Origin of the sequence: Streptomyces sp. NPDC012510 (assembly GCF_042955065.1) — a bacterium.
In the GTDB taxonomy this organism is placed as follows: Bacteria; Actinomycetota; Actinomycetes; order Streptomycetales; family Streptomycetaceae; genus Streptomyces.
Window position 1 is genome coordinate 252,313 of sequence record NZ_JBIBEN010000012.1, and the last position, 54,290, is coordinate 306,602.

Annotated in this window: 64 protein-coding genes and 5 pseudogenes (2 of these 69 only partly in view); 39 read left to right on the plus strand and 30 right to left on the minus strand. The window is 69.7% G+C overall.

Going from position 1 to position 54,290, the window contains the following annotated elements:
• Positions 1 to 620, minus strand: partial view of a hypothetical protein gene (locus ACFY9I_RS23520; RefSeq protein ID WP_391004643.1) — the 5' portion only. Its footprint begins 169 nt before the window's first position; 620 of the gene's 789 nt are visible here — the first part of the coding sequence; the start codon lies at positions 618 to 620; its stop codon lies off the left edge, out of view.
• A gap of 168 nt (positions 621 to 788) precedes the next feature.
• Between ACFY9I_RS23520 and ACFY9I_RS23525 the strand changes: the two genes are divergently transcribed.
• Positions 789 to 1,100 carry a hypothetical protein gene (locus tag ACFY9I_RS23525; protein ID WP_391004645.1) on the plus strand — a complete coding sequence of 104 codons (312 nt, stop codon included), beginning with the start codon at positions 789 to 791 and terminating at the stop codon, positions 1,098 to 1,100.
• A gap of 11 nt (positions 1,101 to 1,111) precedes the next feature.
• On the opposite strand, the gene ACFY9I_RS23530 is transcribed toward ACFY9I_RS23525, so the two are convergent.
• From ACFY9I_RS23530 to ACFY9I_RS23570, 9 genes are all read right to left on the minus strand, one after another.
• Positions 1,112 to 1,495 (minus strand): hypothetical protein, encoded by a 384-nt coding sequence (locus tag ACFY9I_RS23530; RefSeq protein WP_391004647.1) that lies wholly within the window; start codon positions 1,493 to 1,495, stop codon positions 1,112 to 1,114.
• 213 nt (positions 1,496 to 1,708) lie between these two features.
• Positions 1,709 to 3,223, minus strand: a complete 1,515-nt coding sequence (locus ACFY9I_RS23535) for an ATP-binding protein (RefSeq protein WP_391004648.1) — start codon at positions 3,221 to 3,223, stop codon at positions 1,709 to 1,711.
• A 49-nt stretch (positions 3,224 to 3,272) separates the two neighbouring features.
• Entirely contained in the window at positions 3,273 to 3,815 is a 543-nt protein-coding gene (locus ACFY9I_RS23540; protein ID WP_391004650.1) for a hypothetical protein, read from the minus strand.
• Between the two features lie 25 nt (positions 3,816 to 3,840).
• Positions 3,841 to 4,299 (minus strand): DUF6238 family protein, encoded by a 459-nt coding sequence (locus ACFY9I_RS23545; RefSeq protein ID WP_391004652.1) that lies wholly within the window; start codon positions 4,297 to 4,299, stop codon positions 3,841 to 3,843.
• Between the two features lie 97 nt (positions 4,300 to 4,396).
• Positions 4,397 to 5,869 carry an SCO6880 family protein gene (locus tag ACFY9I_RS23550; protein ID WP_391004653.1) on the minus strand — a complete coding sequence of 491 codons (1,473 nt, stop codon included), beginning with the start codon at positions 5,867 to 5,869 and terminating at the stop codon, positions 4,397 to 4,399.
• 87 nt (positions 5,870 to 5,956) lie between these two features.
• Positions 5,957 to 7,324: an ATP-binding protein gene (locus ACFY9I_RS23555; protein WP_391004655.1), complete on the minus strand. Its 1,368-nt coding sequence runs from the start codon at positions 7,322 to 7,324 to the stop codon at positions 5,957 to 5,959.
• A 41-nt stretch (positions 7,325 to 7,365) separates the two neighbouring features.
• Positions 7,366 to 8,049, minus strand: coding sequence for a hypothetical protein (locus ACFY9I_RS23560; protein WP_391004657.1), 684 nt, complete (start codon positions 8,047 to 8,049; stop codon positions 7,366 to 7,368).
• Entirely contained in the window at positions 8,049 to 8,357 is a 309-nt protein-coding gene (locus ACFY9I_RS23565) for a DUF6112 family protein (RefSeq protein WP_067033593.1), read from the minus strand. Before ACFY9I_RS23565 ends, ACFY9I_RS23560 begins: the two co-directional genes overlap by 1 nt.
• Before the next feature lie 249 nt (positions 8,358 to 8,606).
• Complete coding sequence (locus ACFY9I_RS23570; protein WP_391004659.1) at positions 8,607 to 9,716, minus strand: NlpC/P60 family protein; 1,110 nt, start codon at positions 9,714 to 9,716, stop codon at positions 8,607 to 8,609.
• Positions 9,717 to 10,242: 526 nt separating this feature from the next.
• Here ACFY9I_RS23570 and ACFY9I_RS23575 point away from each other — a divergent pair.
• The 25 genes and pseudogenes from ACFY9I_RS23575 (at position 10,243) to ACFY9I_RS23695 (ending at position 29,169) form a co-directional block, all read left to right on the plus strand.
• The gene (locus ACFY9I_RS23575) at positions 10,243 to 10,998 is read left to right on the plus strand and encodes a DNA methyltransferase (RefSeq protein WP_391004777.1); all 756 of its coding nucleotides are present in this window, start codon (positions 10,243 to 10,245) and stop codon (positions 10,996 to 10,998) included.
• 206 nt (positions 10,999 to 11,204) lie between these two features.
• Complete coding sequence (locus tag ACFY9I_RS23580) at positions 11,205 to 11,801, plus strand: DUF4913 domain-containing protein (protein ID WP_391004779.1); 597 nt, start codon at positions 11,205 to 11,207, stop codon at positions 11,799 to 11,801.
• Positions 11,798 to 12,289 carry a hypothetical protein gene (locus ACFY9I_RS23585; RefSeq protein WP_391004661.1) on the plus strand — a complete coding sequence of 164 codons (492 nt, stop codon included), beginning with the start codon at positions 11,798 to 11,800 and terminating at the stop codon, positions 12,287 to 12,289. Before ACFY9I_RS23580 ends, ACFY9I_RS23585 begins: the two co-directional genes overlap by 4 nt.
• Positions 12,286 to 12,921, plus strand: a complete 636-nt coding sequence (locus ACFY9I_RS23590; protein WP_391004663.1) for a DUF3631 domain-containing protein — start codon at positions 12,286 to 12,288, stop codon at positions 12,919 to 12,921. Before ACFY9I_RS23585 ends, ACFY9I_RS23590 begins: the two co-directional genes overlap by 4 nt.
• Positions 12,922 to 12,950: 29 nt before the next feature.
• Positions 12,951 to 13,424, plus strand: a complete 474-nt coding sequence (locus tag ACFY9I_RS23595; protein WP_391004665.1) for a GNAT family N-acetyltransferase — start codon at positions 12,951 to 12,953, stop codon at positions 13,422 to 13,424.
• Complete coding sequence (locus tag ACFY9I_RS23600) at positions 13,421 to 14,119, plus strand: hypothetical protein (protein ID WP_391004667.1); 699 nt, start codon at positions 13,421 to 13,423, stop codon at positions 14,117 to 14,119. Before ACFY9I_RS23595 ends, ACFY9I_RS23600 begins: the two co-directional genes overlap by 4 nt.
• A 56-nt stretch (positions 14,120 to 14,175) precedes the next feature.
• Positions 14,176 to 14,391, plus strand: a complete 216-nt coding sequence (locus ACFY9I_RS23605; RefSeq protein ID WP_391004669.1) for a hypothetical protein — start codon at positions 14,176 to 14,178, stop codon at positions 14,389 to 14,391.
• A complete protein-coding gene (locus ACFY9I_RS23610) occupies positions 14,372 to 14,743 on the plus strand; it encodes a hypothetical protein (protein ID WP_391004671.1) in 372 nt (123 codons plus the stop codon). The genes ACFY9I_RS23605 and ACFY9I_RS23610 overlap by 20 nt, the downstream gene beginning before the upstream one ends.
• A 197-nt stretch (positions 14,744 to 14,940) precedes the next feature.
• Positions 14,941 to 15,285, plus strand: coding sequence for an SH3 domain-containing protein (locus ACFY9I_RS23615; protein WP_391004673.1), 345 nt, complete (start codon positions 14,941 to 14,943; stop codon positions 15,283 to 15,285).
• A 109-nt stretch (positions 15,286 to 15,394) separates the two neighbouring features.
• On the plus strand, positions 15,395 to 15,862 hold the full coding sequence (locus ACFY9I_RS23620; protein WP_391004675.1) for a hypothetical protein: 468 nt from the start codon (positions 15,395 to 15,397) through the stop codon (positions 15,860 to 15,862).
• The gene (locus ACFY9I_RS23625; protein ID WP_391004677.1) at positions 15,859 to 16,302 is read left to right on the plus strand and encodes a hypothetical protein; all 444 of its coding nucleotides are present in this window, start codon (positions 15,859 to 15,861) and stop codon (positions 16,300 to 16,302) included. The genes ACFY9I_RS23620 and ACFY9I_RS23625 overlap by 4 nt, the downstream gene beginning before the upstream one ends.
• Before the next feature lie 14 nt (positions 16,303 to 16,316).
• Positions 16,317 to 16,739: a hypothetical protein gene (locus tag ACFY9I_RS23630; RefSeq protein WP_391004679.1), complete on the plus strand. Its 423-nt coding sequence runs from the start codon at positions 16,317 to 16,319 to the stop codon at positions 16,737 to 16,739.
• Positions 16,740 to 16,765: 26 nt separating this feature from the next.
• Positions 16,766 to 17,650 carry a winged helix-turn-helix transcriptional regulator gene (locus ACFY9I_RS23635; RefSeq protein WP_391004681.1) on the plus strand — a complete coding sequence of 295 codons (885 nt, stop codon included), beginning with the start codon at positions 16,766 to 16,768 and terminating at the stop codon, positions 17,648 to 17,650.
• The gene (locus tag ACFY9I_RS23640; RefSeq protein ID WP_391004683.1) at positions 17,647 to 18,159 is read left to right on the plus strand and encodes a hypothetical protein; all 513 of its coding nucleotides are present in this window, start codon (positions 17,647 to 17,649) and stop codon (positions 18,157 to 18,159) included. The genes ACFY9I_RS23635 and ACFY9I_RS23640 overlap by 4 nt, the downstream gene beginning before the upstream one ends.
• A gap of 96 nt (positions 18,160 to 18,255) precedes the next feature.
• Complete coding sequence (locus ACFY9I_RS23645; protein WP_391004684.1) at positions 18,256 to 19,596, plus strand: MFS transporter; 1,341 nt, start codon at positions 18,256 to 18,258, stop codon at positions 19,594 to 19,596.
• A pseudogene (locus ACFY9I_RS23650) lies at positions 19,530 to 19,786 on the plus strand (hypothetical protein). The gene ACFY9I_RS23645 and the pseudogene ACFY9I_RS23650 overlap by 67 nt, the downstream one beginning before the upstream one ends.
• A 108-nt stretch (positions 19,787 to 19,894) precedes the next feature.
• Entirely contained in the window at positions 19,895 to 21,115 is a 1,221-nt protein-coding gene (locus ACFY9I_RS23655; protein WP_391004781.1) for an ATP-grasp domain-containing protein, read from the plus strand.
• Positions 21,116 to 21,189: 74 nt separating this feature from the next.
• Positions 21,190 to 22,275 (plus strand): MFS transporter, encoded by a 1,086-nt coding sequence (locus ACFY9I_RS23660; RefSeq protein WP_391004783.1) that lies wholly within the window; start codon positions 21,190 to 21,192, stop codon positions 22,273 to 22,275.
• Positions 22,272 to 22,952, plus strand: coding sequence for an HAD-IA family hydrolase (locus ACFY9I_RS23665; RefSeq protein ID WP_391004686.1), 681 nt, complete (start codon positions 22,272 to 22,274; stop codon positions 22,950 to 22,952). Before ACFY9I_RS23660 ends, ACFY9I_RS23665 begins: the two co-directional genes overlap by 4 nt.
• A gap of 45 nt (positions 22,953 to 22,997) precedes the next feature.
• Positions 22,998 to 23,870: a DUF317 domain-containing protein gene (locus ACFY9I_RS23670; RefSeq protein WP_391004688.1), complete on the plus strand. Its 873-nt coding sequence runs from the start codon at positions 22,998 to 23,000 to the stop codon at positions 23,868 to 23,870.
• A gap of 41 nt (positions 23,871 to 23,911) precedes the next feature.
• Positions 23,912 to 24,406: a hypothetical protein gene (locus ACFY9I_RS23675; protein WP_391004690.1), complete on the plus strand. Its 495-nt coding sequence runs from the start codon at positions 23,912 to 23,914 to the stop codon at positions 24,404 to 24,406.
• A gap of 24 nt (positions 24,407 to 24,430) precedes the next feature.
• Entirely contained in the window at positions 24,431 to 24,934 is a 504-nt protein-coding gene (locus ACFY9I_RS23680; RefSeq protein ID WP_391004692.1) for a hypothetical protein, read from the plus strand.
• A gap of 62 nt (positions 24,935 to 24,996) precedes the next feature.
• Positions 24,997 to 26,007 (plus strand): SpaA isopeptide-forming pilin-related protein, encoded by a 1,011-nt coding sequence (locus ACFY9I_RS23685; RefSeq protein WP_391004694.1) that lies wholly within the window; start codon positions 24,997 to 24,999, stop codon positions 26,005 to 26,007.
• 147 nt (positions 26,008 to 26,154) lie between these two features.
• Entirely contained in the window at positions 26,155 to 27,594 is a 1,440-nt protein-coding gene (locus ACFY9I_RS23690; protein WP_391004696.1) for an IS701 family transposase, read from the plus strand.
• Positions 27,595 to 28,011: 417 nt separating this feature from the next.
• Positions 28,012 to 29,169, plus strand: coding sequence for an aromatic acid exporter family protein (locus ACFY9I_RS23695; protein ID WP_391004698.1), 1,158 nt, complete (start codon positions 28,012 to 28,014; stop codon positions 29,167 to 29,169).
• Between the two features lie 66 nt (positions 29,170 to 29,235).
• On the opposite strand, the gene ACFY9I_RS23700 is transcribed toward ACFY9I_RS23695, so the two are convergent.
• Positions 29,236 to 30,225, minus strand: a complete 990-nt coding sequence (locus ACFY9I_RS23700; RefSeq protein ID WP_391004700.1) for a CorA family divalent cation transporter — start codon at positions 30,223 to 30,225, stop codon at positions 29,236 to 29,238.
• A 170-nt stretch (positions 30,226 to 30,395) separates the two neighbouring features.
• Between ACFY9I_RS23700 and ACFY9I_RS23705 the strand changes: the two genes are divergently transcribed.
• Positions 30,396 to 30,614: a hypothetical protein gene (locus tag ACFY9I_RS23705; protein WP_391004701.1), complete on the plus strand. Its 219-nt coding sequence runs from the start codon at positions 30,396 to 30,398 to the stop codon at positions 30,612 to 30,614.
• A gap of 266 nt (positions 30,615 to 30,880) precedes the next feature.
• Here the strand turns inward: ACFY9I_RS23705 and ACFY9I_RS23710 are convergent, their stop codons facing one another.
• The 6 genes from ACFY9I_RS23710 to ACFY9I_RS23735 all read right to left on the minus strand — a co-directional run bounded on the left by ACFY9I_RS23710 (position 30,881) and on the right by ACFY9I_RS23735 (position 34,229).
• Positions 30,881 to 31,159 (minus strand): hypothetical protein, encoded by a 279-nt coding sequence (locus ACFY9I_RS23710; RefSeq protein WP_391004702.1) that lies wholly within the window; start codon positions 31,157 to 31,159, stop codon positions 30,881 to 30,883.
• 79 nt (positions 31,160 to 31,238) lie between these two features.
• Positions 31,239 to 31,505, minus strand: a complete 267-nt coding sequence (locus tag ACFY9I_RS23715; protein ID WP_391004703.1) for a DUF4235 domain-containing protein — start codon at positions 31,503 to 31,505, stop codon at positions 31,239 to 31,241.
• Complete coding sequence (locus ACFY9I_RS23720) at positions 31,502 to 31,993, minus strand: DUF3618 domain-containing protein (RefSeq protein WP_391004704.1); 492 nt, start codon at positions 31,991 to 31,993, stop codon at positions 31,502 to 31,504. The genes ACFY9I_RS23715 and ACFY9I_RS23720 overlap by 4 nt, the downstream gene beginning before the upstream one ends.
• The gene (locus tag ACFY9I_RS23725; protein ID WP_391004705.1) at positions 31,990 to 32,409 is read right to left on the minus strand and encodes a phage holin family protein; all 420 of its coding nucleotides are present in this window, start codon (positions 32,407 to 32,409) and stop codon (positions 31,990 to 31,992) included. Before ACFY9I_RS23725 ends, ACFY9I_RS23720 begins: the two co-directional genes overlap by 4 nt.
• A gap of 163 nt (positions 32,410 to 32,572) precedes the next feature.
• Entirely contained in the window at positions 32,573 to 33,118 is a 546-nt protein-coding gene (locus ACFY9I_RS23730; protein ID WP_391004707.1) for a phosphatase PAP2 family protein, read from the minus strand.
• Between the two features lie 55 nt (positions 33,119 to 33,173).
• The gene (locus tag ACFY9I_RS23735) at positions 33,174 to 34,229 is read right to left on the minus strand and encodes a YhjD/YihY/BrkB family envelope integrity protein (protein ID WP_391004785.1); all 1,056 of its coding nucleotides are present in this window, start codon (positions 34,227 to 34,229) and stop codon (positions 33,174 to 33,176) included.
• A gap of 131 nt (positions 34,230 to 34,360) precedes the next feature.
• Here ACFY9I_RS23735 and ACFY9I_RS23740 point away from each other — a divergent pair, with 131 nt between their 5' ends.
• Positions 34,361 to 35,155: a DUF2382 domain-containing protein gene (locus ACFY9I_RS23740; RefSeq protein WP_391004708.1), complete on the plus strand. Its 795-nt coding sequence runs from the start codon at positions 34,361 to 34,363 to the stop codon at positions 35,153 to 35,155.
• 103 nt (positions 35,156 to 35,258) lie between these two features.
• Here the strand turns inward: ACFY9I_RS23740 and ACFY9I_RS23745 are convergent, their stop codons facing one another.
• Both ACFY9I_RS23745 and ACFY9I_RS23750 read right to left on the minus strand, forming a co-directional pair.
• Complete coding sequence (locus ACFY9I_RS23745) at positions 35,259 to 35,570, minus strand: ANTAR domain-containing protein (RefSeq protein WP_391004709.1); 312 nt, start codon at positions 35,568 to 35,570, stop codon at positions 35,259 to 35,261.
• 276 nt (positions 35,571 to 35,846) lie between these two features.
• Positions 35,847 to 36,236, minus strand: a pseudogene (locus ACFY9I_RS23750) (YihY/virulence factor BrkB family protein); the annotation flags it as partial.
• Positions 36,237 to 36,372: 136 nt separating this feature from the next.
• Between ACFY9I_RS23750 and ACFY9I_RS23755 the strand changes: the two are divergent.
• The 7 genes and pseudogenes from ACFY9I_RS23755 to ACFY9I_RS23785 form a co-directional block, all read left to right on the plus strand.
• Complete coding sequence (locus tag ACFY9I_RS23755; RefSeq protein WP_391004710.1) at positions 36,373 to 36,987, plus strand: hypothetical protein; 615 nt, start codon at positions 36,373 to 36,375, stop codon at positions 36,985 to 36,987.
• 88 nt (positions 36,988 to 37,075) lie between these two features.
• Positions 37,076 to 37,420, plus strand: coding sequence for a phage holin family protein (locus tag ACFY9I_RS23760; protein WP_391004712.1), 345 nt, complete (start codon positions 37,076 to 37,078; stop codon positions 37,418 to 37,420).
• Positions 37,396 to 38,109, plus strand: a complete 714-nt coding sequence (locus tag ACFY9I_RS23765; RefSeq protein ID WP_391004714.1) for a DUF3618 domain-containing protein — start codon at positions 37,396 to 37,398, stop codon at positions 38,107 to 38,109. Before ACFY9I_RS23760 ends, ACFY9I_RS23765 begins: the two co-directional genes overlap by 25 nt.
• Before the next feature lie 193 nt (positions 38,110 to 38,302).
• Complete coding sequence (locus tag ACFY9I_RS23770) at positions 38,303 to 38,935, plus strand: SPW repeat protein (RefSeq protein ID WP_391004716.1); 633 nt, start codon at positions 38,303 to 38,305, stop codon at positions 38,933 to 38,935.
• On the plus strand, positions 38,838 to 39,620 hold the full coding sequence (locus ACFY9I_RS23775) for a DUF2382 domain-containing protein (RefSeq protein ID WP_391004718.1): 783 nt from the start codon (positions 38,838 to 38,840) through the stop codon (positions 39,618 to 39,620). Before ACFY9I_RS23770 ends, ACFY9I_RS23775 begins: the two co-directional genes overlap by 98 nt.
• 180 nt (positions 39,621 to 39,800) lie before the next feature.
• On the plus strand, positions 39,801 to 40,733 hold the full coding sequence (locus tag ACFY9I_RS23780; RefSeq protein WP_391004720.1) for a YhjD/YihY/BrkB family envelope integrity protein: 933 nt from the start codon (positions 39,801 to 39,803) through the stop codon (positions 40,731 to 40,733).
• A gap of 84 nt (positions 40,734 to 40,817) precedes the next feature.
• Positions 40,818 to 40,952: pseudogene (locus ACFY9I_RS23785) on the plus strand (fatty acid desaturase); the annotation flags it as partial.
• 323 nt (positions 40,953 to 41,275) lie between these two features.
• Here the strand turns inward: ACFY9I_RS23785 and ACFY9I_RS23790 are convergent.
• The 4 genes from ACFY9I_RS23790 to ACFY9I_RS23805 form a co-directional block, all read right to left on the minus strand.
• On the minus strand, positions 41,276 to 41,479 hold the full coding sequence (locus ACFY9I_RS23790) for a hypothetical protein (protein WP_391004722.1): 204 nt from the start codon (positions 41,477 to 41,479) through the stop codon (positions 41,276 to 41,278).
• Between the two features lie 199 nt (positions 41,480 to 41,678).
• On the minus strand, positions 41,679 to 41,810 hold the full coding sequence (locus ACFY9I_RS23795; RefSeq protein WP_391004724.1) for a hypothetical protein: 132 nt from the start codon (positions 41,808 to 41,810) through the stop codon (positions 41,679 to 41,681).
• A gap of 300 nt (positions 41,811 to 42,110) precedes the next feature.
• Complete coding sequence (locus ACFY9I_RS23800) at positions 42,111 to 42,278, minus strand: hypothetical protein (protein WP_391004726.1); 168 nt, start codon at positions 42,276 to 42,278, stop codon at positions 42,111 to 42,113.
• Positions 42,279 to 43,013: 735 nt separating this feature from the next.
• The gene (locus tag ACFY9I_RS23805) at positions 43,014 to 44,054 is read right to left on the minus strand and encodes a hypothetical protein (protein WP_391004727.1); all 1,041 of its coding nucleotides are present in this window, start codon (positions 44,052 to 44,054) and stop codon (positions 43,014 to 43,016) included.
• Between the two features lie 292 nt (positions 44,055 to 44,346).
• Between ACFY9I_RS23805 and ACFY9I_RS23810 the strand changes: the two are divergent.
• A pseudogene (locus tag ACFY9I_RS23810) lies at positions 44,347 to 44,454 on the plus strand (ribonuclease BN); the annotation flags it as partial.
• Between the two features lie 368 nt (positions 44,455 to 44,822).
• Here ACFY9I_RS23810 and ACFY9I_RS23815 read toward each other — a convergent pair.
• Both ACFY9I_RS23815 and ACFY9I_RS23820 read right to left on the minus strand, forming a co-directional pair.
• Positions 44,823 to 45,107, minus strand: a complete 285-nt coding sequence (locus tag ACFY9I_RS23815) for an N-acetyltransferase (protein WP_391004729.1) — start codon at positions 45,105 to 45,107, stop codon at positions 44,823 to 44,825.
• Between the two features lie 459 nt (positions 45,108 to 45,566).
• Positions 45,567 to 45,929: an anti-sigma factor antagonist gene (locus tag ACFY9I_RS23820; RefSeq protein WP_391004731.1), complete on the minus strand. Its 363-nt coding sequence runs from the start codon at positions 45,927 to 45,929 to the stop codon at positions 45,567 to 45,569.
• 211 nt (positions 45,930 to 46,140) lie between these two features.
• On the opposite strand from ACFY9I_RS23820, the gene ACFY9I_RS23825 reads away from it, so the two are divergent.
• Positions 46,141 to 46,587, plus strand: a complete 447-nt coding sequence (locus ACFY9I_RS23825; protein WP_391004787.1) for an ATP-binding protein — start codon at positions 46,141 to 46,143, stop codon at positions 46,585 to 46,587.
• A gap of 177 nt (positions 46,588 to 46,764) precedes the next feature.
• Here ACFY9I_RS23825 and ACFY9I_RS23830 read toward each other — a convergent pair whose 3' ends face one another.
• The 3 genes from ACFY9I_RS23830 to ACFY9I_RS23840 form a co-directional block, all read right to left on the minus strand.
• The gene (locus ACFY9I_RS23830; protein ID WP_391004789.1) at positions 46,765 to 47,172 is read right to left on the minus strand and encodes a hypothetical protein; all 408 of its coding nucleotides are present in this window, start codon (positions 47,170 to 47,172) and stop codon (positions 46,765 to 46,767) included.
• A gap of 1,106 nt (positions 47,173 to 48,278) precedes the next feature.
• The gene (locus tag ACFY9I_RS23835) at positions 48,279 to 50,012 is read right to left on the minus strand and encodes a hypothetical protein (protein ID WP_391004733.1); all 1,734 of its coding nucleotides are present in this window, start codon (positions 50,010 to 50,012) and stop codon (positions 48,279 to 48,281) included.
• Positions 50,009 to 51,559: an integrase gene (locus tag ACFY9I_RS23840; protein ID WP_391004735.1), complete on the minus strand. Its 1,551-nt coding sequence runs from the start codon at positions 51,557 to 51,559 to the stop codon at positions 50,009 to 50,011. The genes ACFY9I_RS23835 and ACFY9I_RS23840 overlap by 4 nt, the downstream gene beginning before the upstream one ends.
• Positions 51,560 to 51,699: 140 nt before the next feature.
• Here ACFY9I_RS23840 and ACFY9I_RS23845 point away from each other — a divergent pair.
• Positions 51,700 to 52,459, plus strand: a pseudogene (locus ACFY9I_RS23845) (IS5 family transposase).
• Positions 52,460 to 52,461: 2 nt separating this feature from the next.
• On the opposite strand, the gene ACFY9I_RS23850 reads toward ACFY9I_RS23845, so the two are convergent.
• On the minus strand, positions 52,462 to 52,833 hold the full coding sequence (locus ACFY9I_RS23850) for a hypothetical protein (protein ID WP_391004737.1): 372 nt from the start codon (positions 52,831 to 52,833) through the stop codon (positions 52,462 to 52,464).
• 69 nt (positions 52,834 to 52,902) lie between these two features.
• Positions 52,903 to 53,040, minus strand: coding sequence for a hypothetical protein (locus tag ACFY9I_RS23855; protein WP_391004739.1), 138 nt, complete (start codon positions 53,038 to 53,040; stop codon positions 52,903 to 52,905).
• Positions 53,041 to 53,774: 734 nt separating this feature from the next.
• On the opposite strand from ACFY9I_RS23855, the gene ACFY9I_RS23860 reads away from it, so the two are divergent.
• A protein-coding gene (locus ACFY9I_RS23860; RefSeq protein ID WP_391004741.1) for a hypothetical protein crosses the window boundary here: on the plus strand, positions 53,775 to 54,290 show its 5' end (the start). It continues 720 nt past the right edge of the window; 516 of the gene's 1,236 nt are visible here — the first part of the coding sequence; its start codon is at positions 53,775 to 53,777; the stop codon falls past the right edge of the window.

A 54,290-nucleotide genomic window follows, 5' to 3' on the forward strand; every position in this document is an offset into this window, starting at 1 on the left:
CTGGTGCTGTAGGAGGCGGGCAGGACGAACGCCGACTCGTGCGGGCTGTACTGGAAACGGCAGCCGTACAGCACCGTGCGGGCGTCTTCCGGTACCGACTTATACGGTGCGCCCACGACCCCGTCGGGGTACCAGATCAGCGTGAGGGTCTGGGCGACCTCCGGTGCGGGCAGCCGGTGCGGGGGCTCGGGCTGGGTGCGGGCGTTGTGACGGACCGCGTCCATGGCCTGCCGGTAGCGGGGCAGCACGCGGCGGGAGACCGCGGCGGCGGCTCGGACCGGATCGTTGGGGACGGCGATGCCGTTCGGCTCGTCCACCATGCGGAAGTGGTGTGGCTTGAAGCCCTTGGGCTCGAGCGGGGCGACCAGGTACTGGCGGGGGTAGCGGGGCCGTTCGATGACACAGAGCTGTGCGTCGTCGGGCCCCTCGAGGAGCGGAGTGGGGGCGTCGGGGAAGTCCTGGACGGCCGAATGGGCGGGACCGCAGTCCCACACGCGGTCGGCGATCAACCGGTGGTTCTTGGGAGGAGGGAAGCCTTCGTACTTGCGGTACCACTGCCCAGGCAGGTGCTGGGCGAGGGCGGTGGCGAAGGCGGACAGGTCGGTGCGGGGTGCGGGCATGGGTTCCTGAGGCTGTCAGCGGGTGCGGCCGGAGGACGGTCCGGCGGGCGGGGCCGGCGATGCCGAATGGCTGGGCGTGCTGTGGGCGGTGGCGTAGTAGTCGGCCACCGCTCCCTGCCAGCTCCGGCGCCGCGGGAAAGCGAGGGCCTGCATGCGTTCGACGGCGACGTGCAGGTCTTCGCCGAGCCGGCGCAGCGTGAGCGCGGCCGATTGGAGGTCGTGGTAGAGGTCGAAGCCGTCCTGGCGTTCGGATGCCTTGGCCGTCTTGGCTGCCGCTTCGAGGAAGCCTTCGAGTCCTTGGAGGAGTCCCTCGGTCGGCTCCAGGACCTAGTGGAGGAGCTGGGCGGCTTCGTCGTACGAGCGGGCTGCGTTCAGCCGGTCGGTGAGATCACGTACGGCCTGGGCCGCGGAGTCCGGGGCGGCAGGAGGGTCGAGCTGGGGTGGCAGGTGGGTTTCTCCGGTTTCAGCAGCGGTCGGTGATGATGCTTCGGTCAGCGTCGTGGCCCACCCGGACCTGGCTGCCGCCCGGGCGGTGATGGAGCCGGTGGCGTGTCGTGGGCTGCGCGGGCCTGCTTGGTGAGCGCGTCGAGGTCCGGGGGCGGGTCGTAGTGGGCGCGCAGGATCTGCAGGTCGGCGTCGGCGGCCATGGCCACGGCGGTCTTGATCCGGCTGGCGGCATCCCGCAGCAGCTTGGGCGGGGAGCCGGGGGCGGCACCACGGTTTTGCCGGCGCCATTGCGCGGCTGCGGCCAGGTAGTCGACGACCGTGTTGAGGAGGGGCTCGGCGGCATCCAGCAGGGCGTTGGTGACCGCGCTGAACTCGGCGGGAGTCTTGGCTGCAGCCAGTGCCGTCAGGTACGGGTCCAGGTCGGGCACGGGCAACGGCTCGTCGGGCAACGGGTGTTGGGCGCGGAAGCCTTCGGCGTCCCGCTTCGCCCAGCGGTACAGGTCATCCGTGGTGGCGGACCGTGTGTGGTAGGCGTGGATCTGTTCGGCGGTCCGGCCGACGTTGTCGTACAGCTCGAAGTCGGGGTGCTGCAGTGCGGCCTTCTTTCATTCGGTGGGGGCTTGGGTGCGCCTCGCGGCGGCTTACTGCATACGGGCGTCCGTATCGAACAGCGCCAGCTCGTGCGGGTGGAGTTGATGTTGAACGATGAAAGATCGTCCGGCGACGCGCCACAGTCCGCGTCCGCGGTTGAGGTGGGCGATGGCCTCGGTCTCGACCGTGGTCAGGCCCAGCAGGGCGGCTGCGGCGTGGAGTTGGTCGGTTTCCTGGCGGTAGATGATGCGGGTGGAGCAGTCGGCCAGGAGGCCCTCGGCGAGCGCGCGGCCCTGGGAGCCGGCGTCGCCGGCGGTGAGCAGGTCGGACAACCGGTGGATGACCATGAGGTTGGCGATGCCCAGGCCGCGGGAGAGTTTCCACTGGGACTGCATGCGCTGGAGGAGGCCGGGGTGGCGCATCAGGCGCCAGGCTTCGTCGTAGACGATCCAGCGCCGACCGCCATGGGGGTCGGTGAGGGCGGACTCCATCCAGGCGCTCGCGCAGGTCATGGCGAGGACGAGGGCGGTGTCGTCGCCGGAGCCGCCCAGCCGGGACAGGTCGATGGTCAGCATCGGGGAGCTGGGGTCGAAGGCGACGGTGGAGGGGGCGTCGAACATGCCGGCCAGGTCGCCGTGAACGAGGCGGCGCATGGCGTGGGCGAGATCGCGGGCGGCCTCGCCGAGCCGTCCGGACATGGTCCCGGCGGCGGCGTCAAGCTGGTCGGCGTTGTTGAGGGTGGCGGCGATATCGCCCAGCAGGGGTGTGCGGCGTGTGGCGGCGGCCTGGGCGACGACCGCGTCGAGGGCGACGTCGAGCGCGGTGTGCTCCATCGGCAGCAGATCGCGCCCCAGGACGGTCCGGGCGAGGGAGCCGAGCAAAAGCAGTCGGCGCTTGCGGATCTCGCCCGCCCAGTCGGCCTCCGGCACGTCGGCCGGGCGCGGGGCGGCGTCCAACGGGTTGAGCTTGCCGGGCAGTCCGGGGCCCAGCGCGATGGAGGTGCCGCCGAGCGCGGAGGCAACTGGGGTCCATTCGCCCTTGGGATCGCAGGGCACGTAGACGCGGTAGCCGTGGGCTATCGATCGCAGGGCGAAGGACTTGGCCAGCGCGCTCTTGCCCTGACCGATCACCCCGGCGAGCAGGACGTTGGGGTTGGTGAACCCTTCGAGGCGCCCGTACAGCGAGAACGGGTCGAACGTGAAGGACGCCTCGGCGTGGACGTCACGGCCGATGTAGATGCCCTCGGCGCCCAGGCCACCCTCGGCGAGGAAGGGATACGCGCCGCTGGCGGTGGCGGTGGTCATGCGGTGCTGCGGCAGCTTCAGCCTGTTTCCGCGGGCGGAGGCGGGTCCGGGACGGCCGCGGGGCGGGAACAGCGGCGGCGGCATCTCGGGCTCGACCACCTCGTGGCCATCCGGGTGGGCACCTGCTTCGGCGCGGGCCTTTGCGGCGGCTTCGGCGAGCTGACGGCGCGCGGCCTTGCGGCTGGCCCGGTCGGTGCCGTGCGGGGTGAACAGGGGGGAGGCCGAGGCGCGGCGGGCTCGGCGCGCGGGCCGGTGGGTCATGACGGAGCAGCTTTCACGTGACGGCGTCTGGGAGCAGGGCGGGTGTGGCTCAGACCGCTGGTGAGGCGCTGAACAGGTGCTTCCAATAGCCCCTGCCGTCGTTGTTCCAGTCGAGGTACAGCCCGCCGTCGGCCAGCCCGCGACTGGAGCCGATCGTGTAGCTGAGGACCGGCGTGGTGTAGCTGTTGTTGTAGTTGGCGTTGGAGTCGCTGTTCTCCAGCCGTGACTCGATGCCGTAGTAGTTCGCCGCCTTCTTCACCGGGTCGGTGCCCGCCTGCGACTTCTTGACCTGGAGCGTGAAGTACGCGCCGTCGAATATGGAGCTGTCGTCGACGTAGCCGTACGCCGGACCGTCCCAGCTGATCTTGGCGTAGGTGTAGACGGTGGAGCCGGAGCGCTTCGCACACAAGGTGACCTTGACGTCCCAGTTGTCGGCCCACGGGCCCGAGTACGCCGGGTCGTCGATCGACTTGGTGCTGGTGGTGCACCGGTAGTCGGCTGCGGTGGCGGGGGAGGCGGTCGCGAGCGCGGTGCTGCAGGCGAGGGCGGCGATGATGACGGCGGTGGAGGTGGTGCGCTTCAGCTTGTGCATGCAGTGCCCTTTCGTAGAGCGGGGGTTACTGGCCGCAGGTGGTGGTGTGGCCCTGCAGCGGGGTGTTGAGGTCGGTGGGGGTGGTCTTGCGGCGGATCGCGTGGGAGGCCGCCAGGTGCCGCTGGCAGATCGTCAGCACCAGTGGGCCCTCCGGCAGACGCTCGGGCCGGCACTCCTCGGCGGCGGAGCCTTCTCCGTCGTCGGCGGGCACGGTGTGGAAGGCGTCATGGACGGCGGCGGTGGCCTGCCACAACCGCAGGTGAGCGGCGACCAGATGACGCCCGGCGGCCGGATGCGGGGGCCGGGTACTGTCAGTGAGCTGGTCGAGCAGTTGGTGGGCGGCGGTGAGGTGGGCGTGCAGCGTGTCCAGGTGCAGCCGGTCGGCAGGGGCGCCGTGCAAGGTGTGGGCGCGGGCGTGGTGGCGCAGGCCGGCGGTGGCGGCGCGGAGGTAGGGATGCGCGTCAGTGGGGCGGGGTGCGTTCAAGGGGGTCCTTGGTGCTGCAGAACGGCACGTTCATCGCGGGCGGGAGCGGGGCCCGGTTAGCGAGGTGATCGTCATCAGCAACGGGGTGGGAGGGGTGTCACAGCGCCGTGCGGGCGAGGGGCAGGGCGGCAAGGATGAATGCGTCGGGCTGCTGGTAGTACAGCCGTCGCAGGTCGACCTGGGCGGTGACGGCGGCGGTCTCGATCTGCGCGCACGCGGCGTCGAGGGCGGCGTCGGTGTCGGCGCTGACGGTGAGCAGCCCGGTCAGGGCGACGTCGGCGTGGCCGGCGATCAGCTGCCGCTCGCGGACCTTGACGTCCGCGTACTCGACGGAGTCGGCCTCGGAGTCCACTTGTCCGCGGCGGGCACGTTCGTTGGCGTCGGCGATGATGGCGGCCTTCTTGCGCTGGACGTCGCGCAGCGCGGACTCGAGTCCCTGGGGCACGTATATAAGGGACAGGCTGCGGCGGACGCCGGCGGTGAACATCAGCCCGTGCAGGAAGCCGGGGGTGGTCTCGGTGCGGGGCCAGTTCTCGATCCAGTAGGTGGCGTGGCGGGCGCTGTCGGTGCCGAGGCGGTCGTACTCCTCGACCTGGACGACGGGCCCGGCCGCAGCAGGCTCGGCTTCGGCCCGCCCGGTCGGCGACCACTGCTGGAGGGCGGAGAGGGCGTGGGGGTCGTAGGCGGTGCGGATGACCGCGGCGATCTCCCGTGCGTTGAGCCAGCCGGTCACCATCAGTCCCGCGCTGCGCGCCGCGAGCGCGATGGCCGAGGTGGTCTGCTCCAGCACCGTGAAGGCACCTGGTAGGCCGCCGCCGGCCTGGCTGATGAGGCGCTTGGCGGCTTTGAGATCCAGTGAGATGGCCAGATACGCCTCGTGTGGGGCAGCGGCCGGGCCGGCCGAGGCGACCAGCTCGGAGTACACCTGCCCGGCGACCGGGGTGTCGGGGCGGCCGTGCTGGGCCCAGTGGCGGGCGAGGGTGTCGCCGGAGTCGGGGACGGTGCGTTCGAGGACCTGCACGGTGGCGACGTGTGAGGTGCGGGCGATGCCGGCCAGGGCCCTGCCCCAGCCCGCTACGTTTGCGTTCTGCGTGGCGGGGTCGAGCAGTGCGAACGCGCGGGAGGAGACCCGGGCGATGGCGGTGAGGGTCTGGTGGTGCGGGTCGTGGACGGCGGCAGCCTGGTTGGCGGAGTCGCCGGGGGTGACGACCTTCAACGAGGCGGCGGTGCCGGGCAGGTGCAGCACGCCGTCCTGGCGGGGCCGGGAGACCGGGCGGGCCAGCCACAGCGTCTGGCCGGTGCGGCGGCGATGGGCGTAGCGGGCGACGACCGGAGCCCAGTCGATCAGCGACCGGTTGTTGCGGCGGATGGTGACCAGGGCGGCGATGATCGCCCACAGCGGAGTCAGCGCGATCGCGCCGAGCAGCCCGGTGGTCACCACGGTGATGAGCAGCAGGGCCAACGCGGCAGAGACGAGCAGGAGTTGGGGGAGGGAGAGGCCGAGGAGGATGCCGCGCCTGGAGCGGTGCGGGAATTTGACCGTGATCGGGGTGACGGAGAGTTCAGACAAGAGCCGGTTTCCGGTGAGGCGCGGGGCGGGGCCGGGACGGCCCACGCACACGCGGAGTGCGGGGCGCCGTCCCGGCGTGGGGATGGGTCACAGGCCGGTAGGCGGAGGCGGTGGCGTGCCGGTGGCGGCTGTACTCGTGGAGTTCGGGGCTGGCGGGGAGCCCTGCGGCGGCGGGGCGGAGGCGCTGGTGGGGGGTGCGGACATGAACCCGCTGCCCTGACCGGTGGATCCGCCACCCGACCCACCCGGTCCGGGTGTGCCGCCGAGGTGGCCGCTGGTGTCGTCGCGCGGGCTGGTCGGCGCGGGCTGCACGGCCTTCTCCACACCACTCTTGATCCCCTCGCCTCCGGACGACGGCGTTGTGGAGTTGCCGCCGCCTTCCTTGCCGGTGTCCGGCGTGGGGTTGGGGGCGATGTCGCCGGGAAAGCCGCCCGGCACGGCATCCGGGCCCTGGGGAGCGGCGCCCGCTCCGGCCGCCGCACCACCTGTTCCTGCGGTAGCGGCTGCGGCGGCGGCCTTGCGTCCGGCGCGTTCGGCGTGCTGGCGGGCGATTTGCGCACCGGCTCCGCCGGAGCGGTGCAGCGTCTCGGCGTCCGATCCTTCGGAGGCGGCCCAGTGCACGAACTTGAACGTCGCGTACGGGCACAACAACACCAGGGCCATGATGACGATGCCGGCCATGACGTCGGCGAGGGCGGCGATGCCGTCCTTGGCCTCGGTCTTGCCCATCGCCGCGATCCCCAGCACGAAGATCACGGTCATCAGGAGCTTGGAGACGACCAGGGTGGCGGTGGCTTCGATCCAGCCCTTGCGCCAGCGCCGGGCGACCTCCCAGCCGCCGCCGGCTCCGGCGAAGACGGCGAGGGTGACCATGACGAGGATGCCGACCTTGCGGACCATCATCACGCACCAGTAGAGGAAGGCGCCCAGGGCGGCGCCGACGCCGGCGAAGACGGCAACCAGCCACCCCAGTGCCTCGAGCCCCGGGATCTGGCTCACCTTGACGATGCGCCGCACTGCCGTGGCGATGTCCAGGTTGGCGGCTTTGAACAGGCCGTCGGACAGGGCGTCGACCACTTCGATGGCGATGGTAGTGAAGGCGATCGCGGTGAAGGCGAACAGCACACCGGTGGCGGTGCCGGTGAACGCCTGAGTGAGAGCCTGGCCGTCGCGGCGGATCGCGGCTCTCACGAGCTGGGCGCAGAACGTGGCGACGAGGACGATCAGGCCGATCGGCAGGATCATCTCGTAGTTTTCGCGGAACCATCCGGCGTTCAGGTCGACCTTGGTGGTGGTGTTGACCGCTTCGGCGGCCAGGTCGGCTGCGGCGGCGGCGAGTTCGCCCGCCGACTTGGCCATCCAGTTGCCGATGGCCTCGCCGGGGTTGGAGGCGAAGTCGACCGCGTCGCCGACGGCGCAGAGTTTGTCCGCGAGGGGGAGGTCGCAGAAGCCCAAGGGGGAGTCACCCCTCCTTTCTCATCTGGGTGCGGGGCGGGTTAGGGCACGACGCGGGGGGCGATGGAGACCAGGGAGCAGTTCGCGTTGGGGCGGCACTGCACGGCGAGGGTGATCGAGCGGTCCTCGGCGCCGGCGCCGCCCTTCTTCCAGGCGATCTGCTGCTTGCCGGTGACGGTGACGGCGTAGATGTACGCCTCGGTGATCGCCGACGGGTCGTCCGCCAGGGCCTGCTTGAACGCGGACGGGTAGTGGGCCTCGGAGACGGTGGCGGTCGCGTACTGGTCCTGATCCGCCATCCGCGACCACAGCACCGGATCGGGCACCTGCGCGGCGATCGAGGACCAGTCGGCGTACTTCGTCTCCGCCGTCAGCCACGCCTTCATCCCGGCGAGCTGCTCATTGCGGCTGGTCGTCCGGGTGTCGTACGACCACAACATCGCCGTGGCGGCCTTGGCGAACGCGACCGGGTCCGCGAGCGGCGGAGGCTTGGCCACCGAACCGGCCCCGGCCGACGCCGTCGGACCGGCGGACGCCGAGGCGGTGCTGCTCGTCCTGGACGGAGTGCTGGTCTTGCTGTCGCTGGTTCCGGCGCGGCCGGTGAGCAAGGCCACGGTGGCGGCGAGGGCGAGCAGGACGGCGAGGCCGATCACGATGATCGTGACGCGCTGCCGGGTCGACCAGCCGATGCCGTGGCCGGACAGGGAGAAAAATCGTTTCGGCATCAGTGGACTTGCGACCCCAGGGCGGAGAAGAAGGCCACGATGCCGTTGGCGGCTCCGAGGCCGAGGGCGGCGCCGGCCGAGACGACGGCGCCCTTCTTGCCGTTGGCCTCGGCCTGGTGGCCGCCGGTGTGGTGACCCCAGGCCCACACGCCGAGCGAGACGGCGAGCGCGCCGACCACGGCGACGATCGCGAACAGGTTGATCGAGTTGACGACGTTCTTCAGCACGGCCAGGCCGGGCAGGCCACCGCCCGAGGGCGTGATGCCGGGGTCGTAGGCCAGGTACTGCACGGTGTCGAGCAGATGCAAGGGGAGGCTCCTTGTGCGCGCCGAAGCCGACGCGCGGGAATCACGGAAGAGAAGAAGAGGAGGGGCGAGGCAACTGCCTCGGAGAAGGGGGAACGGGCAAGCGGCTGCGTCCTGCCGAGGGGCGTCTCCGGGGGAGTGAGGGAGCCGCCATGGGGGATGAGCTGGCGGCAACCCCGCTCAGCTGCCGAAACAGTCGTGCCGGCGCTCTGCTGGTGAAGGAGGCGTGCGCGGTCTGCGCTCCGGCCGGGGTCAGATGACGCGGCGTGCGGCGAGGATGTCCCAGTCCGCCAGCGGCGTGATCCGAACAGGCTTTCCAGTCCGGGGTGCTTCGATCGCGAGGCCCGAGCCGATGTACATGCCGACGTGTTCGGGGCGGGCGGCGCTGCCGCGGGAGAAGATCAGGTCACCGGGCTTCAGCGCCTTGGGGGAGACGGCCTTGCCCTCGTTGACCTGCGTGTACGTGGTGCGGGTGAGTGTGATGCCGGCGTGCGCGTACGCCTGCTGGGTCAGCGAACTGCAGTCGCAGCGGCCCATGGGATCTGGGCCGTGAGGCGCGGTGCAGGTGCCGCCCCACTGGTACATCGTGCCGAGCTGTGCCATCGCCCACGCGATCGCTTTACGCGCCTTCGGATCGGCGTCCTTGGGGATCGAGTAGCCCTTCGGGACCGAGCCTTCGGGGATGGTGCCGTACTCGGAGCCGTCCTCGGTCGCCGTGCAGGACGCGGTGCTGGGGGTAGTGTCCGTTTCCGTGCCGGAGGCGTCCGGGAAGGTGGCGGCGATTGCCTTTTGCAGGGCGGTTGCCAGGGGTTCCCACTGGGCGTAGGCGTCGGGGTAGGCGGAACGCTGCACGGCCTGGGCGGCCTGGGTGACGGTCATTTGCTGCCAGCCGTCCACCGCGAGCAGGTGCTTGTAGAACTGGGTGGAGGCGTAGACGGGGTCGTGGATCTCCTCGGCGGTGCCCCAGCCCTGGCTCGGGCGCTGCTGGAACAGGCCCAGCGAGTCGCGGTCGCCGGAGCTGAGGTTGCGCAGGCGTGATTCCTGCATCGCGGTGGCGAGCGCGATGATCTGGCCCTTCTTCGGCACGTTCAGACTGATCCCGGTGGCCACGATGGTGCGGGCGTTGGGGATCTGCTCCTCGGGCAGGGACAGCCCCTCGATGTGCACGTCCTTGGCGGACGCGCCGTTGAGGATCTTGGTGACCTGCTCGACGACGGCGTCGGTGTCGATGTCGCCCACGCAGCTGAAGGAGGAGTAGGTGGTCTGGGCGGCCTCGCTGGAGGAGGCCATCAGCATGGCCGTGCCGGCGAGGAGGAAAGGGGAGAGGACGAAGACGCCGATGCCGGCGGCTATGCCCTTCAATCCGGCTGGCCTCCCGGCGGACGGCTACGGTCCGGCGGCGGGGGGCCTGTGGGCAGGGGAGGGTAGAGCGATGTCAACGGTGTCCTTGGAAGCAAGTCCTGGCCGCGCGTATGCAGGAGTGGAAAGGGGGCGGGCGGCCGGGCTGGGTGAATCGGGATGCCTGCGAAAACGGGGCGAGTTGCACCTCACGCCGTTGCGGGGCGGCGGGATCAGGTGTGCCGGGACAGGGGGAACCTCCACGAGGCAGGGGTAGGGGAGTGGGCCATCGGCGGTGTTCGCCGGGCAGTTCCTAAACAGTAAGGGCGGATCCCCGGTTGCCGAAATCGTTCGTGATCAAGGCTTGATTCCGGGGATTTGGCGGGCGATAGCGCTCAACCGGGGATCGTGCCCTACAGTTTTGGTTCCTCCCCCGCGCACACCCGTCTTCCGTCGGCGGCCTTGTTGCGCCCGAATGCCGACGACGGGATCACGGCTGCGGGCCGGAGGCATTCCCGTCCTCTTCACCGACCCGAACTGGGGTACCTCTTTGCCTTTTTCCCTGCACCAGGGCGACGCGCTCAGCGTTCTCGCCGAACTGCCGGACGACTGCGTTGACTCCGTCATCACCGACCCGCCCTACAACTCCGGCGGCCGGACCGCGAAGGAGCGCACGAGCCGCAGCGCCAAGCAGAAGTACACCTCCGTCGACGCCGGCCATGACCTGCCGGACTTCACCGGTGAGAACATGGATCAGCGGTCGTACGGGTTCTGGCTGACGCAGATCATGACTGAGGCCCACCGTCTGACCAAGACCGGTGGCACTGCGCTGCTGTTCACCGACTGGCGTCAGCTGCCGATCACCACGGACGCGATCCAGGCGGCCGGCTGGCTGTGGCGTGGCGTGCTGGCCTGGCACAAGCCGCAGGCCAGGCCGCAGAAGGGCCGCTTCACCCAGAACTGCGAGTTCATCGTCTGGGCCTCCAAGGGCGCCATCGACGGCTCCCGCAACCCCGTCTACCTGCCGGGCCTTTACAGCGCCTCGCAGCCGTCCGGCAAGGCCCGGCAGCACATCACGCAGAAGCCCGTCTCCGTCATGCGTGAGCTGGTGCAAATCGCTCCTCCGGGCGGCACCGTGCTCGACTTCACCTGCGGCTCCGGCTCGACCGGCGTGGCCGCACTGCTGGAGGGCCGCGACTTCATCGGCGTCGAGAAGACCCGCCATTACGCGGAAATCGCCGCCGACCGGCTCACCGAGACGCTCCAGCAGGCCCTGACCCAGGACGACGTCACCCTGACGACCTGACCGTCATCTTCTGCCGTGAGCGTTGCCTGCCGAGTGCTGCCCTGGCAACTTATCCCGAGTGCGCGGAGGCGTTGTAGCACGAAAGTCCCGGTTACCGAAACCGGGGATTGTTCGGATGGTTGGAGCCGAAAATCCCCCATTGGCTGCGCCTTCAAGGAGACCCTCTTTTCGTGCCTGAATCCATAAACACCCCGGACGATGGGGAGATGGAACCGGTCCGGCTGCCGGAGTCCGATCTGGAGAGCATCGAGGCGAAGGTCCGCAAGCTGCTCGATCAGTCGGAACAGCAGGCCCGGCAGCTCGACAGCCTGTCCTCCGCACCCGCCCCCTCGTCATTCGCCGCCTACGGCATGCCGGGATTTGCGGGCATGGCCCTGCCGCCCACTCCGCCGGAGCCCCGTCCGATTCTGGAACTGGACGGCGAGGAGTACGAGGACGAACTCGACGCCCTCACGGACTGGGTGGACGACTTCCTCCTGCGCGTCTACGGCGCCGAAGTGACCACCGCGGCGCCCTGGTGCGAGCAGTGGCAGGAGCACGAGGACGTCGTGGCCTGGCTGCACGCCCTATGGCTGGCCTATCAGCAGCACAAGGACCCCGAGGCGGGCTTGGCCGGTCTGTTCGTCTGGCATCGCGATTTCCTCACGCACGCCATGGCCGCGGTCCGGGCACCCGGCGGGCCGCTGTCGGCGTGCATGACGGACCCGGACCGGCCCGCCCACCGCCTGCTGCCCGGCCCGAAGCCCTCCTCCCGCTCCTCCGGGGAGCCGGAGGAGGACGGTCGCCCAGGCCAGGCCGCATGACCGGCAGCCCCGAGGCCCGGCCGGCCTTCGGCCTCTCCTTCGACCCCCGCGCCCTGACCGACCTGCTCCAGGCTCCGGAGAACATCCGCGATCTGGCCCTCGCTCAGCTCCAGGACCTCGTCAACGTCCGGCTGTTCGGCAGCAAGCTCGAACGCGACCTCGCCGGCTACCGAAAGCTGTACGTCGATCACCGCAACGAGTGGCGCATCGTCTACGCCCAGCGTCCGGCACCCGCGAACTCCACACACCGCACCGAGATCCACGTGGTGGCCGTCCGCCCGCGGGCCAAGCACGATGTGTACGACACCGCCCGCGACCGCCTCGGTCTCACCCGGCGTCCAACGGGCGCGCGGACGCATGCCGCCCGCACCCGCTCCCCCCAACTCGACGCGCCCCGGCCGATTCCCAAGCCGGGCCCGCCGCCGTACGCGATGCCCGGCCTTCCCCGCTCCGCACCCACCACACCCCTGAAGGGCCCCCTTCGTTGACGCAGTTCCCCACCCTGATCGACCAGGTCGCCACCGCTGTCATGGCGCCCGTCGCGGCGACCGAGAACCCGCACCACCGCGCCATCCTCGACGTGTTCACCGAGGTCCAGGACCTCGACCGGCAGCTCCTCGCCCTGGTCGGCGACCAGCTGCCCGACGGCGTCAGCGCCGCCACGCAGCTGGAGAAGCTCACTGACGTCCTCGTCGAGCGCATGGCTGCGGGCGTCGAGCTCAACGCGCTGCTGTCCACCTCGTGTTGCTGCGCCGCTGCATCCGAGGGCGACGACGAAGACGACGCGCAGGATGTGCCGGACGAGGCGGAGGATGAGGACGACGACTTCCTGTCCTGCCCGAGCCGGCCGAAGACGATCGTCCACGCCTGCCTCGACATCTTCGCCGTCATCGGTGACCCCGACACCATGGCCTCCGCCGATCTCGTCCTGTGCCTGCGCGACCTGCCGGGTGACGCCGAGGGCCGCTGGCCGTACGCCGACCTCACCCAGGTCCGCCTCGCCAAGCTCTTGGCTCCCTATGGGGTCCGCATCCGCGACACCACCGGCCACGACGGCCGCCGCTACAAGGCATACCGGCGTACCGATCTGCTGGACGCACGAGCGGGCTGCTCCTGCTGACGCACTCCGCTCTGGCGCGCACGCAACGGGTGACGGCCCGGGATTGGAACCTGGTCGATGCCTTCCACCAGCACTGTTCGGAGATGAGCCTGCTGCGCCGCTGGGGCCGAACCGGCTTCGCGCGCCGTGACCTTTCGCGGCTGCTCGCCCATGCGGAGTGCTGGATCGGGCTCGACACCGACGGGGAACCGGTCGGCCTCGTCTGCGTCGGCCCCGTCAGCCGCCAGGAGGGCGTCGTCGACCTTGGACTGCAGGTCGCCGACGCCCGCCAGCGCCAGGGCATCGGCACCGCCCTGGCCCGGTACGCGGCCGACGCCGCCCGCTCCCGGGGCGCTCACACCCTGACCGCGTACACCCAGGCGTCCCACACGGCCGTGATCCGGATCTTCGACCGCCTTGGCCCCGCCCGGTACACCCGCGACGGCTCGTACGTCGAGGTCCACGTAGCCCTCGATCCAGTCTCCCCGGACCGTCCCGGCTCGCACCAGGCGGCTCCCCGATGACCTCTGCATCCCCTTCCGCGTCGACGACACGGGTGGTGACGGCCCTCGATCACCGCATCGAGGCAGCAGTGGGCCGCAGCATTGACCAGCTGTGGCAGCACCGCGAGCGGGACCTGTTGGACGAGGCGCAGACCCAGCTGGCCGATGCTCACCGCGGCTTGGTCACGGCCGAGCGAGCGGTGGCCTTCCACCGCCTGCTGCTGGCCCGTCTGGCCTCAGGCGAGTTCCCCGTTGATCAGCTCCTGTGCGCGCGGATCGACCGTACCGTCGGTCAACTGTCGCAGGCCGTCGGCGAGCGTGACGCCCAGCAAGCGAAGGTCCAGGCTGCGTTGGAATCGGTGGAGACGGCCGCTCGTACCCAGCATCCAGGGCCGGTGCAGGAGTTGTCCGCGCCGGACTTCGCAGCCCTGCTCGCCATCGCCCAGGGCGCCAAACTCCGGGAACACCTGCTGACCCAGCGCTTGTCGGTCGTGACCGCCTCCGGCACCCGGGTCGCCTACCACCAGTTCCAACGTTTCGAGACCGCCGGGCTCGTCGTACGCGACGACTCCCACCCGCTGCACGCCGGGCAGCCCGTCACCCTCACCGAGGCCGGCCGCTTACTCCTCGCCGCGCCGCGACCGCCTGGACCACAGACCTTGCCGCCTGTGCGGCGGGCTGGAGCCTGGCCGGCTGCGTCCGCCCCTCGGCGCTGAACGCCTCAACGGCCCACTCCTGCAGTTCCGTTCCTGCCTTTGATCCGAAAGCATCGATGCCCACATCCACCCCGGACTTCCGCCTCGACGACTACGAGGCCGTCAACGACCGAGTTGACGAGCGGTTCTGGCAGCACATCGCCAGCGAGCACGACCTGCTCACCGTCCTGGCCGAGCACCACACCAGCGACGACCAGCACAGCTTCTACGTCCTGCACAACGGGGCCGTCACATATCCTCCTGCCGCAGGGCATGGGTACCACGCCCGCTGACGACGCCACCCGGGCCCTGGAGGAGCGGCTGCGTCGTGACGGCGACCACTTCGCCCTCCTGACCAGCTACACAAACGACAGCGAGCCCATCCAGACCACCGTGCTCCTGCGCGCCCTCGAGGAGAGGGCGCCCGTGCCGTTCCGGGTGCTGCTGGAAGAGGCCGACACCGACACCTTCACGCACACGCTGCGCGAGGGCGGCTTCGCCACCTTTGAGGCCGCCACGACCTGGTGGGAGGCGCACTGGAGCGGCGAGGACATCCCGCTGCCCGCCCCGGCACCACCCGCCCGCCGCACCACGCTGCCCGCGGCTCCGGCACGCCCCACGCCGCCGCGCGGCCCGAGCCGCTGAGCCGAATACGAGAACTCCCCCCGGTGCCACGCCATTTCGCGCAACGGATGCCGTTCCGCGTATGCGAGTGCGGAATATAGCAGCACATCCCCGGTTACCGAAACCGGGGATTCTCCGGACTCTTGAACTCGGCCCGCACGGGATCTGCCCGGGCCTGTTCCTGCATTTCCCCTCCCCTCAATGGAGTCCAATTCCCCATGCGCTCAACTCGAATGGCGGCCTCCGCTGCGCTTCTCGGCTCCCTTACTCTGCCCCTGGTCTCCGCGACCGCTGCGAGCGCCGTACCCGCCCAGGTGCCTGCCTCGATGGGCAACCCGTCCTGCACCGGCCCGGGACCGTGGGTGATCGGCACCAAGGCCGTCACCATGCGCTCCAAGGCGTCCGCGAAGTCCACCGCCGTCGGGATCTTGTACCGGGGCCACAAGTTCACCGTGCAGAAGACCAGCGGAAAGTGGCGCTACATCACCGACAAGACGACCGGCGTCAAGGGCTGGGTCTCCGCCACCTACGTCTACCGCTCCGTCGGCAGGTGCCTGGACTAACAGAAAGCTGCCCCAGCCAGGTCTGTTCTGAATCGCCGCCACCTGCACGGCGGTTGGGCCGTGAATTCTCAGCCCTGTTTCCCCGCACACCCACGGAAAGGAGATTGCTGTGCCCGATGTCGACGATGTGCTGGGCGTTCTCACCGAGCAGATAGAGACCCGCTTCCGGATGCCGATCGCCGCGCTGCGCCAAGCTGTATCCACCGCCCCCCAGGCCAGCCCGGAAGCCGCCACGATCGTGCGCTGGCACGGCCTGCTCAGCGAGGCCCAGCAGGTACTGGACCAGGCCGAAGACGTCCTTGCCGAAGCCCTCGCCCGGCACGTTGAGGCTGTGCCCGACGGTGAGTTCGTCGAGCTGCCCGAGCACGTCATGCAGCTCGCGAACACGGTGAACATCGCACACTCCGTGCGGCAGGGACGCGCCATGACGGTGCGCCACCTCCTCGACCCCCAGGCGATCGGAAACCGCACAGCGGTGTGGCGCTCGCCGACGGCGCGGCGGGAACCGGCCCTGCCGACCACCGCACCGTCCCTGCCCGGCACCGGTCAGGCTGCTGTACGTGGGGCGGTCCGATGAGCGTGATCGACAAGACCTCCACCCAGGACACCCTGCTGGAGCAGGCGTTCGGAGCCCCGGTCCGAGAGCTGTACGCGCAGGCGACGGGTCCCGAAGCCTCCGCGGCCCTGGTGCGCGCGCTGGAACTGCGCAGCTTTCTTGTGGTGGCCGAGGAGCAGGTCGCCCGCGTACGGGACCGGGTCCACGCCGCCACCGCCGCCGACCGGGACATGAACGAGCTGTCCGCCGACGACCTGCGCTTCGACGCCCAGTGGCTGGAGGCCGCCCTGTCCGGACGCAACGGCTACATCGCCGCCCTCGGCGAGCTCCTGCGGACCATGCCCGAGCCCGGCCAACGCCCACCTGGGCCCGTCCAGTTCGCCCAGAAGAAGATCACGGCCGTTGCCGCGCCCGCCCCGGTGCCCCCGCGCGCCGGGGCGGTGCGAGCCCACCGCCCCTGAAAGTCCCACCGGCTTTGTCCCAGCCCTCCGCCAGCGACTCGCGGCAGATCGCCGGGCGCATCGAGGATCTCTACGCCCAGCCCCTGGCCGACCTGGAAGCCCTCGCCGAGGCCAACCCCGAGGGCAGCATGCTGGTCGCCCTGATCAGCGGCCTGACCGACCTGCAGTTCGCCGAGCGCAATATTGCCTTTCAGCTGCAGCGACTGCGTGAACTGGCCCACCCGGAACGGCAGATCGGCCCCGTCGAGGCCGTCCACCTTCTCGACTGCGCCCGCCGGATCGCCGACTCCGTCGCCACCCGCGACGCCCACGCCAAGACCCTGAGCGGCGTCCTGGCCAGCCTGCACCGCGTTCCCGCCCCGGCGGCGAGTCCCGAGCCCGTACCCGCCGCCGCACCGGCTTCTGCTCCTACGCGTGCTGCCGCCCGCACCCGATGACCATTCCCACCCCGAGGAGTTCCCCGTTGGCCGCCACCGGTCTGCCTCGCACCACCCGTACTGACCTCGCACGCGTCACCGAGTCGCTGGAGATGCTCGCCCCGCGCTGGAGCGTGTGGACGCTGATGACGCTCGCCGAACGGCCCCTGCGCTACGTGGAGATCAGGTCTCAGCTGTCGTGGCTGCACTCCGGCCAGCTGAACCCCCGACTGCGCAGACTCACGGACTCGGGCCTGATCCAGCGCACCGAACACGGCCCGCGTCACGTCACCTACAGCCTGACGGCGCGAGCAACTGAGCTGCTGCCCGCCTTCACCGTCATCGCCGCCTGGGGGGACGAACACCTCGAGAAGAAACTCGTACGCAACGCGCGCACGGGCGAGATGGAGCCCGAACGGATCCCCGCGGCCCAGAACGTCGAGGACACCATTGCCCTGATCAGCCCGCGGCACACCACCCCGATCCTGTGGGCATTGAAGGCGCGCGGGGCGGCGAGCGCGAAGGCCCTGGCCGCCGAGGCCATGCCGACCTACGGGCTGCCCGCCGTCTACCTGCCGCTGGACCGGCTGGTCGCCGACGGCCTGGTCGTCAACCGCTCTACGGCCACAGGTGTCGGCGAGTATCAGCTCTCCGCCACCGGCCGGGCCCTCGCGCCCGTCTTCCAGAGCCTTTCGGCCTGGGCGGTCGGCCGGCCACTCGAAACCACCGGCGCCCACCCGCTGTGGGGGCAGGCACCCTCCTCCGACCGGACCGTTTCCGGGCCGTGGCTGACCACCCAGACCCGCATCCCGGCTCCCGCAGCCCCCACTGCGCCGACCGCGGCCCCGGCGTGGCGGGGCGGCGACCTCTTCTCCCACCAGGCACCCGCCCGCCCCCTGACGGTCTCCCCCGCAGGAGGCCCGCGCCGATGACCCGCACCCCGATCCTCAACCACCCGCACACGGGCCGCGTGATCAGCGCCCTGTCCCTGCCGGCCCTGATCCGGCTGGTCAGTGAGATCGACGACAACGGCCCCATCAGCCACCAACGTGGCAGCCTGCAAGGCGCTTTCGGTGACCTTCCCCGACACCAGCTGCGTTACGCCACCGACGTCGCCCGCGCGCTCGGCCTGGTGCACTTCGCCGACCACGCGCCGGCCCGCTACCGGCTCACCGAGGCGGGCGAGGACCTCGCCGAGGTGTACGACACCGTCGCCCGCTGGTCGCGTACCCACCAATATCCCAGCACGGTCAGCGACTTCGTCACCCGCGTCCAGCAGACCCTGAAACTGCTCGGCACCGTCCTCCGCGCCGAGGCGGCCTTCGCGCCTGCGGAGCTGCGGGACGCGCTGGCCGAGTGGCTCCAGACGCACCCGCAGGTCCTGCACGCGGTGGCATCCCGCTCCTCCCACACGGAGGATGAGACGGAGCACGCTGCGTGAGAGCCCACACCGGAAATCGGCCCTCCCGACGGCCAGTTTCCCCGCTGCTGCGCGGCGTTTATCTGCCGCGCAGCAGCGGACGCCGCCGCGTTCGCCATGACCACGTACGGCATCCCCCTGTTGGTCCTAGCGACCACCGACTCCGCAGCCCTGACCGGGCTGGCGTTCGCACTGGAGTGGATTCCCCGCCTAGGGACGTTCGCAGTGGCCGGTGCCCTGGTCGGCCGCTACGGCTCCCGCCGCGTCTTCTGCCTGGCCTCGGCGGCGCGCGCCCTGGTCGCGCTCGCCGCCGCGCTTGTCCTGCCCCAGCAGAACGACCCGGTTGCCGCCACCGTCACCGTCCTGCTGCTCGCCGCCTCCGCCGGAGCGCTCACGGAGTTTTCCTACGTCGCCGCCGAGACCGCGGGCGCAGTGGCCGCCCGTGAGACCGGCGCGCGTGCCCACCGTGTGCAGGCGGTCCTGCTCGGCATCGACCAGACGGCGACCCTGGCCGGACCCGCGCTCGCCGGGCTGCTGCTCCACTGGACAGGTGCCGCTGGCATGCTGACGGCGATCGCCGGGTTCTCGCTGCTCGGCTGTGCCCTCGCCCCTCGCCCAAGAGACCAGGAGCAGGTCCGTGAGACGGAGCCGGGGCGCAAGGGGCTGCGCACCGGCTGGTCGACCCTGCAATCGCTGCCCGCGCTCGGCTGGCTGGTGACCGGACTGACCCTGTCCAACCTGGCGGTCGGACTCCTGCAGGCCGCCGCCCCGGTGATCGTGGTCAAGCAGCTCGGGCACTCCACCGCCGACGTCGGCCTGATCTGGTCGGCCGCCGCCCTCGCCTCCCTCGCAGCGGTCGCCGTCTGCCGCAAAGCCATTGACCGCTACGGCCTGTGGCCAGTGGGCGCCGTCTCCGCGGCGATCGCTGCCACCGCGTGCCTGACTATCTCCCTCACCCACACCTACAGCGCCTACCTCGCCCTCACCGCCGTCCTCATGGCAGGCGAAGGCGGCATGACCGTGGTGCTGCGCACCCTGCGCACCCACCTCATCCCGTCCGACGTGTTCGGCGCCACCCTCTCGCTGACCATCCTGCTGCTCCTGCTGCCCTTCCCCCTCGCCGGAATCCTCGTCACCGCCGTACCGCCCTCGCTGCTCGGCCACGCGATAACCGGCTGCGCTGTCCTGCAGGCCCTGGGCCTTGCCGTCACCTTCGCGCGCCTGCGCACCGTCCCTGGCCTGCGCGCCTCCTTCGCCCGAACCCACCCGGCCGCCCGCTGCCGACCGCTCGTCCTCACGGAGACCACCCGATGCCCACGCCCCACGCCTGCGCCCACCAGCACCCCGGGACGGCGGCCCGTCCTTCGCACCGGGCGGGATCGAGGCCCACGATCACCGACCGGTTCCTCGACTTCGACGCCCAACACCCCTACGTCTACCGGGCTCTGGAGCGGCTGACCGCCCAGCGGCTGGCCTCCGGGGCCACCCGCATCGGGCTCAAGGCCCTCTTCGAAGACCTGCGCTGGCAGCTGCCCGAAGGCATCCGCGGCCTCAACAACAACTTCACCGCCCTGTGGCGCGGAAGCTGATCGCCGATCACCCTCACTGGGCCTCCGCCTTCGAGCTGCGGCGCCGGCGAACGCCCTGACCCACCCGCAGCCCGGCCCCCGACCGCCCCTTTCCTCTTTCCTGTTTGGAGCCCTGCTTGTCCTCTCGTACCGGTAACCCGGTCGTCCTGATCGTCGCCGCCGCGGACATGGAGGCCGAGGCATACCGCGGGTTCTGTCTGGAGAACATCGCCGCTCACTACGACGTGGTCCTGATCACCAGCGTCGAACCCACATGGGAGCGCGCCTTCATCACCGACTGGGAAGTCGCCGACCCCACCGACCAAGCCGCCCTGGCCGCGGCCGGCCAGGTGCTGGCCGCCCGCCACCACCTGGCCGGAATCACGACCTGGACCGAGTGGTATCTCGTTCCCGTCGCACGCCTCGCCCGCCGGCTCGGGCTGCCCGCCAACACTCCCGAAGTGATGCAGGGCTGCCGCAATAAGGCCACCGCACGCGCTTTCTTCGCCCGCCACGGAGTGCCCTCGGCCGCGTCCGCCCGGGTCGGCACCGTCGAAGAAGCCGACCAGGCCGCGGCGCGGATCGGCTACCCGGTCGTCCTCAAGCCCGCCGCACACGCGGCCAGCATCGGCGTGATCCGCGTCAACACCCCCGGCGAACTGCCCTCCGCGTACGCGATCGCCGCCCAGACGGCAGGACACGGCCTGGAGAGGCCCGAGGTCCTGGTCGAGGAGTACCTCGACGGGGACGAGGTGAGTGTCGAGTGCGCCACCTTCCAGGGCCAGACCACGGTGGTCGCCGTCACCCGCAAGACCGTCGGCCTGGAGCCCTACTTCGAGGAACTCGCGCACACGGTGGACGCGGCCGACCCGCTGCTGGCCACCGTGGCCCCGGCCGCCGAAGCCGCGATCGCCGCGCTGGGCATCACAGAGGGAATCAGCCACGTCGAAATGCGCCTGGTCAACGGCCGCCCCAGACTGATCGAGGTCAACGCGCGCCTCGCCGGCGACCTGATCGGCCACCTCGTCCACCTCGCCACCGGCATCGACCTCGCCCGTGCCGCCGCCGATATCGCCTGCTCACGCGCCCCCGACCTGACCCCCACCCGCCACCAGGCCGCAGCGATCCGCTTCATCTACCCCGCCTACACCGGCACTCTCGCCGCCCGCCGCCTTACCGAACAGACTGAGGGACTGGAGCGCGTCCGCTTCCAGCGACAGCCCGGCGACCAGCTCGTGCTACCGCAGGACGGAGGCGATCTGTTCACCGCGCGCATCGGCTTCCTGATCACCACCGGGCCGAGTGCCGCCGTCGCCAAGGCCCGCGCCCAGGAGGCATACCGCAATCTCGACGTCCAGGTGGCCGCCACTGCCCAGACAGACCCGGCCGGAGAGGACCTCGCCGCGTGAGCCACACCGTGGCGACCGAGCTGGCGCAAAGCCGCCGTCTGCTGACCGGGTATTTCACCGGGCTCGGTGTGGTAATGGCGGTGTGGGGCGCGCGCATGCCCGCCGTCCAGAAGACCGCCGGCTTCAGCACTGCCGAGCTCGCCCTGGTCCTGCTGGCCGCCGCCCTCGGGATGGTCGCCGGACTGCAGACGGGAGGACGCCTCGCCCACCCGGCCCGACTCCCCGCGCTGCTGACCGGAGGCGCCATCTCTCTCGCCGCCTGCCTCGCCGCCCTCGGGGCATGCCGCAGCCTGGATACCCTCCTCGTGGTGGCGTTCGTCTTCGGCACCGCGCACGGCGTCCTCGACGTCGCGGTCAACGCCGCAGCCGTCCGCTGCCAGAACGCCCACGGGCGTCCGATCATGGCAGGGCTCCACGCGAGTTACAGCCTCGGCGCCCTGGCAGGCGCCGCGATGGCCGCGGCCACCGCCCACACCCCGCACATCGTCCTGTTCGCCGGCGTCTCGGCCACCGCCACGGCAGCGGCCTGCGCGACGACTCGGCTCACCCGCTGCGTTGCCGCCCCCGGACTCGAGCCCGTCCACAACCCCGGCACACCCGGCCCCAAGGAACACGAGGGCTTGTCCCGGCCCCGGCTGTGGCTGCTGGGCGCACTGGCGGCCGCAACCCTGCTGGGCGAGGGAGCCGCCGCCGACTGGGCCGCCGTCCACCTGCACAGCCTGGATGCGACGGCTGCGACCAGCGCGGCAGCGTTCGCCCTCTACAGCGCGGCCATGGCCGTCGGACGACTCGCCGGAGATCGTCTCACCACCCGCTTCGGCGCCCCCGCCGTCGTACGCACCGGCGCCGCCCTGGCCGCCCTCGGGCTCGCCACCGGCCTGGGCGGCTCCACCGTCGCCTTCGCCCTTGCCGGGTGGACGGCCTTCGGCCTGGGCCTGTCGGTCACGATCCCCAGCCTGATCACCGCCGCCGGCGTCGGCGGCCCCCGGGCGGTCGCCACCGTCGCGGTCACCGGCTACGTCGGCCTGCTCGCCGGACCCGCCCTCATCGGCGCCCTCGCCACCTTCACCACCCTGCCGATGGCGCTGCTGCTGCCCTCCCTTCTCGCAGCCGCCGTCGCCGCCCTGTCCCACAAAGCCCTGGAGACCCCCGTCCCTTGACCACCACTTCCCTTACGCCGACCCGCGCGGACGCCGTGATCATCGACTACAACGGTGTCCTGGGCCGACAGCCCACCCCGACCATGTGGACTCGCCTCACCGATCTCGCTGAGTGGCCCAGCGGGCAACTGGCCTCCTTCCAGCGCGCCTTCTGGGCACATAGGGAGGCGTACGACGCCGGAGAACTCAGCGATCTCGCCTACTGGGCCAAGGTCCTCGGTCACCACCCCGGCGCACGGTGGCTGCGCACCCTGCGAACAGCCGACACCGCCATGTGGATCCGCACCGACGACCGCGTCCTCGACATCCTGCACCGCGCCCGCGCCGCAGGGCTGCCCATGGTGCTGCTCTCCAACGCCCCGCACTTCCTGAGCGACGCCCTCGATACCACCGACTGGCGGCGCGAGCTGATGACCGACGCCCTGTACTCGGCCCGCCTGGGCTTGTGCAAGCCCCACCCGGCCGCCTACGAACATGCCCTCGCCGCCACCGGCATCACCGATCCCGGACGCGTGCTGTTCATCGACGACCGCGACGACAACTGCCAGGCAGCCGCCGAGCTGGGCCTGCGCACCCTGCACTACACCGGCCAACCCGCCGACCTGACAGAGCAGCTGCTTTCCGCCGGCCCAGCCTCCGTGCGCCCGCCAGCAGCCCCGCGCGGCACCAGCCGCTGATCTCGCTTTCCCCCGCTCGACACCACCGCCGACCCCAGGACCCTTGTGCCCGACACCGAAGAGATCGACGGCGACGTCTATGTCTCTCCCCGCTACATCGCCGGCAGCACCGCCATCGGCGACCCCGCGCTCGAGCCGCTCCTCGCGCTCGGCTTCGACCTGCACAACGATGACCTCGGCAACGCCTACGTCACCGCCCCCGACCACCGCATCCGACTCGGGTTCCTGCCCGAGGGAGACGACGACGGACTGTGGAGGATCAACGCCTACCGTGACCGCTTCGGCCCGCCCGCATGGGGCGTGAGCTTCAACGACAACTGCCCGACGGAGTTCGTCACCGCCTTCACCACCGCCCTCGCCCAGGCATACACCGCTGGCCCCGACACCTACCTTGCCCCGCCCGACCTGAAGGACCCCGAGCTCGGCGCCTTCGACGCCGTGGTCCCGCTGATCAAGAACGGCTGGCAGTTCCAGCACCCACGCTGGGGCGTGATGGAACTGAAGCCCCCCGACGGGATGGCCACCCTCGAATACACCACCGGCCGCCTCGACCCGGAGAGGGAACTGACCACCCTTCAGGCCCGCTGGCACATGTGGGGAGGCCCGAAGAGCGGCCACGCCCGCTGGTACGCCACCGCCACCACCCACACGCCGACCGCCCTGGTCAAGGCCATCACTCAGAGCGTCGCCGACCCGGCACCGCTGCCGCGCTGGAAGGACGGCATGCTCCCCTGGCTGCGTGAGTCCGCACAACTCACCCCCGTCACGCCACCCGCACCCCGAGTTCCCACGCCCCTCGACGTCCAGCGCGCCGCCGCCCGCCGGCCGCCGGCCCTTGGGACCCGCAGCGTTCCGCGCTGGAGCACCACCACCGTTGCCACGGCTCACGCCGCAGCCCGTACCAGCCCACGCCGCTGAACCGGCCTCTCCTGCCCCGAACGTCAGAAGGCAACCCGTAAGTGTCCCTGCACGCCCGGCAGTTCTTCACCGAGCACCTCACGCTCCCGTTCACCGAGAGCACCGTCGTCGGCAACACCTACTACGCCACCCCGCTGCCCAACTCCGTACTGCGGCTGCGGATCGACTTCTCGCGCACCATCCGCGAAAACGAGTACGACGGTCTGCGCCTTGCAGTCGTCCACCCCGAGAAGGGGGACGTCGACGCCGTGGTCCTCACTTTCGACGAGCACGACACCTTCACGCGACGCGACGCCGCACGTGAGGTCCGACCCGGCTACAGCGGCTACGCCCGTATCCTCGACCTGCGCCACCACAACCGCCAGCCGCCGTGGAGCGGCGCGGACGTCGGCGGACTGCGGGCCGCAATCGAGCAGTACACGCAGATCTGGTTCCCCGGAGCCTGGACGACCACCGCGCGCTCCCGGCCGGCGGCCCGTACGGCGCGCAACATCCCCACAGCCCAGGCCAGTCCCACAGCAACCCGAACGCGCTGACCCGTTCCCCGAACACGGAGACCCATGCCCCCGCCCCGCTGGCTGGCCCTCCGGCGTCGACCGCAATCTGAGGCCACCCGCACCGCCGAACTCCAGTCCGGCACCCCGCCGGGACCGCAAGGCCCCTGGCTCGCGGACCCGGACTTCTCCGCCAGGCTGCATTCCGCCACGCTGACCCTGCTCGACCTGGTCGAGGACGTCATGCACGACGATTTCACCCTGACTGAGGTCATCGACGGCTTCCGCTACCACGCCGCCAGCCTGCTCAACATCCCCGACCAGTACGGCATCCTCGTCGAAGCCGAGGCAGCCGCCCAGATCATCCAAGCCGCCGGCCTACCAACAGGCCCGCTCTTCGCCCCCTCCAACGCCCAGGGCCTGGCCCGCATCGAGACACTGCCCATCGAAGACCAGCAAACTCTCATCCGAACAGCGGCCCGCCGCTACGCGACCACCGCGCCCTCACCTCGCCCGGCACGTCATGTACCAGCCGCCCCACCGGTCCAGCCACCGCGCCGTACCCGCTGACCGGCTTCACCTTTCAATCGACGGGCAGTCCCGCCCGCGTCCCACTCAGGAGACCCCCCTTCTTGCACACCCGCTCTGCCCGCCGCCTGCCCGCCACAGCCGTCACCATCGCCGCCGTGGCCAGCACCGTGTCTCTGGCCCCGGCCGCCGTAGCACAGACCCCCGAGCCGACCCCGTCCACCTCCGCTGTCCCGCTGAGCGCGGCTGAGACCGGCGGGGTCACCATCCTGAAGAAGGATCCCGGAGGAGACGTCCTCACCGGCGCTTCATTCACCCTGCTCGACTCCCAAGGCCAGCTGTCCGCCAGCGGCGAGACAAACGCCGACGGCCAACTGGCCTTCGAGAACCTCCCGCCGGGGGTCTACCGACTCAAGGAGGTCTCCAGCGGTAGCCCGCTGCATGACGTCGTCGACGACCAGGACGTCATCGTCACCCCCGGCGCCAACACTCCGCTGACGATCATCGACCCCTTCAAGCCCGCCACGGTCACCCTGAAGGCCAGCGACAGCAAGAGCGGCAAGCTGCTGCCCGGATCCACCGTCAACATCGGCACCGGCGACACCACCATTCTGACGCTCACCACCGGCGCAGGCGGCACCGCCTCCGCGAAGCTGCTCGTCAACAGCCGTACCGGCACGACCTTCTGGGTCAAGCCGACAAAGGCACCCGCCGGATACGAGCTCTACGAGCCTTCGAAGAGCTTCACCGCCAAGCCCGGCAGCCCAGTCACCGTGACCATCACCAACACCAAGACCACCAGCACAACACCGGCGCCCAGCTCCTCCGAGAGGCCGTCCGACAGGCCGACCATCGACGAGTCCACGTCGGGCAAGCCGACCCCGGACCAGGGCGACAGCACGTCCACGTCGCCTTCCGACACCGCGGTCGTCGCCAAGACTGCGACGAGCACTGCGGCCCCCGCACCCAAGGGCACGCTCGCCCATACCGGTGCTGAGGCCACCCCATGGCTGCTCGGGGGCGCCGGCGTCCTCCTCGCCGTCGGGGGAGGCGCCGTCTTCGTGGCACGCCGCCGCCGAGTCGATGACGACAGCGGCGGCCCTTCCCTGGGCTGACACAACCTGCCAGCAGCCGCCATAAACCCCCGGAGTCCTCGCGATTCCGGGGGTTTCGCGTTTCCGAGAAACGGGCTACCGGTAGTTCGTTAAATGCGGCCGGTGGTGGGGATTGACGACGGGTCGGGTTGGTCGTAGGCCGGTGGTGTGAGCCAACTGCCTGGCTGGGGGCTGAAGATGACTGCTCGCCGTCCGTGTCCGCCCGCGCCGGGACCGTTGGAGGACTACGCGGCTCGGTTCGACGACCTCTTCTTCAGTCTGGCCCAGCGGCGGGGGTTTCGTGAGTATCTGACCGGGCTGCTGGCGCCGCGGGAGCGGAACAAGACGATCACCTGCCTGGCTGGGGCGGAGCCGGTGACCGGCGCGGGAATGCCGGGGGTGCAGCGGCTGCAGTTCTTCCTGTCCGAGTCGCCCTGGGAGGCCGAGCAGATCAACGACCGGCGGCTTGAACTGCTGCGCGAGCAGCCGGCGACGGCTCCGCACGACGGCGGGGTCATCGTGATCGACGACTCCGGGGACCGCAAGGACGGCCGAGCGACCGCGCACGTGGGCCGGCAGTGGCTGGGCCGGCTGGGCAAGACCGACAACGGCATCGTCACGGTGATCACGGTGTGGACCGACGGCCGCGTCTACTACCCGCTGCACGCGCACCCCTACACCCCTGCCCACCACTTCGCCCGCGGCCGGTCCGATCCCGCCTTCCGCACGAAACCACAGCTGTCCGCCGCTCTCGCGACCCGCGGGAAGGAGGCGGGCTTCGCCTGCCGGGCCGTGGTCGCCGACTGCGCCTACTCCGTCAGCGACGACTGGTACTTCGCACTACGCGAGGCGGGCCTGGCCTACGTGGTGGCGCTCAAGCCGCACCGTGGCACCTGGACCCGCGCCGACCAGCCGCACACCGCCATCGAAGCCGCCCACGCCCTGACCTGGCTCGATGCCAGACGCCCCGGTGACTGGACGGCCGTGGAGCGTCACTTCCGCGACGGGCACACCGAGACCTGGTGGGCCGCCGATGCCCGACTGGGCGGCTACGGTCCCGACTCGCCCTGCCGTCTGGTCGTGGCCACCACCGACCCAGCCCGGCTGCCGGAGAAGGCCACCTGGTACCTGGCCACCAACCTGCCCCACCCCGACGCACCCCACGCCGCCACCAGCCCGCATCCGCCAGCCGACCTCGCCGAGATCGTCCGCCTCTACGGCCTGCGGCCGTGGATCGAGCAGAGCTACAAACAGATCAAGGACGAACTCGGCTGGGCCGACTTCCAGGTCCGCTCCGACCGCGCCATCCGCCGCCACCAGACCCTGGTCAACTGCGCCTTCTCCTTCTGCTGGGACCAGTGGTTCGCCCCACCCGGACCCCTGGATGACACCGCCCCGGACCCGTGCCCCGACGAGGGGCCAGAGAGGGGGACCAACCGAACCCCACCCACCCCAACTGTCCTGCTGGCCCAAGGCATTACGTTCGGTCCGCGCCTGGCTCACCCCTGCCACCACCCTGAACCGATGGTGGCGATCCTGGACGGACAGAGACCCACCCTCCGAACTCCAGGCCCTGATCGACGCGGTCACCACCGGACACGGCCTTGATCTCTACCTCCGGATTTAACGAACTACCGGTAACCACTTGGTTGAAGCGGGTGGATTGTGCATGGTGCTGTGTGCGGCAAGTAGTGCACGAGTCTCGTCCGAGGTTTTGGCTGCCAGGCGCTGGCGGGGCCCCGGGACAATCTGCCACGACAACACCGGGGCCCCGCACGGTGCAGGGGGCGTTCCTGATAGCGACCTCGCGGAAGGGCGGTAACGGCCCCGCGCTACCGCCGGAGTCTGCGGGTGAACCGCCGTGAGGGAGGTCAGGACTTCGATCGGCCCCGTAGCCGACGTCTGGACCGAGACGGTGCGTGAGGCGGAGTTCTCGTGTGCGTCCGGTGCCGTTTGCCCTCGTCGTTGCCGTGAAGGTGCACACAGGGGCGCATCTGTCGTTGCTGGTGTGGCACTTGCTGTTCCATGGAGTGGACGGGTTGGGCAACAGGGGCGGTTCGGCGTCATGGTGGGGCTGCTGTGCGGGCGGTGCGGCGGGCGTGGACGGAACCGGGCCGTGAACGCGATCTGACGGTGCAGGCCGGCAAAGCGGCGCTGGCCGCCTGTGTGGCGTGGGCGGTGGCGGGGTGGTGGTTGCAGGCTCCGATGGCATTCGTCGCTCCGTGGGTGGCAGTCGTGCTGGTGGAGTCGACGGTGTACCGGTCGCTCGCACACGGTCTGCAGCAGCTGGCGGCGATCGCGGTGGGCACCGTGGTGGCGACGGCCGTCGCGTTGGTGCTGCACAGCACGATGGCCACAATGGTCCTCGTGCTTCCGGCGGTGTTGCTGCTGGCGCAGTGGCAGCGCCTGGGCAGCCAGGGCATCTACGCCGCCACCGGCGCGCTGTTCGTCCTGACCAACGGACAGGTCACCCTCGCTACCTCAGGCGCGCGCCTCGCGGAGGCGGTCTTCGGAGCGGTGGTCGGCATCGCGGTCAACGCACTGATCCGGCCCCCGGTGTACCTGCGTGACACCCGCGCCGCTCTCCAGGACGCCGCCCGCGAGGCGCAGGAGATTTTGGAAGCGGTGGCCGAAGGGCTGGACGACGGTGAGTGGAACACTCACGCGGCTGGGGAGTGGCACGAGCGCGCGCTGCGGCTGGGACGCCTGGTCGATCAGGCCCGCTCCTCGATCGGCTGGAGCCGCGAAAGCATGCGGGGCAATCACCGCGGGCGCGGTACGGGTGCCGTCTCCCCGCCCGGGAAGGCGTACGACGATGCGCTGGCCGTACTGGACCATGTCGCCGTGCACACCGCAGGCGTGACCCGCACCGTGCTGGAGACCGCGAACCACAACGACAAGGAAGCCCGCCCCGGCCCGCAGATCACCGGCCCCTACGCCGACTTCCTGCGCCACACCGCACGCGCGATCGGTCTCTACGGCCAGACCCGGTTCGCCGGAACCGGCACTGATCGGTCCGCCGACGGGGACCTGCGCGAGGCGGTCGAGGAACTGCGCCACAGTCTGGACGAGCTCCACCGGAGGCTGCCCGGCACCGTGCAGGACGATCCGGATGCACTGGCGACGCACGGCGCGCTGCTGGCCCAGGCCCGCCGTCTGGCCGATCAACTCGTCCCCGACTGACACCCCCGGGGGCGGCACCGGCCGTGGTGGCGCCTCGCCTCCGTCGGCCGACGGCGATGCCAGCGTTCATAGCCAGCCGTTACGGCGGAAGGTCCGGTGCAGCAGGGCGCAGGCGCCGACCATCACGGCGACGGCAAGCGGGTATCCGTACGTCCAGCTCAGTTCCGGCATGTGAGCGAAGTTCATGCCGTAAATGCCGGCGACGAGGGTCGGGGTGGCCAGGATCGCGGCCCAGGCGGAGATGCGGCGCATGTCGTCGTTCTGCCAGGTTCCCACCCGTGCGAGGTGGGCGTCGAGGGCGGAGTTGAGCAGCTCGTCCAGGGAGCGCACCTCGGTGTCGGTGCGGTGCATGTGGTCGGCGACGTCGCGGAAGTACGGCAGCATCTCCTCGGGCCACCCGGCGTGCGGGCCGGCGAAGTCCTGCACCACCGGGACCAAGGGCTGGACGGCGTCGCGGAATTCCAGGACCTCCCGTTTGAGGGAGTAGATCGGCTCGGTGAAGTCCTCGCGCTCCGGGGAGAACACGCGCCGCTCCAGCGCGGTGAGGTCGGTGCGGACCTGGACGGCGGCCTCGGTGTAGGAGTCGACCACCGTGTCCAGGACGGCGTGCAGCACGGCGACGGGTCCGAACCGCAGCATCTGCGGGTCCGCGCCGAGCCGGCGGGCCGCCTCGCCGGTGGGGTCGGCCGGGCCATGACGGACGGTCAGGGCGAAATGCGGGCCGGTGAAGACCATCACCTCGCCGGTCTCCACCTCGCTGCCGTCCCTGACGTACCACAGCGTCTTCAACGCGACCACAAGCACGTCCCCGTAACGCTCCCGCTTGGGCCGCTGGTGCGCCTCCCCGGCATCCTCGACCGCCAGCGGATGCAGTCCCAAAGGGCCCGCCAGTTCTTCCAGATCACCTGGCCCAGGGTCGTCCACATGCACCCAGCAGAACTCGCCTTCCTCCACCCGCTTCAGACTGTCCAGCACCGCCGTACGGCCACCGTCGACCTGTCGGCAGTCCACCTGCTCCGGCTCGCCCGCTGACTCACGGTAGATGACACACCTCATCCCTCACGCCTGCACCGCCACGGCGATTACATGCCTGCCGCCCGCCGACCGCCTGCCGCCAGAAGTGCCGTCCACACGTGACGGCCACGCTTCCTTCACACGGCCAGGCTTTCCGTTCGGCCGGGAGGGGCTACCCGAACGGAAGGAGCCGTCCTTCAAGAGGAGTTCTCGTGGTCTTCGCCGCTTTCCTGCTGCCCCCGGGGCTGCTGTGCCTGGTACTTGCGCTCGGACGCTACGAGGAGTGGCTGCTCAGGGAGCCTGCACCCCCGCAGCCCGCGCGCCACGCCAGGACCAGGACCAGGCGCCATTTGTCCCTCGTTCCGCGCACGGGCTCCCAGACGGCAGTCGGCAACGAGTCTGGGCATGTGCGGGTCGCCGACGCGGCATAACCGGCTACTGCAGCTGCTGGCGACGGCAAGCGAACACCGGTCTGCTTGATCTCGGCTCCCTCCGGGCGGTTGGAACGCCTACCTCCCTGAGCCCTGGAGACTGAGACGAGAGCGGGCCACGCTGCGGGCGAGTTTCCTGTGAAGAGGCCGCAGCGTCGTCCATTCCCTGTCCTGGGCCCAGCACCCGTGGCGCCATACAACCGCGGGTGGAGACGCAGCGGCTGGGCCGACGGCCACGCGAGCGTCTCCACACCAGCTACTGCGTGTCAGTGTGGTGCGGTGTCGTCGGGGTGACGGGGATAGAGCGACCGCAGCCGATCCCAGTGCCTGCTGAGATGTTCTTCGACCTCACGCAGCGCGTGCTCGGAGGCCGCGTCGGGCAGCGCCGGGTGGAGTTCGCCGACTCGGTCGCCTCCGGTGGGTCCGGTGTCGTGTCGGCGGGCACGGGCGGCGCTGTGGCGGGAGGTCATCCACCATCGGGCCAGCAACACTGTGGCGGTGACGGCCGCGGCGGCGAGGGCCGCCCATGAGCGGTGTGCGGTCACGGTTTCCTCTCACCGGTCCGGGCCGAGTGCACAGCCACTGGCGCCCGGGAGGGGCGGGGCGCCGTAGGCAGAGGGTGGATCAGCCGGGCCAGGTTCCGGTCAGGCGTCGGGTGCCGGCGGCTCCTGCCCGGTCTACGGCGGCCTTGACCCCGGCGAAGATCGCGCCCTGCAGGGTCGCGGCGAGCAGCACCTCTCGCCAGGTGCGCTCCTCATCGGTGGCGTCCGGGGCGTCCTCGTCATGGCCGAGCTTCTTCCACACCTGCTTGAACAGCCCGCCCGCCAGCACGCCGCTGAGAGCGCCGAGCGCCAGGCCGACCGGCTTGTAGGCGACTTTCGATGCTTTCACGGATGCCTCCTGCCCCGGTGACGCAGCAGCAGCCAGGCGGCCACCGCCACGCTGCCGGCCACGATCAGCACGGTGCGGTTGTCACGGGCGGCCTGGGCGCCCTGCTGGGCTTTGACGCGGACCGGTTCGGGTGCCTTGTCCTGCCACACCTGACCGGCCTGTCCGGCCTTGGCCTTCACCTGCTCGGCGGCCGTGGTGGCCTTGTCCTTGACCGGGTCGGGCAGCTTGTCCTGCACCAGGTGCGCGGCCTCGGCAGCCTTTACCTTGACCTGTCCGCTCAGTTCTGCGGCCTTGGCGCCCGCCTGCTCCGTCAACACGCCCGCCTGCTGCTTCAGTGCGGTCGCCTTCTCCTGCGCGCGGGCCTTGACGTCCGTCTTGGCGGCCAAATCCTCGACCGTCTCGCCCAGTTCCTGGCGGGTCTGCTCGACCTGCTCGCGCAGCTGCTCGGGGCTGGAGGCGGTGGGCTCGTCGTTAGGAGGCTGGGTCATCGCTGTGCACTCTCCTTGATCTCGGCCACGTCGGCCTTGACGCTGTCGATGGTCTGCTGCGGTGCCGGTGGTGCGGCCTGGCTGACCTTCTTCTTGCCGGTCAGGGCCAGCACGGCGGTGATCACGCCGAGGACGGCGGTGACGATCAGGGCCGCGGCCCACACCGGGAGGGGAACAGCCAGGGCCGCGATGGCGGTGGCGACCAGGGCCTGCGCCGTCAGGAAGCCGGCCAGACCGGCCCCGCCGAACAGGCCCCCGCCCTTGCCGTACCGCTTGCCCTTCTCCTTCATCTCCGCCTGGGCCAGCCTCATCTCCCCGCGGACCAGCTCCGTCAGCTGCTGGGAGGCCCGCTGGACCAGATCACCGACCGGCTCCTGCGAGCCGCTCGGGCCGCGGTGGGAATCCTGCGTACTCATGACGGATTTCCGCCTTTCTCAGCTGCCGGTAGTAACTCGTGTCCTGGATGACAAGGCGCCAGCCTGTGCCGGTGAGCAAGGCACACCCGCCTCGACGACCCCGGGTACCCGGATGCGGCTCCGCCATCCGGCGGACCTGCGGCAACCTGGTGACTTGTGCTTGTCACCGCAGCAGTCGCAGTACCAGGCGGGGAGCACGATGCACCAGGGCGGCTGCGGCCAGACCGATCGCGGCACCGACTGCGACGTCGGAGGGGTAATGGGCACCCGTGTGCACGCGCTCAGCAGCCACCATGACGGCCGGCACCGCACACACCGCGCCCGCCCACGGCCACACCGCGGCCACCGCGGCACTGAACGCCACTCCTGCGGCGGTGTGCCCGGAAGGGAAGGACGAGGAGTCGGGGCGGTCATGAACCTCCTCGTGCGAGATCCACTCCTTCGGCGGCCGGCGCCGCTGCCACATCTGCTTGAGGACGCAGTTCGAGGCCAGCTCCGCCACGGCCATGCTCGCCAGGCCAGCGGCCGCGGCCCTGCGCCCCCGCCACCCGGTGGCGGACAGGGCCACGGCGGCGCCCCACCACAGCTTGGTGTGCTCGGCACTCTCCTCCACCGCCGGCAGGACCCGGCGTACGCAGGTCGACCGCCATGACGCCGCCCACCGCGTCAACCGGTGATCACCCTCACGAAGATCCGCCAGCACTCTCATGACCTGCGACTTCCCGGTCTGAGCAGCGCCTAACTCGATGTCCTCGGCAATTACCTCATTCGAGGCGGCGCCGGTCTTCCTCGCTCCACGTACGGGTGTCGCGGGGCGGGACATAGGGTTCTTCGTCCTCGGGCAGACCGCCGGCGACGGCGCGCTGGCGGGCCATCTCCGCGTCGAACTCCAGGCCGAGCAGGATCGCGATGTTGCTGATCCACAGCCACACCAGGAACACGATCACCCCGGCGAGGGTGCCGTAGGTCTTGTTGTAGGAGGCGAAGTTCGCCACGTAGAACGCGAACCCGGCCGACGCGATCACCCAGATCACCAGGGCGAGGACACTGCCCGGGGTGACCCACTTGAAGCCGCGGCCCTTCACATTCGGGGCCGCCCAGAACAGAATCGCGATCATGACGGTGACCAGCACGACCAGCACCGGCCACTTCGCGATCGACCACACGGTCAGCGCCGTGTCCCCGACCCCCAGAGCCGTTCCCGCCTGGCGGGCCAGGCCGCCGGTGAACACCACAATCAGCGCGCTGACCACCGCCAGCACCAGCAGCACCACCGTCACGCCCAGACGGACCGGCAGCACCTTCCACACCGGGCGTCCTTCCGGGGTGTCGTACACGGCGTTGGCGGTGCGGATGAAGGCCGCGACGTAGCCGGATGCCGACCACACCGCCACCGCCAGGCCCGCGAGCGCCACGACCGAGCCAATACCCGCGTTGCCCTGCAGCTGGGTTACGGCATCGCGGATGACGTCGCGGGCCGATCCAGGGGTGAGTTTCTGGAGGTTGTCCAGCACCTGCTGCGTCGCCGACTGCCCGGCGATTCCGAGCAGCGAGACGAGCACCAGCAGCGCGGGGAAGAGGGAGAGCACCCCGTAGTAGGTCAGCGCCGCAGCCCGGTCGGCCAGCTCATCGTCCTTGAACTCCTTGACGGTGCCCTTCAGCACCGCCCGCCAGGAACGCCCCGGCAGCTGAGTGGGCTCATCCGGGGCCCGCCGCTCCACCTGCTCATCTGGTCCCGCACCCCCCTCGCGTCCGGGCTCAGCGTCCCGGCCGGTTGCGTCGTGCCGGCCCTGCCTCCGGGTTGTGATGTTCCGTGCCATGGCGGACGGGTATCCGCGCGCCCATCCGGCATGCTCCACACCCCAGATGCGCCCGAATTGATCCATTTAGTCAGTTTCGTGATATTCGCGAGGGTTGGCCGGTCTGGCAGGCCGATGGAAGGAGTATCGCGATGATTACCCGAGAGCAGATCCCGAGTGTGCTGGATCACCCGGTCCACGACGTCGGCGGCACCAAGATCGGCGAGGCCAAGCACGTCTTCCTCGACGACGTCACCGGCGAGCCCGAATGGGTCAGCGTCAAGACCGGCCTGTTCGGCACCAGCGAATCCTTCGTGCCGATCCACGACGCCAGCCTGGTCAAAGACCACCTGGAGGTGCCCTACCCCAAGGACAAGGTCAAGGACGCCCCCAACGTCGACGTCGACGCCGGCGGCCACCTGTCCGAGGAGGAAGAACACCGCCTGTACGAGCACTACGGCATCGACTGGGACACCGCCTGGCAGCAGGCAAGTCAGCGCGGGACCGGAGGCTGGGCCCGCGGCGAGACCGAAACCGCCACCGGCACCACCGGGATGGAAGCCACCGGCGATGACGCGATGACCCGCTCGGAAGAGCAGATGCGCGTCGGCACCGAACGCCAGGCAGTCGGCCGGGCCCGGCTGCGCAAGTACGTCGTCACCGAAGAGGTCCAGCAGACCGTCCCCGTCCGCCACGAGGAGGTACGCGTCGAGCGCGAACCGGTCACCGACGCCAGCCGAGATGCGGCCATGGCAGGCCCGGACATCAGCGAAGCGGAGCACGAAGTGACGCTGCACGCCGAGCGGCCCGTGGTGGAGACCAAGGCCGAGCCGGTCGAGCGGGTGCGCCTGACCATCGACGAGCGCACCGAGGAAGAGACCGTCACAGGCGAGGTCCGCAAGGAGCAGATCGAGGCCGACGAGCCCGAGGGCAAGCGTCAGTCGTAACGCCGTTACCCATGGGCGCAGGGGATCTTGTCCCACCGGTCAGCGGTCTCCCGCCGCCCTGTGCTCTAGCCTAGCCAGACGCTGCCTTCAAAAGTGATCACAGCTACGGTGAGGTGTGCTGGCAGTGGGCCGCGACAGCGGCATCGAGAGCCTCGCGCACGTCGTCGGGCAGTGCCCCGCCAGCGGGCCAGCCGACGAGAATCTCTGCCACCATCCGCAGTTTCCTGTTGGTGTTCATCGACACCTCACGCAGCAGGTCCCACGCCTCATCGGGAGTCGTGCCTGCCAAGGCGACCAGCACACCCATGGCCTGGTCGATACGGGCGCGGGCCAGCATGCCCTCTTTGAGTTGGCGGTTTTCCTCCCACAGGGCCAGCAATTCCTCCGCGGCGCCTGCCGCGGAGGTGTGACCCACTGGAAGGGACCCGGTCCGGGGGTGCCGATCAGCAGAAGTCATGTCCCCGCGCCTGCCCCGGCGGCAGTGCGCTACCCGGCGCCGTCGGTGAACGGCCGGTAAAGCACGGCAGCCCCCACTGCATGTCCGCGTTCATGTCCGCTGGGCATGCGTTACGTGCCCGGTGGCATACCGGCCTGTCTAGGCGTGCGTACCGCCGGGATGCGCTGGTGTTGCTCGGCTTACCCAGCACCCACGGATCCCACCAGTGGACCCAGACCGGGATGGCCACATCACTCAGGGTTCAAAGCGGCGGCGATCGTCTTCTTCCCGCTTCCGGGTGTCGCGCGGCTCCACATACGGCTCTTCCTCGGCCGGGTGACCGCCCGACAGCCCGTGACGGTCCGTCTCCGCTCGAACTCCAAGCCCAGCAGGATCGCCAGGGTCGTGATCCACAGCCATACCAGGAAGATCACACCGGCCAGAGCGCCGAAGGTCTTGTTGTAGGAGGCGAAGCTGGCCACGTGCGGCGGAGGTGATCAGCCAGATCAGCAGCACCAGGCAGCTACCCGGCGTGATCCAGCGGAAGCCGCGGACCTTCACGTTCGGTGTCGCCCAGTACAAGATCGCCATCATGATCGTGGCCAGAATGACGAGCACCGGCCCCTTCGCGATCGACCACACGCTGGCCTTCCGAAGTCATAGTGGATCGTGCCCCATTTGACTGTTCTATGTGGATATGTGGGGTACCCGCCGTCGTGGACGCGGATCCGGAGGTGCCGACTCCGTCGGCTGCCTCGGAGCACCGAAGGAGGAGTCGCTCATGAGTGAAGATGCCGGTCGTGTTCAGCAGACGGGGCAGAAGGCGAAGGAAGAGACGGCGGCTGTGGCCGCGCAGACCGGGCAGGCGGTCGGCGAGGTCGCCGGGACGGCTGCCGAGCAGGCAAAGGCCGTCGCGGGCGAAGCGCGCGCGCAGGCAGGCGGTGCGATACGCGACCTCAGGCAACGCGCGGTGGAGGAGAGCCAGGGACAGGTGGATCGGCTGGCCGGGACGGTGCGGAAGTGGGCCGATGACCTCGCGGGCATGGCGGAGAACGCCTCGGGTGACTCGCCCGCCAGGAGCCTGGCGGCCCAGGCAGCCGATCAGGGCCACCGCGCGGCGGACTACCTGGACAAGGACGGCGTGGAGGGCCTGGTAGGCGACCTGCAGAACTTCGCGCGGCGCCGGCCGGGGGCATTCCTGGGCAGTGCGGTGCTGGCGGGTCTGGTGGTGGGCCGCATGGCCAAGGCCGGCACCAAGGCCGCGCAGGCCCCGTCGGCCCCGCCTCCGGACGTTCGGCGGCAGGGGCTGGAACGCGGGGAGAGCAGCGCGCTGCCTACTGGCACGCCGGTGCCGCCGCCGGAGCTGTCCGGTTATCCAGCCCATCCGGGGGTGTGAGATGTCGTCGAGCTATCCGCAGTCGCCGGGAGCCGGTGGACAGCCAGAGGCGGGTCCAGACCGCTCGGCGGGCGAGCTTCTGTCGGCGGTGACGTCGGATCTGCAGACGCTGTTGCGCCAGGAGGTGGAGCTGGCGAAGACGGAGATCCGTGAGGAGGGCGCCAAGGCGGGCAAGGCCGCCGGGATGTACGGGGGTGCCGGGTTCGGCGGGTACATGGTGGCGCTCTTCTTGTCGCTCGCGGCCGTTTTCGGTCTGGCCAACGTGATGGACGCCGGCTGGGCGGCACTGATCGTCGCCGCCGTGTGGGCGGTGATCGCGGCCGTGCTGTACGTGATGGGCCGCTCCCGGATGCGGGAGGTGTCCCCGAAGCCGGAACAGACCATGGACACCCTGAAGGAGGACGCGCAATGGGCACGGCACCCGACCAAATAAGGTCCGAGATCGACACCACCCGGGAACGCCTGTCGGACAACGTCAACCGGCTCGCCAACCGCGCCCGCCCCGGGCAGATGGTGCGCCGCCGCACCCGGCGGGTGCGAGGCGCGGTGTCGGGGCTTCGTGACCGCGTCATGGGCACCGTCGCCGAATCGGCGGGGACGGCGCGGGATCGCACCGTGCAGGCCACGGAATCCGTGAAGGAAAGCACAGGCGAGGCCGCGGACACGGTGCGTCAGACGGCCGGGCAGGCCGCCGGTCAGGTCGGTGAGGTGGCCGGACAGGCCCGTGAGGCGGTGAGCCGGGCACCGGAGCAGGCGGTGCGGCAGACGCAGGGCAACCCGCTGGCCGCCGGGCTGATCGCCTTCGGCGCCGGACTGCTGACCGCCTCTCTCCTGCCGACGTCCCAGGCCGAGGAACAGGCGGCCTCCCGGATCACCGAGCAGGCCGGCGAAAAGCTGGAGCCGGTCAAGGAAGCAGCCGTCGAGTCCGCGCAGCAGCTTAAGCAGGACGCCACCGAGGCCGCCCAGCAGGCAGCGCAGGAGGTGAAGGACACCGCCGCGGAGGCCGCGAAGACCACCAAGGAGGAGGCCCGCGACAAGGCAGGCCAGGTCTCAGAGCAGGCCCGCGAGTCCGGGCAGCAGGTGGCCGACGAAACCCGCGGACAGAGCTCCGGCCCTGGCTGACCCTTGACACCTCGCCGGCCCGGGCACACCACGGGGACTGCCGCGCAGACCGGGGTCGCCTCCTTCCCCGGTCTGCGCGCCGGCAGCGACCCCGGCACCCTGCTCCCGCCGGCGGGCGTCCTGACCGTCAAAGGGTCGATCCATCCCGCTGGTGAGGCGATTGGGCGCCGCGGGAATGTACGGAGGTGATCGCATGACGTCACCCAGGGCCTGGTCGACCATGGAGAGCCATCCCGACCTTGTCGAGATGCGCCAGCGCCCCGAGCGCGCCGCGACCCTGCGGGCGCAGGTCATCCAGGTGATGGCCGTGCTCACGGGCCTGTACCTCGCGGCCTCCCCTTGGATCCTGGGGTTCAACGGCGGCGGCTTGCCCAGGCTGGTCATCACCAACCTGATCGTGGGGATCGGCTATGCGCTGCTCATGAGCGGCGGCTTCGGCCGTGCCAATGACCGTACGCACAGCATGGCGTGGGCCGCGTGCGCACTGGCCGCGGGGACGGTCGTTGCGCCATGGGTGGTGGCAGGCAACGTCGACACCACAAGAACCGTCGTCAGCAACCTCATCACTGGTCTGATCGCCCTATTGCTGGCCCTTGCCGCGAGCACAGGAGCCAGCCCCCGCCCCGCACGCGGTGCACCAGGCGCGTACAGGGCGCCCGCCAAGGAGGAGGCGGCGGCTGATCAAGCCGGTTCCGTGAAGTGGGGGCTCGGTGAAAAGGAGAACGCACATGATCACCCGCGAGCAGATACCTGCCGTGCTGGACCACCCGGTCTACGACGCCGACGGCAACAAGATCGGCGATGCCAGGCACGTTTTCCTCGATGACGCCACCGGCCAGCCGGAATGGGCCTCGGTCAAGACCGGCCTGTTCGGCACGAGTGAGTCGTTCGTCCCCATCCACGACGCCACCGTCGTCGAGGACCACCTTCAGGTGCCGTACCCCAAGGAGAAGGTCAAGGACGCCCCCAACGTCGATGTCGACGCCGGAGGCCACCTTTCCGAGCAGGAGGAGCACCGCCTGTACGAGTACTACGGCATCGAATGGGACGCTGCCTGGCGGCAGGCCAACCAGCCCGGCGAAGGCGGCTGGGCTCAGGCCGACACGGCACAGTCGCGCACAGGTGACGACGCGATGACCCGCTCCGAGGAGCAGATGCATGTCGGCACCGAACGCCGTGAGGCCGGCCGTGTGCGTCTGCGCAAGTACGTCGTCACCGAGGAGCAGCAGCAGACGATCCCCGTGCGTCACGAGGAGGTCCGGGTCGAACGCGAGCCGATCACGGACGCGAACGTCGACGCGGCCATGTCCGGCCCGGAAATCTCCGAGGACGAGCACGAGGTAACCCTCCACGAGGAGAAGCCCGTGGTGGAAACCAAGGCCGAGCCCAAGGAGCGGGTCCGCCTGACCACCGACGAGGTCACCGAGGAGGAAACCGTCACAGGCGAAGTCCGCAAGGAGCGCATCGAAGCCGACGAGACCGAAGAGCGCGGCAAGCGCCGCCGCCGCTGATCTCCTCGCACTCCGGGTGCCCGGACCGGGAGTGACGGCCCGCCCGGGTGCCCGGACCAGGTTGTGGCCCGGCTGGGAGGGCACCGCCTGGAACCCGGGGGCAAGCAGTTGTCCGGCCAACAGCGCCCACCCACCAGCCCAAAAGGACCCCGGGAGGGCGCGTCCCAAAGGAGCTGGGTCATGAAACTGCGACACAGACATGACGACACTCGCCATGACCAGGGTCACAAAACCCGCGAGCAGCGGCAGGCCACGGCGTACGGCCGCGAGGACAAGCCGGAGAGATTCGGTCCGGATGCGGAGGTGCAGCGGCGGTCGCCGGACACTCCGACGGACCTGCCCAAACGCTCCTGGGGGGCGGTGCTGAAAGGCGCTCTGAAGGAGTTCAAGAAGGATGAGCTGGCCGACCGGGCCGCGGCGCTGACCTACTACGGGATCCTGGCGCTGTTCCCGGCCCTGCTGGCGCTGATCTCGCTGCTCGGGATCGTCGGACGGTCCGCGACACAGCAGGTCCTGGACAACATCCAAAACCTTGCCCCGGGCGCGGCGAGGGACGTCCTCACCAACGCGGTCCGGCAGATGCAGGGCAACGCCGGGCTCGGGTCGATCATGGCGATCGTGGGTCTGGCGCTCGCCGTCTGGTCGGCGTCCGGCTATGTCGCCGCGTTCATCCGGAGCGCGAACGCGGTCTACGACGTCCCCGAGGGCCGCCCGGTGTGGAAGGTGCTGCCGCTCCGGCTCGGTGTGACGGTGGTGCTGACTGGACCGCATCCGCGCAGAGGTACTGGCCGAGCGCGGCGCCGAGGACGCCCGCTACATCCGCACCCTCATCACCGTGCACCGAGCCCTGGAGGCCGGTGGCCGGGTCGCGCTGGCCGTCTCCCTGCTGCCGCCCGCCTGGCTGGCCGGAACGGCGATGCTCACCACCGCCAAGATCCTGGAGAACATGGAGCTGGGCCACAACATCCTGCACGGACAGTGGGACTGGATGCGCGACCCGGCCATCCACTCCACCACCTGGGAGTGGGACTTCCCCACCCCGGCCGCCGCCTGGAGGCACACCCACAACGACCTGCACCACACCTGGACCAACGTGGTGGGCCGCGACCGTGACCTGGGCTACGTGGCCATGCGGATGAGCGAGGAATCTTCTGCGGCCACTTCCCCGCCGGCGCGGAGTCCTTCACCGAGGACGAGATCGAGGGCGAGTCGCGCGGCCAGTGGTACGTACGGCAGGCCCTCGGCTCGGCGAACATCGACGGCGGCCCTCTCCTGCACATCCTCACCGGCAACCTCAGCCACCAGATCGAGCACCACCTCTTCCCCGACCTGCCCAGCAACCGCTACGCCCAGATCGCTCCCCGGGTGCGCAAGCTGTGCGAGAAGTACGACAACACCGGCCCGCTGCCGCGCCAGTACGCCTCCACCTGGGCCCGCATCTGGCGCATGGCGCTCCCGTAACACCCCCCGCTCCGTCCCGGTTCGCTGACGCACAAGGATGCCCGCGTCGCCCGTACGCCACCCACCGAGACAGCCCGAGCCGCGCATCCCCGTGACGCTGATGCGGCCCGCCCGGTTCAGGGGGTGGGCGTCCTGCCGCATCCGAGCACTCCTGGCCGTAACCGCAGTGTTTGCTGGCGGCGGCGAGTGCGCCACTAGCGCTCGGCGGCGCGCAGCAGTGCGGACGGCCAGTGACGGCCAGTCCGTGGCCCACGGTAGGCGGGGCCGGCGCGGCTGTTAAGGACGACGGCGGCCGTGGCGGCTGCGGCGAGTGCGTCGCCGTCGGGGGCGTCGAGGCGCAGGTGGCGGACGCCGGGCAGCGGGCCAGCACTCGCAGCGGAGCAGGTCACGATGTGCACACGTGCACGTCGAAGCCGCCGAGACCAAGCGCGGTTTAACCCTCGACGGCATCTTCTTCGTCCACGAGCCAAAGCTGCACCGCGCACGCCCGAACATGCCTGAGCGGCAGCACAGGGCGGACGCAAGCTTACGTAGGGCAACACCCGGGCGAGCGCGTGCCCAATACGTTGGGGCCGCCACCCGCAGCCGGACTACCGGTCACCGATTCCGGTGCCGACGCTCCTGGAGCCTCTTCATCTGCTCCTCGAGGAGCTTGCTGCGCCCCTGCGTCTTGTGTCGCGACGTGCTCTTCTGACCACCCTGGCCCTTCTGGCGCAACTTGTCAGCCATGTCCTTGGCCCGCTGCCTCATCCCTTCCATGCCCATGACCGCACCCTCCTGCATTGCCTTTGGTCCTTGTGACCAGGCTGGCATCCAGTCCGCGTCCTCGCATCTGGCAGCGTCGCACCGCGGCGGCCTGCCGGGGAACCACCCGGTCGTCAGTGAGGCTGTCTTCGGCATGAAGGGTTGCGACGGTGTCCGGCTTTCTCGTCTGCTCCGATCGAGCACCGGAGGGGCGCGCTAACGAGGTGTCGACCACCCCTGCGCTTACTGCGCTCTACACCCAATAACCGATAAAGGGTGCGCTTGTCACGTTCCGTCCGGCCCGTCACCCGCCGGATCGAGGGCCTGCGTCAACTTCACCAGCCGCGCCTGCCAGCAGATGGCAACAATCGCCTCAGCCAGCTGTTCACGCAGCACCCGGCAGCCATCGGATCCCACCACCGGGGTCCAGGACGCTCTCTCCGAATCGCTCATACTCACCTCACCCCGGCGCCCGCGCCACACTGAGCACCTTCGCCTGCGCCAGAGCGGCGACGACCGCCACCGCCGCACAGAGGACCATCCCGTACAACGTGCGATCACCGCCCAAAACAACGGCACTACCGAACGGCATCACACCATCGGCCCAGCTTGCGCTCCGTGGAACAGCGCCAAGCTACTGGGATCATGGCCTGGCGGAACCGGGGGCTGGGGTGGCCGTGCTAGCCGAGCCAGCGGGCGAACCGGCCGCGCTGACCGATCGGGCGCCACGGACATGCGTAAGGGCTTCGACGGCAGCGGATCCACGATCTCGCCCAAGGACACCCCTGGCAGGGTGTCAGGGCGTCACCGGACCGGCTGCGCATGCACGATTGCATTTGCTCGGCTTCGGGCGTCCCCATCTTGCGGACTTACCGGCCAAGCGCGGCCTGCGGGACGCGAGGGCCGCGCCATGCCTGGCTTGCACGGCACCCCCGTACTGCCGATGCCGTTCCCCAGCACCTCGCCGGACGACGACACAGCACACCGCTCCCGTGTAGGTGGACCGTGGAGCGCACGCTCAGGTGGCTGATGTTCCACCGCCGCCTGGGCCGCGACTACGAGATGCTCCCCGCCCGCTTCGAAGCCATGATTCACCGGCCGCATCCATGAGCATGCCGCACTGCCGCTTGGCCCCGGCAGCCTTCTGGCTGGGGTTCAGCGCACTGGGACAGTCAACGGTGGCCCCGGTCATGCGACGCTGCGTGCCTTGGCGATGGCGATGAGTGTGCGGCGCCGGCGGTGGCGCCTTTCGTAGTCCAGCACCTGCCGGGCTTCGGTGGGGGCGGCGGTCTGCAGCCGGGCGGTGATCTGGTCGGGGATCATGGCGTCGTACCCGGGCCACGGTTCGCTGCCGCGTAGCCGCTCGATGGCGTTCAGGATTTCCGGCCGGCCGGCGTGGGCCCGCTCGTAGCCGTCGAGCGCGGACAGCTGCGCCTGGGAGAGCGTGGGCAGGCGCTGAACGATGTCAGCGACGTGGAAGTGCTCGTATCCGAGGATCGGCGGCTCCTTTTCCCTGGTGACCGCGTCGTCGTCCTCCTCGGGCATTCGGCGGAGCGCGCCTGTGGCTGTGCGCGTAGCCTGCCGGGCACCGCCCTCGGCGGCTTTTCGGACCCGTTTGACGGCAGAGCGCACGGTTCTTGTGGCGGCATCCGGCGGGCCGCCGTCACCGGATTGCGTGCCGTGGCCGCTGCCGGCGACCGCCGTGGCCCGGGCTTGCTGAGCGAGGCGGTCCTCGAGGGTCGCGAGCAGTTCCTCGTCCTGGCGGCGCAGCGTGGCGAGCAGGTCGGCGGCGACTTGGTCATGCGCCTGCTCGGCAATGCTCTCCCCGGCCCGGCAGGCCGCCAGCGCCCGGGCGGTGATCGAGTATTCGTTCTCGGTGTGTCTCAACAACTGGCGCGGGCTGGGCCCATTGCGACGATGCAGTATGGCGGTCGTGATCGCGGCACCGATCTCGAGCAACAGCCCGGCCATCCGGACGGTTGCCCGGGCGGTGAAGCGGACCCGGTCGGCGGTGTCCCGCAGCGGGCGGCCGGGGCGAAGTTCACGTATGTGTCCGTCGATGCGGGCGACACAGTGGTACGTGTCGTCTATGTGACGTTCCAGAACCTCCCGTCGAGGGCCTGCGGCGTGGACGGCGATATCGGCCCGGAAACGGTCGATGGCCGCAGTGTGAGCATCACGAGCGTCCTCAAGCGCCGGGACAAGCGCATCGGTCGTCACCGCTGTCATGGCGTGCCCTATCTTCTGGCATGGGTTCGAACCGGTCAGACGGTGGATCCAGCATGGTCCGGGTATGGGTGTGGTTAGACCGTTTCAGGACCCACGAAGGTCCGCCGCTCAACAGCCGGTACCAGCCAGGCACCTGCTGCCTGAGGCGGAACCGTAACCAACTCGAGTACCCCCGCACTCCTGGATGATTGCCGGGAGCCGCTGCGGAGTTTCCACCGAGCAGGTGCGTGAGCGCGGCGCCGGGCGGCCATGCGTAGGGACGCCCCTCCATGTCGAGGCCGCCGTGGCTGAACGAGCGGTGTGGAAGGTGCTGTCGGTCTGCCTGGGCGTGACCGTGGTGCTCATGGTCCTCGCCGTGATCAGCGCGCTGATCGTCGTATTCAGCGGAGGGCAGGCGCGCCTTGTAGTCAGTCGCGAGTGCCGGCCCGAATGTGCTGGGCACGGGCTCGCCCGGGTGTTCCCCTGTGCGAGCTTGCCTCGTACGCCCTGTATCGCCGATGGTGCGCGCGGGCTCGTGGACGAAGAAGATGCCGTGGAGGGTGGCGCCGCGCTTGGGCCCGGCGGCTTCGACGCGCACACGGCCAGAGCCGTCGAGGTTCAGGATATGGCTGTCGTCTGCTGAGCACTGCCCTGCAGCAACCCGTCCCATTTCTTGCCAATCCCCGCACCGCCCGGCACACACATGGCTCTTCCGTTGGCGCCGGCACCGCGTCCTGGCCGCCAAGACTCAGCGCAAGACGGTTCCGCCGCGGAGCCTGCTGGGACCGCTCAACTATCGGCAGGGGCAACGACGTCAGACCGAAGGTGGGAGCAGGTCCCTCCCACGTTCGCCTTGGGGATGCGCATCCGGCTCAGCAGATCGCGGGTGAGGCGCTTGTCGAGCGTGGTGTGCCAGGTGACACCGGGATGCTGGGAGCGCAGATGCGACAGCGCCCTGGTGCCCAGCCCGCAGTCACGGAACGGTTCGTCGAGGACGACATCGGTGATCACGCCCTCGGCGCACTCATCGCACGCTCGATAGGTCACCCGCCCGACCACCTTGCGGATGTGCACCAGCAGCAGACACTCCTCACCCGCACTTCCCAGAGCGGATGAGGGCAGCAGCTCGATGCCGCGGTAGGCCAGAAGCCTGCGATGCCACCGGCCCCCTCGTCGTCCAGGGCGCCGATGCCTTCCCTCGGCCCGCCGCTGTGAGGCGCCCTCCCGTACAGGCCGACCGCGTGCGTTGCTCGTGGCATACATCTGGTTTCCCTGCATTCCATCGCGTCTGCCCTCAATCCTCGGGCTTCATGTCACGACGCCAAGAACGCATCACTTCGGCGTACCGCGCCAGACGGCCTGGCTTCTCCACCGACCTTGAGCGCCTGCCTTCTGGTGTCGGTGCCCCACACAGCTGGGTGACCCGCTTGCGGCATCAAGTCCCTGCTCCTTGCTTGCCTGGACGGCCGGCTGACGCAGGATGGTCAGCACCTGCCACGCCAACGGAGCGCGCCGGACCGCCGCATGCGTTTTTCAGCTGGTCAGGGCCTCTTCGACGGTGGAGTGGAAGGGGACGAGGGCGTCAATGCCGACGAGTGTCAGGACGCGCTGGACGGATTCCCGCACGCCCGCCAGGCGCAGCCATCCCTCAGCGTCCTGGGCGGCACGGTGGGCGACGATGAGCACGTTGATGCCGCTGGAGTCCATGAACGTCACACCGCGGAAGTCAGCCACGGTTCGCGGCGCCAGCGCCCCCTCCGGCGGAAGCAGTGCATCCTTCAGGCTGTCGCGGTTGACGTGGTCGATCTCGCCTCGCAGGACAACAATCCGGATGCCGTCGACAGCCTCGTGGTCGATCGACAGACCGGGCCGTGCTGCGTCATGGGTGTCGGTCACAACGTCCTCGACTGCGCTCGTCTGATCCTGGCACAACGTGTGCGCAGCCATCCTGCCCCAGCCCCAGGGCGCAGATACACCCCGTACTGTCCTTCCTCGAAGACGGAGCGTGCATATGCGGCATAGTGCGGGGTACACGCACGCAGCCGCGTGAAAACAGGGGACTGAAGGTGGAGCCGTGGAACCAGCCCCCGGCAGTGAGGGAAACGTCATGCCGGGCGCCGACGCGATAGAGACCGCCGTCGCCCTGGACGGCGACGGCTCCTGCATCGCCGAAGCTCGCCACCTCGCGACAAGCTTCCTCACCCGCGTCCAGACCGAGTACGGCCTGCCGGTGTCAGCGCGCGCCATGGACCTGACCCAGCTGGTCGTCAGCGAGCTGGTCACCAATGCCCGCAAGTACGCCCCCGGCCCCGTCCTGATGCAACTCCGCCTCGCCGGGGACCTGGTGGAAGTCGTCGTCTGGGACAGCGACCCCGTCCTGCCGGTGGCCCGAGCCGCCGATGCCGGCCGGGTCGGCCAGCACGGTCTGGAAATCGTCATGGCCATCTCCCAGGGCTTCGAAGTCCAGCGCGAGCCGGTCGGCAAACGCATCACCGCCCGCATCGCCCTGCCCGACGACCCCGGCGGAGACATCACCGGCCGCCGCCCCTCATAGAGCAACCCGCACACACCCAACGTCAGAACGCCTGCGGCTACAGCAGCCCCACGGCCGCCCACCCACTGGACGTCGCGGTTGTGGGCGACAGCAGCCCGGCCTTCCGCAAGTTTTCCACGCACCGCCTCCGCCCAGCGGGAAAAGCCAACTCGGCGTCGCTGTCTGATACCTGAACTCTCAGTCGTGGGGCAGGCGGAGAGGGACGACGTTTTCGGGGGCGGTGTGGTCCTGGCCGGTGGACGTCCGGAGGATGAGGACGGCTGCCGCGAGGACCACCTGCTCCGCTCGGTATCGGGCTGCGGCCTCGGCAGCCCGGGAGTCTTTAGGAGCTCCCTTCAGACGGACCACCTCCTTGCGAAGCCGCCTTTCGACTTCCGGCGTCTGGTGCGTTTCCGTACGCACCCGAGCGTAGAACTCATCCTTGAGGTCGGCGTGGCGCTTGTGCAGCACCATGCGGTGAACACCGGACTCTGCGGCGAGCGCGACCACCGTGAGGCTGCCGTTGGAGCAGGTGGGCTGGCCGGCCAGGAGGCGGTCCATGGCCGTGCGGATGCGGGAGCGTTCGTCCTCGTGCTGCTGGTTCACGCGATGGCCTCCTCGGCGGGCTGGGCGGCGGAGTCGTGGGCGTCGGCGAGAGCGCGGAAGCGGTTGGCGGTCAGGCGGAACCGGTCGCCCAGGGGCTGGGGCACGAGGGCCGCCTTCGCATCGAGCCGACCAGCGCGCTCTCGTGCCGCCTGCGCGTGACTGTCGGTGCGGACCGCGTTGCCGCAGCCGAACTGGCAGGTGAACTGGTTGGGTGCCGTCGCCCCGGGATCCGGATCGCACAGGGCAGTGTCGCGCTTGAAGGCGCAGATGAGGAACGAGTCCGGGTTGTCGAAGAGCACGAGGCCATCGCGCGCCAGGAACTTGGCGGCGGCCGTCGGGGTGGTCAGGGCTCCTTCGAAGGCGGGTATCGAGGTTGCTCCACACCTGGGCGTGCATGCGGCGGCGCTCGGCCCAGGCGGCCAGGATGTCGTCGGAGAAGTCCTCGATCAGGCGGATCGCCCAGGTCAGCAAAGGGCCGATCACGGCCGGATCCAGCGGCTCGGTCTTGTTCTCCCCGCCCGCCTCTCCCGTCTTGGCCGGCAGATAGTCGTCAACGCCCTCGTCCTCCCAGGGAGGACACGTAATGCCGCACGGGCTGACCGACAGCTGGTCGAAGGCCCACAGGTCCGAGAGCCAGCGCAGAACCGCCAGGGCATGATCGCGCGTGCAGCCGCTGGTGCACTTGGCGGCATACGCCTTCCAATGCTCCATGGTGCAGTCGCTGAGCTGGGATATGCCTTGCCGCCCGAGCCAGCGCGCGAACTTCAGCCACTGCAGGATGTTGTCGCGCATGCTGATCACGCCGTCGCGTGTCCGGTTCTGAAAGCCCCGTTCCCGTACGTAGGTGGGCCGCAGCTCGCCGTTGATCAGGACCCAGACGATGCGCCGGACCTCGCTCCGCAAGGTAGCCGGGCACTTCCTCAAATTGATCTTGTGGATGCTGTCCCCGGGGTTGTCGGTCAGCGGTCCCAGCGACCACATGTCGTCGCTGTAAAGGGAGTTGGGGTGGGTGTTGCCGGCGCTGATCCACCGGTCCATGACCACCGGGTTGTCCGGCTCCGGCAGGGGCAGGATGTAGGGATCGGCCTCGATCGTCAACGCTGTTGTCACGGGGTGAGGTCTCCCTTGAGCAGATGGTCGACGATCATGTGGTCGCGGTCGGTGATCCGGGCCAGAGCGGCGTCCCAGGTGCTCTCGTTGACCTTTGACCGCAGGTCATCGAGTCGCTGGAGGTGTTCGTCCCATCGCTTGCGCCAGAGTCTCTCCGGCCAGCTGGAGCGGAGCGATATCAACTGGCGGCGCAGGAGCGCGAGGCGCGGGTGGTGGCCGGTGTGGACCCGGGAGTTCTCGCAGGACAGGCAGAGCAGGAAGTCGGCGCCGCAGCCCCCGCTCGGGTCCGGCCAGGGGCTGGATTCCTCGTCCACGCAGTCCGCGGTTGCGGTCTCCTGGTGGGCCGCGTCGGCCGCGTCCGTGAGCCGCCCCTTAAAGGTGTAGTCGCGGGCCTGTTCGACGGCCTCCTCGGCGCCGGCCGCGATCACGCCCACGGCGGCCTCCTGGACGTTCTCGTCGGGCAGGACGTAGATGCTCTCGTGGGTGCCACGTTTGTGCTGCAGCGGCTTGCCCGTCGTCGTGACGGTGGTCCTACGGACGCGTTGGAAGGGCGAACCGATCTTGTGAGAGAACGCCCATACTCGCGCATCGGCCTTGGACACCCCGAAGCACAGCGGGCCGACGTTCCGGGGCCGGTCGAGATTGGAGTCCACGTCAGTACGGCGCCGGTTGCGTGCGACCATCAGCAGGTCGTGGCCGGGCGACAGGGAAGCGGCCAAGGCTCGCCCGTGCTGCGTGGCCTCCAGGGCCTGGGTGATGAGCCGGCCCGGCGAGTCCGCGCCGGAGTCGGTGTAGTTCTCCGTGTCGAACCAGCGGCCCTCTCCCGAGCGGCGCTTCTCCACCAGGACCTCGTAGGTGACCGTGGCTGTCTCTCCCGCGGACGGGGTGATGACGGGTACGTGCAGACGGTCGTAGACCGACAGATTCCAGCCGTAGCGGTCCGTCATCATCACGGGCAGGGCCGTCAGTTCCGACCGGGCCAGAAACAGCCGGCCCGTCGTCTTACCGCGGTTCTTCCCGCGCAGCAGCCCTTCGGCCCGGGTGTAGACCTTCCCGTCTTTGTCCGGGTACCCGGGCAGTTCGCCCGTGGCGGCGATGTGGTCGAGGGCCGTCCCGACCCTCCAGTCACGGCTGTCCGGGTCCAGCGCGCCCGCCCGGTAGCGGGCCAGCAGCGTGGTGTTCTCCCGGATCCGCAGCAGCGCGGTACGGAACTGCCGTTCGGCGGCCAGCAGCACCCGGTCGCGCTCCGACGGCCGGTAGGACTGCTTGGAGGGCTTGCCCTTCTTCGGAACCGGGCGGGCCAGTTCCTCGGCGGCCAGGCCCTGCGCCAGCTGCGGCTCGCGCTTCAGCAGCGTACGTATCTTGGCCAGGGCCTCGCGCCCACCGGGGGTGTCCTTGTGGTTGTTGCGCCAAAGCCGGAGCGTGGCCGAGGTGAGGTCGCCGAGGTCCTCGGCCGGGTGCCCCTGGTCCTTGAGGAACCGGGCGCAGACCTCCAGTGACCGCCAATACGACTCACCGCTCGCGTGGCTGTTCCACCCCATGGACTGCTCGGCGAACGCCCGCGCAAGAGAGCAGCGCATCGGCTGGGGCACGGTAATCGCGGCGAAGTCGAAGACCCGCTCGAAGCCCTCCATGTTCACCGCGGTGACCTGCAGTCCGTCGGCGGCTATTCGCTGAGTCGCCTGGAAGTCCGCTGGCGGCAGGACGGCCTTGTGGCCCCGCCCGCTCACGATGCCTCCGCGACGGGGAGGGCATCGAACAGCACCTCGATGTCCTGGAAGCCGGAAGTTTCCCGGGCCAGCCGGGTGAACAGGCCGTTCAGATCCTTCATCCCGTCCGTCTCGCCGCGCTCGTCCTCGGTGTCGAAGGCGAGGATCGACTCCAGCTGCAGATGCATGACCGGGTTGAGGTAGTGCTCCTTCGTCGTCTCGACGTCCCGGTGCCCCAACAGCGTCTTCACGAGCCACCACGGGTCGCCGTAGAGCTGAGCGAAGTCGCGCCGGTCCGCGGCGGTCAGCCCGTACTTCTTGTCCATGAGCTCGTTCAGCACGACCAGCATGTAGAGCGCCATGGAGTGACGCGTGGAATGCGGCGTCGCATACGGGACCATCCCCCGTACCGCAGCCGACCTCAACGGCCGCGGAACCTCTCGCTCCTCCGGCGTCAACAGAGCTTCCTCGCACCGCCGGTTGGCCTGCCAGAACACCGTATTCCACCGGTCAGGCAGCATCGGCATGCCCTGCTCGGACAACCACAACCACGCCGGTTCCGGGCCATTCGGTCCCTCGACGAACAACCACTGCCTCTCGCGCCAGTCCAGCAGGCTCAACTCCCGACTGCCTGCCGCCCCATCCCGCTCCACCCAGTGCACGACCGGAACCGGGCCAAGCGTCACGTCCGTGACCAGCCGCATCAGCGACAGCTTCTCGTAGCGGCCCTCCAGCTGCGCGCGCTGGATAGCCCACGCCCGCTCGGACTCGCCGTAGGCACCGAGCTGGCGTACAGACTCGATCGACGTGTAGTAGGTCCGGTCACGCTTCGACCGCGAAAGTGCGCTGGCCACCAGACCATGGCAGTAGCGTCCAGATCGAAGACGCCGGGTCGGCACTTCGAACGTCAGCATCGCGCCGGCCTCCTGGCGTCGCAGACCCGAGCTCAGCGTCAGTCCCACGAACGCGGTGTTCCGCAGTTCGGTTCGCCCGTCCCAGCCGGGCAACGGCGCCCCATCTCGGCCAAGCCCTCGCAGGCCCAGGTCTTGCCACAGACCCCAAGTGCGCGGAGTCAGCCACGACACCCGAGAGCTTCGCGCACTTGCTGATCGGTCCGCGCGCCGACCCACATCTACCGGGAGAGGGCTGACCTTCGCCCATTTGTAGAGCTGGGTCAGTGCAGCTGCCTCCCGGTTCCACTTCGTTCCGCCGATCCGCTGCGGGTTCAACGGAGAGCCGACGCGGAATTGCTTGTAAGCCCTCAAGTCCGCGCTGGTCGCCGCCCGCCAGGGAACGCCCCGCCGCCAAAGCCACGACAGCAGCAGACGGATGTCCGTCGCGTAATTCCGACGCGATTCCCGTTCCAGGCTGCGGAATTCGGGCGAGAGAGCGAACTGCAACAATTCTGCGTCCACGACGAAATCAGGCCGTACAAATACCGGATCACCCGGCCGAAGCCCCACCGCGTCCAAGGCGGCCGACAGGTCGCGGACCCCCAGCACCCCCTCCTCCGGCAGCGGCCCCCAGCGCTCCGGATCCGGCACGAACACCAACCACCACTCGTCCAACTTCCACCCCTGTGAGTCCCTTGAACTCACTGAGCGCTTTCCAACCTCCCATGACGGCTGAGAAGTTGGGATGACAGACAGATGAAGCCCCTGGTAGATGGGTTTTCGACCAAGAGAACCGTCTCCACCAGAGGCTTCGCATGCTTGTTTACCCGTCCGGCGTCGACGTGTCCAGCTCTGCTCTGCGCTTCCTCGCCGCCCGACTGAGGGAACACCGCCGCGCTCTCGGAAGCCGATGGCGGCGCCTGAACGCAGGCCGACAGGCCCTGCTCGCCCTCGCCCACCTGCGCAACGGCCAGCCCTACGCCCAACTCGCGGCCGGATTCGGGATCGGCACCACCACCGCCTACCGATACATCACCGAGGCCGTCAACCTACTGGCCGCCCTCGCCCCCACCCTCACCGAAGCCGTACAAGCGGCGTCGACGAAGGCATACGTGATCGTGGACGGGACGCTCCTGCCCATCGACCGAATCGCCGCTGATCGCCCGTTCTACTCGGGCAAACACAAGAAGCACGGCATGAACGTGCAGGTCATAGCCGATCCGAAGGGACGCCTGATGTGGGCTTCACCAGCCTTGGCCGGTGCCGTCCACGACGTCCGGGCCGCGCGCGAGCACGGCATCATCGAGGCACTCGCCGAGGCCGGCATCACCTGCTGGGCAGACAAGGGCTACCAGGGTGCAGGCGGCACGTCTCCCTTACCGCGGCCGATGGGACAGCCTCTCCACTGGCCAGAAGGCCGTCAACCGGTCCCACGCAAAGATCCGTGCACTGGTCGAGCAGGCCATCGCCACCCTCAAGTCCTGGCGCCTCCTCCGCAAACTCCGCTGCTCGACGACCCGGATCACGAGCCTCGTCCAAGCCGTCCTGGTACTCCAGCTCGCCGCCAGGGGCTGAGATCAACCCGCAGCATTCAGGAGGTCCGTCAATTCGGCCTCTGTCGTCCCCGCCCGCAGACGAACGTCGAAGGTGTAACCCTCATCGCAGAACACCAGGTCAAGGTCCATGGGTGTCAGCCTCCGGAAGACGATCGCCAACCAGATCGCGTCTTCCTCCCAGACGTCCATGTACAGGCAGGTACCCTCCTCGTGCAGATACGCCTCACCTGGGCCGTTCTCCGTCTCGAACTGCCATATGAGGCTGCGCACTTCGCTGCGATGCATCGAGTCGATCTCGACCTCAGACCACCGGGCACGGATCGCGTCAGTCAGCGCATCTCGATCGATGCGCCATCCGACCGCATCACCCTCAACCACCGCCAAGAACGTCATAGCCAGGGTCTACCAGATGTCCGTGACACAGCGCCGATCGGCTGTCGCCTGAAGTTGGAATGGGCTCACTCAATCATCAGGGAAGCAGGTGTGGGGGAAGACGGCCGGACCCCGGGTGGTGAAGCGGATGCGGCCGCACAGGCAGCCGCCGGTACGGCCCTCAGCAGCTTCGGCTCCCTGAGCGTCGGCCGCAGCTGTGGCGTTCATCAGGTGATCTCCCAGGCACGATGGGCAAGTTGGGCCCATCAGTGTGCCATCCCTTCCGTGATCGCCAGGACGCTGTTTGGCGGTCTGGCTGGGCCCCGCCACTGACAGATGCGCACGATCCCGAACGGCGTCATCGCGAGCAGACTCGTTGACATCCAACACAGTCCGCGCAGGTCAGCGGGCTGCCCACGACTAACTTCGTGGTTGTAGGATCTCGCAGCTCCTGACATAGGCATGCCCGCTGACCAGTGGCTCTGTCGCGTTTCTCAGGACGATGGCATGGCCACTCAGTCTCACGAACGTGGCATTTCTTCACGGTGTTGGCGCGGGTCCATGGCCTGCGAGCGAGCGGAGTCGGAGTATGCGCGCATCCCGGGCGAGCTCCTTGTCGTCGAGCATCTGAGGCGGGCCGGGCCGTATGGAAGGCGGAACCTGTTCGCGTCACGGGGGCCGCGAGGGCGTGGGACCGTGAAGGGGAAGGGTGGGTCCGGCCATGGGGTGCGGAGCGAAACTCCGTGATCAACGCGTGTCGTGTCCGGCTGTGCGCGACAATCGCTCCTCCGGGCGTGGTGCCCGGTAGGCACGATGCACGGGGCGGGGCGATGGAAGACGTACGGGAGCTACTGGCTGAGTACGGTCAGTGCCACAGCACCGAACTGTCGGAGCCGGACCGTCACCGGCTCCTCGTCGACGTGGTCATAGCCCTAATCCGGCGCACCGACGAGGAAGCAAGGGTGGACCACCGCGCGCCGGACGACCCGACCGTGTTCTTCGAACTCGCCGGACGCGACTACGCGATCACCGTGACGTCCGCATCCGGACCCGAATTGGCCAAGGCCGCTAGGGCCGCCGCACGTGCCCGTGATCAACGCGGGCTTGGGCCGGGCGTGCGGTGGGTCCTGGTGTGCGCGCGAACTCCGGGGCGTGCGGTGGACGATGGCCTGCGTGCAGCCCTGAGCGGGCAGGGCGTGCTGCTCGACCGGGACCATCTGGAGGCTGCCCTGTGTGGCCTCGCGCCGCTCGCGACGCTGGTCCGTTCCGCTTTCCGCATGCCGCGGTCACCGTACACACCGCTGCACGAACTCCTGCTGCAAGAGCCGGAAGAGCCGATCCCCACCCTGTCCTTGCCGACGCGTCCGGCCGGACCGGCCACCGTGTCTGCCCGAACGGCACCGGGCATCACGGCCTCCGTGATCCTGGCCGGGGAGGACTGGCCGCTGCGGCCGAATGGTCTTGCCTGGGAATCGCCG

Excerpts from the sequence above, each read along its gene's own strand:
- ACFY9I_RS23535 (WP_391004648.1), bottom strand. The coding sequence starts at position 3,223 with ATGACCCACCGGCCCGCGCGCCGAGCCCGCCGCGCCTCGGCCTCCCCC.
- ACFY9I_RS23540 (WP_391004650.1), bottom strand. The coding sequence starts at position 3,815 with ATGCACAAGCTGAAGCGCACCACCTCCACCGCCGTCATCATCGCCGCC.
- ACFY9I_RS23560 (WP_391004657.1), bottom strand. The coding sequence starts at position 8,049 with ATGCCGAAACGATTTTTCTCCCTGTCCGGCCACGGCATCGGCTGGTCG.
- ACFY9I_RS23580 (WP_391004779.1), top strand. The coding sequence starts at position 11,205 with ATGGAACCGGTCCGGCTGCCGGAGTCCGATCTGGAGAGCATCGAGGCG.
- ACFY9I_RS23585 (WP_391004661.1), top strand. The coding sequence starts at position 11,798 with ATGACCGGCAGCCCCGAGGCCCGGCCGGCCTTCGGCCTCTCCTTCGAC.
- ACFY9I_RS23600 (WP_391004667.1), top strand. The coding sequence starts at position 13,421 with ATGACCTCTGCATCCCCTTCCGCGTCGACGACACGGGTGGTGACGGCC.
- ACFY9I_RS23605 (WP_391004669.1), top strand. The coding sequence starts at position 14,176 with ATGCCCACATCCACCCCGGACTTCCGCCTCGACGACTACGAGGCCGTC.
- ACFY9I_RS23610 (WP_391004671.1), top strand. The coding sequence starts at position 14,372 with ATGGGTACCACGCCCGCTGACGACGCCACCCGGGCCCTGGAGGAGCGG.
- ACFY9I_RS23615 (WP_391004673.1), top strand. The coding sequence starts at position 14,941 with ATGCGCTCAACTCGAATGGCGGCCTCCGCTGCGCTTCTCGGCTCCCTT.
- ACFY9I_RS23625 (WP_391004677.1), top strand. The coding sequence starts at position 15,859 with ATGAGCGTGATCGACAAGACCTCCACCCAGGACACCCTGCTGGAGCAG.
- ACFY9I_RS23640 (WP_391004683.1), top strand. The coding sequence starts at position 17,647 with ATGACCCGCACCCCGATCCTCAACCACCCGCACACGGGCCGCGTGATC.
- ACFY9I_RS23645 (WP_391004684.1), top strand. The coding sequence starts at position 18,256 with ATGACCACGTACGGCATCCCCCTGTTGGTCCTAGCGACCACCGACTCC.
- ACFY9I_RS23655 (WP_391004781.1), top strand. The coding sequence starts at position 19,895 with ATGGAGGCCGAGGCATACCGCGGGTTCTGTCTGGAGAACATCGCCGCT.
- ACFY9I_RS23660 (WP_391004783.1), top strand. The coding sequence starts at position 21,190 with ATGGCGGTGTGGGGCGCGCGCATGCCCGCCGTCCAGAAGACCGCCGGC.
- ACFY9I_RS23680 (WP_391004692.1), top strand. The coding sequence starts at position 24,431 with ATGCCCCCGCCCCGCTGGCTGGCCCTCCGGCGTCGACCGCAATCTGAG.
- ACFY9I_RS23695 (WP_391004698.1), top strand. The coding sequence starts at position 28,012 with ATGGAGTGGACGGGTTGGGCAACAGGGGCGGTTCGGCGTCATGGTGGG.
- ACFY9I_RS23700 (WP_391004700.1), bottom strand. The coding sequence starts at position 30,225 with ATGAGGTGTGTCATCTACCGTGAGTCAGCGGGCGAGCCGGAGCAGGTG.
- ACFY9I_RS23720 (WP_391004704.1), bottom strand. The coding sequence starts at position 31,993 with ATGACCCAGCCTCCTAACGACGAGCCCACCGCCTCCAGCCCCGAGCAG.
- ACFY9I_RS23725 (WP_391004705.1), bottom strand. The coding sequence starts at position 32,409 with ATGAGTACGCAGGATTCCCACCGCGGCCCGAGCGGCTCGCAGGAGCCG.
- ACFY9I_RS23730 (WP_391004707.1), bottom strand. The coding sequence starts at position 33,118 with ATGAGAGTGCTGGCGGATCTTCGTGAGGGTGATCACCGGTTGACGCGG.
- ACFY9I_RS23735 (WP_391004785.1), bottom strand. The coding sequence starts at position 34,229 with ATGGCACGGAACATCACAACCCGGAGGCAGGGCCGGCACGACGCAACC.
- ACFY9I_RS23740 (WP_391004708.1), top strand. The coding sequence starts at position 34,361 with ATGATTACCCGAGAGCAGATCCCGAGTGTGCTGGATCACCCGGTCCAC.
- ACFY9I_RS23755 (WP_391004710.1), top strand. The coding sequence starts at position 36,373 with ATGAGTGAAGATGCCGGTCGTGTTCAGCAGACGGGGCAGAAGGCGAAG.
- ACFY9I_RS23765 (WP_391004714.1), top strand. The coding sequence starts at position 37,396 with ATGGGCACGGCACCCGACCAAATAAGGTCCGAGATCGACACCACCCGG.
- ACFY9I_RS23770 (WP_391004716.1), top strand. The coding sequence starts at position 38,303 with ATGACGTCACCCAGGGCCTGGTCGACCATGGAGAGCCATCCCGACCTT.
- ACFY9I_RS23775 (WP_391004718.1), top strand. The coding sequence starts at position 38,838 with ATGATCACCCGCGAGCAGATACCTGCCGTGCTGGACCACCCGGTCTAC.
- ACFY9I_RS23780 (WP_391004720.1), top strand. The coding sequence starts at position 39,801 with ATGAAACTGCGACACAGACATGACGACACTCGCCATGACCAGGGTCAC.
- ACFY9I_RS23795 (WP_391004724.1), bottom strand. The coding sequence starts at position 41,810 with ATGGCTGACAAGTTGCGCCAGAAGGGCCAGGGTGGTCAGAAGAGCACG.
- ACFY9I_RS23800 (WP_391004726.1), bottom strand. The coding sequence starts at position 42,278 with ATGAGCGATTCGGAGAGAGCGTCCTGGACCCCGGTGGTGGGATCCGAT.
- ACFY9I_RS23805 (WP_391004727.1), bottom strand. The coding sequence starts at position 44,054 with ATGACAGCGGTGACGACCGATGCGCTTGTCCCGGCGCTTGAGGACGCT.
- ACFY9I_RS23825 (WP_391004787.1), top strand. The coding sequence starts at position 46,141 with ATGCCGGGCGCCGACGCGATAGAGACCGCCGTCGCCCTGGACGGCGAC.
- ACFY9I_RS23850 (WP_391004737.1), bottom strand. The coding sequence starts at position 52,833 with ATGACGTTCTTGGCGGTGGTTGAGGGTGATGCGGTCGGATGGCGCATC.
- ACFY9I_RS23855 (WP_391004739.1), bottom strand. The coding sequence starts at position 53,040 with ATGAACGCCACAGCTGCGGCCGACGCTCAGGGAGCCGAAGCTGCTGAG.